Raw genomic sequence first — 57671 nt, forward strand, 5'->3', positions numbered from 1 at the left:
CGTCTGCGGGCCGGTAGCCCGGACAGATGCGCAGCATCGCCTCCGGGGAATTCAGCCACGCTGCGCACCGCTCCCGGGGGCGGCGCTTAACGCGCCTTGCCCGGGCTACAGGTTCACCGCCGTCTGCGGGCCGGTAGCCCGGATAAGGCGCAGCAGCGCCGCAATCCGGGACAGACAACAGCAATATTATTCGATACCTTTGCTGCGCAGATAATCTTCGTAGTTACCGGTGAAGTCCACAACGCGCTCCGGCGTAATTTCAATCACTCGGGTCGCCAGCGAGCTCACAAACTCACGGTCGTGGGAAACAAAGATCAGGGTGCCCTGATACATCTCCAGCGCCATGTTCAGCGATTCGATCGATTCCATATCCAGGTGGTTGGTTGGTTCATCCATCACCAGGATATTCGGTTTTTGCATCATCAGCTTACCGAAAAGCATGCGGCCTTTTTCGCCACCGGAGAGCACTTTCGCCGGCTTCTTGATATCGTCCTGACTGAACAGCAGACGACCCAGGATGCTGCGCACCGCCTGCTCATCATCGCTTTCCTGTTTCCACTGGCTCATCCACTCGAATACCGTCAGATCGTTTTCAAATTCATACTCATGATCCTGCGCGTAGTAGCCAATCTGCGCGTTCTCAGACCATTTAACGGTACCGTTATCGGGCGTCAGATCGCCGACCAGGGTTTTCAGCATCGTGGATTTACCCACGCCGTTGGCGCCCAGAATGGCAAGCTTCTCCCCCACTTCCAGCAGCAGATTGACGTTTTTAAACAGCGGGCCGTTATCAAAGCCTTTCGCCAGCGCTTCCACTTCCAGGGCGTTACGGAACAGCTTCTTATCCTGCTCAAAGCGAATGAACGGGTTCTGACGGCTGGACGCTTTCACTTCGTCCAGCTTAATTTTGTCAATCTGACGGGCGCGCGAGGTCGCCTGGCGAGATTTAGAGGCGTTGGCGCTAAAGCGGCTGACGAAAGATTGCAGGTCGGCAATCTGCGCTTTTTTCTTGGCGTTGTCCGCCAGCAGACGTTCGCGCGCCTGGGTCGCCGCGGTCATGTACTCATCGTAGTTGCCCGGGTAAACGCGCAGCTCGCCGTAATCCAGATCCGCCATGTGGGTACAGACCATATTCAGGAAGTGACGGTCGTGCGAAATGATGATCATGGTGCTGTCGCGATCGTTGAGGGTCTGCTCCAGCCAGCGGATGGTGTCGATGTCCAGGTTGTTCGTCGGTTCATCAAGCAGCAGAATGTCCGGGTTAGAGAACAGCGCCTGCGCCAGCAGCACGCGCAGCTTCCAGCCGGGAGCGACTTCGCTCATCGGGCCGTAATGCTGTTCAACCGGGATGCCGACGCCGAGCAGCAGTTCGCCGGCGCGCGCTTCAGCGGAGTAACCGTCCATCTCGCCGTACAGCACTTCCAGGTCAGCCACTTTGTAGCCATCTTCTTCGCTCATCTCCGCCAGGGAGTAGATGCGATCGCGCTCCTGCTTCACTTCCCACAGCTCGCCGTGGCCCATAATGACCGTATCCAGCACGCTGAACTCTTCAAACGCAAACTGATCCTGACGCAGCTTACCGATACGCTCGTTCGGATCGAGGGAGACGTTGCCCAGCGTCGGCTCAAGATCGCCGCCGAGGATCTTCATAAAGGTGGATTTGCCGCTACCGTTGGCGCCAATCAGGCCGTAACGGTTGCCGCCGCCAAATTTGACGGAAATATTTTCGAACAGCGGCTTACTGCCGAACTGCATGGTGACGTTGCTGGATACTAGCACGGGGTTATCCTGAAAATAGAGAATGAGAAGTGTGATGAACCAGACATTATGCCAGCAAATGCTTCACTTTTCACGGGGCGTTATAAAATCATCAATGACGCCTGTGTTAGGGTCATGTCATATTGCGCGGTTACACTGCTTAATGCGTAATTTTTTACCTTAATCTGGAAGGAACCTATGACCACACACTCCCGCCATCCGGCTTTCTTATCGCTGCAGGGCGGTATCAACTTTCGTGACCTGGGCGGCCAGCGTACCGCCGACGGCCGTCGCGTGCGTACCGGGAAGTTATTCCGCTCCGGCTCGCTGCATATGATGACGGCAGATGACCTCACCCATCTGGACGCGATCCCGCTTAGCCGGGTGATTGATTATCGCGACCCGGGCGAAGTGAATCGCAGCCCCGATAAGCTGAACGAAGCGGCTCACTACCTCAACGCCCCGGCGAATCCGCACGTTCGCGACGTCAACGCCAAAGTCACCGAGCTCAACGCCGCCACCCTGAACGCCCTTAACGGCGAGCAGTTTATGCTGGCGCTCTACCGCCAGCTGCCGTTCAATAACGCCGCTTATCGCCAGCTGGCCGGTTGGCTGATGGAGCCTTTCGACGGCGCGCTGCTGCAGCACTGCGCGGTGGGAAAAGACCGCACCGGCGTTGGCTGCGCGTTGACGCTGTTCGCCCTCGGCTGCGATCGTCATACGGTCATGGAGGAATATCTGCTCACCCAGGGCATGCTGACGCAGGTCGAAGATTTCATGCTCCAGTCCCTCGGCAATGCGCTGACCCCCCGCGGCCGGCAGAACCTGGCGGAAATGATGACGGTGCATGAGTCCTACCTTGCCGCCGCGCTTTCGCAAATCGACGAACGCTACGCCAGCGTCGATGCCTGGCTGGAGAAAGAGTATCAGCTCACGCCGCAGGCGCGAGAAGCGCTCCAGTCGCGGCTTCTGGAGGGGTAATCCCCTCCCGTTTTCAGGCTGCAGAGCCCGCGTTGACGGGCTACACTCAGGGTCACAGGAAAAAAATGTGATTTCGTACACATCTCATTTACCTGTTTGCCGGAAAGCACATATAATGCGCTCCCATCGACTTCCTGTTTAAACTGACAAAGGCCTGTGCGGCATTAACATCGCCCACGACATAAAGATTATGAAATTATCAACACTCTTCGCGGCAGCCTTCGCCATCGTGGGCTTTTGCAACACAGCTTCTGCTGTAACCTACCCTCTGCCCACCGACGGCAGCCGTCTGATTGGCCAGAACCAGGTGATCACCATTCCGGAAGGCAACAAGCAGCCGCTGGAATATTTCGCCGCTGAATACCAGATGGGTTTATCCAACATGCTGGAAGCCAACCCGGGCGTGGACACCTTCCTGCCGAAAGGCGGCACCGTGCTGAATATCCCGCAGCAGCTGATCCTGCCGGACACCGTGCATGAAGGTATCGTCATCAACAGCGCGGAAATGCGCCTCTACTACTATCCGAAAGGCACCAACACCGTCATCGTGCTGCCGATCGGTATCGGCCAGTTAGGCAAAGACACGCCGATCAACTGGGTGACGAAAGTTGAGCGTAAAAAAGCCGGTCCGACCTGGACGCCTACCGCCAAAATGCACGCTGAATATGCCGCAGCCGGTGAACCGCTGCCGGCCGTTGTTCCTGCCGGCCCTGATAACCCGATGGGCCTGTACGCGCTGTATATCGGCCGCCTGTACGCTATTCACGGTACCAACGCTAACTTCGGCATCGGCCTGCGCGTCAGCCACGGCTGCGTGCGTCTGCGTAACGACGATATCAAATTCCTGTTTGAAAACGTGCCGGTCGGCACCCGCGTTGAGTTTATCGATGAGCCGGTAAAAGCCACTACCGAACCTGACGGCAGCCGCTTCATTGAAGTTCACAACCCGCTGTCCACCACGGAAGAGCAGTTCCAGGGCGGCGAAATCGTGCCGATTAACCTGACCAAATCAGTACAGGCGATTACCAGCCAGGCTGACGTAGACCAGAGCGTGGTCGATCAGGCGATCCAGAACCGTTCCGGTATGCCGGTGCGTCTGAACTAAAACGCATCGCACAGAGTGGCGGGCCCGGTGCCCGCCATTTTTTTATCCGTTATTGACCAGAATAATTCCGCCGTGGTCGTAGCGATAGTGGCAATGGGCATACTCCAGCGGCGTACCGTCCTCCAGATAGATCACCTGCTCCACCTCCAGCACCGGGTCGCTCGCTTCGCAGTTGAGATGCTCCCTGTCCAGCGCCTGCGGTTTCATCGCCCGCACCACCCGATACGATCCCATCATCTTCAGCCCCAGCGCCTCCTGCACGTAGCGAAATACCGAGCTTTCGAGATGCGTTTTATTCAGGCCAGGCACCAGCGCAACGGGCATCACGGTGAGGTCCAGCGACACGGGTTCCTCGTTGAGCAGCCGCAGGCGGACGAAATCATAGACCGGGGCATCGGCGTCAATCAGCAACGAGCTTTGCTCTTTTTCCGACGGAAAACGCAGCTCGAAGCGAATCACCCGGCTGGTCACTTCCCCTACATGCTCCCAGGTTTTGGTGGCGCCAAAATAGTCGCTGCCGGGCAGCTCCCACTGCGAAAGCTGGAGGAAGTTTTTGCGCACGAAGGTTCCCTGCCCCTTACGGGTGTAGATAAGGCCTTCGACAATCAGCTGGCGCATCGCCTGCTGGATGGTCATCCTGCTGGTGCTGAACTCCGCCGCTAAGGCGAACTGGTCGGGTAACGGCGCGCTGGCGGGATACTGCCGGCTGATAATACGTTTTTTGATTTCCCGCGCGATACTCAGATATTTGGCCGTCATTCCCGGATCCTTTTACGTGTCTGATAGTGGCTGGCGGGCAGAATATACCATCTGCCCGCGCGAGGCGCCGCTACATCTCTTCGCCGTGGCTGCGGATGGCCCGCTTCAGCCAGGCATAGCTTTTCTTCGGGACGCGCTTAAGGTCCTTAAGGTCGTGGTTTTCACGGTTCACGTAGACAACCCCGTAGCGCTTGCGCATATCGCCCTGCGAACTGAGAATATCGATTAACCCCCAGCCCAGATAGCCAATCACCCGCGCGCCGTCCTCAAACATCGCCTCTTTCATGGCGTTGATATGGTCGCGATGATAGGCGATGCGGTAATCGTCAGCGACCGGATTTTCTCCGTCCCAGGACTCAATCACCCCGATGCCGTTTTCAATCGGGAATACCGGCAGACGCCAGTCGTTGTAGTAGCGGGTAATGATGGTGCGAAAGCCCAGCGGGTCAATCTGCCAGCCCCACTCGGTGGCCTGCAGAAAGTCATTCTTTTTATCGCCAAACTGCATGTAGTGGTTCACCGGCGTGCCCGGCGGGATCGGGTCGCTATCCAGCGCCTTGCTGGCGTAGTAGCTAAAGGCCAGATAGTCGATTTTAACCTGCGCCATCAGCGCCAGATCCTCTGCGCGGTAGATATCCGCAAAGCCTTCGCGGGCGACAACGTGCATGACCTCCGGGCTGTAGCCCTCTCCGGCGAAGGCGCGCAGCAGGTTCTGGTTTAAAAACTCATCGAGCTGCTGGGCGCAAAGGATATCGCGCGGTTTGCAGGTCGCCGGATAGACCAGCGCGTGGGCCAGCATGCCGCCCATCAGGCACTGCGGCTTCGCCTGGTGCAGATACTGCGTCAGGTGCACGTGGGCCATCATCACGTGGTGCTGGATCTGATACAGCTCGCGCAGGGTCTTCTCGCCGCGCATATAGCCTGAAATCAGAAACGCGTCCGGCATGTGGTAGAGATTCTGTTCATTAAAGGTCAGCCACCACTTCACCTTGTCACCAAAGCAGTCGATCATCTTCTGCCCGTAACGAATAAAGGCTTCCATCACCCGACGGTCGGTAAAACCGTTGTAGCGTTCAGCCAGCGACAGCGGCATATCGAAGTGATAGAGGCAGATCATCGGCTCAATGCCGCGGGCAAGCAGTTCATCGATAAACTGGTGATAAAAGGCGATACCTTCTTCATTGAACTCACCGTCGCCTTCCGGGCAAACGCGGCTCCAGGCAATCTGGAAGCGGTAGCAGTTCATGCCCAAATCCTGCATCAGGTCGAAGTCTTCCCGGTAGCGGTGGTACGAGTCGGTTGCCACCTTCCAGTCAGACGCAAATTCCGCCGGCTGGCGGATATCGTAAACCGACATCCCCTTCCCGCCCTCATTCCACGCCCCTTCGGTTTGCATACTGGAAACCGAGTTACCCCATAAAAAATCTGCCGGTAGTGTTCTGTTCATCGCTCGCACCTATGACTAGTCATATTAATTTCATGACTAGTCATATAAACGAAATTATCCCGTCAGGTAAAGTCCAGGATCGCGTTTTGTGAGCGCAACGGATAAAAAAACCGGATCGCGAAACAGACGATCCGGCGTGCAAGAGAGGAAGTTACTGCTGGGCGAGCTGGTCGCGGCGGTATTCGCCCTGGCGCTCCAGCATCCAGCCCGGATACTCTCGCGGCAGCGCGCTGACCGCGTCAAGCCGCGCCAGTTCATCATCATTCAGGGCAATGCTGGTCGCCGCGAGGTTATCGGCGAGCTGCTCAGCGCGCTTCGCGCCAATAATCACGCTGCTTACCGCCGGCTGATGCAGCAGCCAGGCCAGCGCGATTTGCGCCACCGAAACGCCCTTCGCATCGGCAATCTCGCGCATCACATCAATGCAGTCAAAAGCCCGCGCTTTATTCACCGGCGGGAAATCAAACTCCTGACGGCGGCCGCCGCTCGCCGAGTGCCCATCGCGATCGTACTTACCGCTAAGCAGCCCTCCCGCCAGCGGGCTCCAGACCATCAGGCCCAGGCCTTCGCTCTGCATCATCGGCACCAGCTCGCGCTCCAGATCCCGTCCGGCAAGGGTGTAGTAAGCCTGCAACGAGGCAAAACGCGCCAGCCCCAGACGTTCGGAAATGCCCAGCGCTTTGACTATCTGCCATGCCGCCCAGTTCGACACGCCGATATAGCGGACGTGCCCGTGCTGCACCAGGTTATCCAGCGCATACAGCGTCTCTTCGATCGGGGTTGCCGGATCGAAGCCATGGAGTTGATAGAGATCGATATGATCGAGCTGCAGGCGACGCAGGCTCTCCTTCACGCTGCCGATGATGTGATAGCGCGAACTGCCGCGCGAGTTCACGCCTGCGGTGCCGGTTTCGCCAAACACTTTGGTCGCCACGACGACGTTTTCACGCGGCACTTTCAGATTCTTCAGCGCCTGGCCGGTAATCTCTTCCGAGCGCCCTTCTGAATAGACGTCAGCGGTGTCGATGAAGTTGATGCCCGCATCCAGCGCGCTGCCCACCAGCTGCTCTGCCTCCGCCTGGCGCAGCTGCCCCACTTTCCCCCACAGGCCGCCTTCGCCGCCGAAGGTCATGGTGCCGAGGCACAGCTCAGAGACAAAAAGGCCGGTATGGCCCAGTTTTTGATAACGCATAGGACTCGACTCTCCTTCAATCAGGGTGATTCACCATCGTGAATAAAGTTATACCCCGGAAAAGGAGAGCGCGAATGTGGCGTTTCTGTCCGTTTCTTGCCCAATTCTCTGAAAATCAGAGCTGCAGCAATCCGTACCCTACCAGCGCGGCCCACAGCAGCATAGGCAGAGAGTAGATATGGAAACGCCACCAGATACGGCGATCGCCAGCCATGCGCAGCGCAATCAGGTTTGCCAGAGAGCCCGGCAGCAGGCCGAACCCGCCGACGTTTACCGCCCAGGCCAGCAGCACCGATGGTGGAACGTAATTGAGCAGCAAAATGGTCGCCGGGACGTTGCTGATAAACTGCGACAGGCCAATCGACGTCAGCCACAATCCGCCTGCCGAGAGCTGGCCGACGCCGTTAAGCGCATGCTGGAGAGCCGGTAGCTGGGTCAACAGGTGAACGTCAATAAACATCGCCATGAAGACCAGCAGCAGCGTCCAGTCGACGTGGATAATGACCGCCCGCGCCAGCAGCAAAAAACCCAGCGCGATCAGTGCCAGTCCCCACAGCTCCTGCTTCAGCTCTAAGGCGGCTAAAAAGACCCCATAAAACGCCAGGCAGCTCCAGACCAGCTTTGGCCGCCAGGAGGGCGCCCTGTCGCTACTCTGATAGTCGAGACGCTTCGCGGGGAAACAGAACCAGCACAGCGCCAGCAGGGTGAGCATCATCGCTGCCGCCAGCGGCAGCATCTGGCCGATAAAGGCCGGAAAGGAGAGGCCCGAGCGCCCCCAGAGAAGAATGTTTTGCGGGTTACCGATGGGCGTTAACAACGACCCGGCGTTCACCGCCAGCGCTTCAAAAATGATGAGACGGCTTGTCGGGATGGCGCACCATTTTTTTAGAGTCAGCGTGAGCGGCACGACGATGAACAGCGCCACGTCGTTGGTTAAGAAGGTGGATAGCAGCGCGGCCGCCAGCACCATAAAGATGGCCAGCTGGCGCTCGGTCACAAAGCGGCGCGCCATTTTGCGACCTATTACGTCAAAATAGCCGCTCAGTTCAATACCTTTGGTCAGTAGCATCAGCCCGCTAAGGGTGATAATCGTATGCCAGTCAATGGCGTGTAGCCAGCCTGCAGGGGCAACCGGAACAAAAAAGCTTAAAACAACGCCGACGATCAGCAGCAGATGCAAAAAACGGTCGCGGATTAGCGACTGAACAAAGACGAGGTTCATTCTCCCGGTGACCCCTGCTTGAGGGTAAACTGTTTAAACATCGCCAGCGTCTCTTCGCTGACGTGGTGCTCCATGCCTTCGGCGTCGCGACGCGCAATTTCCGGGCTAACGCCGATCACCAGTAAAAAGTTTTCGACGATCTGGTGGCGTTCGCGGCTTTCATGCGCCAGCTTCTCACCTTCCGGGGTTAAAAAGATCCCCCGCCATGGGATCTGTTCGATCAGCCCGACGCTGGCCAGTCGTTTTAACATTTTCGCAACCGTTGGCTGCGACACCCCAAGACGCGCGGCCATGTCCACCTGACGGGCTTCCCCCACCTCCATAATCAGATCGGAGATCAGCTCCACGTAGTCATCAATCAGCTCCCGACGATGCGCCTCGCGCACCTGACGAAACCCCTCAACGTGTTCTTCGACATTCACTAGCTGCGTCACTTTTTTTGTTATTGGCTTACCTGCGCGACGGTTCATTGTGCTTCCTCATTCCTGTGACGCATCAAGCATCATATAAAAGGATCCCTATTGTAATGGATCGCGCACAGAGAACAAAAAATTAACGTTTTAGCCATAGCTATAAAATATAGCCTGTGCTATATCTGTATGTAATACACACATCCTTCAAGGAGTGAAGGACGAAGTTACAGGAGGTCGAGATGAATGAATTCAAGAGGTGTTTAAACGTGTTTACCCATTCTCCTTTTAAAGTACGGTTAATGCTTGTCGGTATGCTGTGCGATCTGATCAACGGCAAGCCCCAGCAGGATAAACCCAACAACTAATGCGGCGTCGCGGTACGCCGCTTCATTTTTCTGTCATAATTTCCCGTCAAACTGGCTGATTACTCAGCGCTACGGCAACTTTTTTCAAGTTTTGTAAGCTTCCTCCCAAAACAATCCGTTATGGATGGTTGACCTTAACATTTGCAAGCCCTATCTTTTGTCAGCCCTGCCACTACTGCGGCTCGCAGAGACCCTCTTCACGCACTGTCCAGCAGGTTTTACCCCTTGATGCCAGGGGACGCACATGGCTCTTTTTGATTGTTTACTATGAATGTCACGCTGAAAGAAACGCTGGTCGCCCGCGGACTGGTACTGAACCCATGGACAGGATTCTACTTTTTACAATCGCTGTTTATTAACCTGGCGCTGGGCTACGACTTTAGCCTGCTCTATACCGTTGCTTTTACCTGCGTGCTGCATCTGCTGTGGCGCAGCTTTCCGCGCGCGCAAAAAGTGACGATCGGCGCCTATTCGCTGCTGGCGGCCATGTACTATCCTTTCGGCCAGGCCTACGGCGCGCCCAATTTCAACACGCTGCTGGCGCTGCATGCCACAAACATCGAAGAGTCCACCGAGATCCTGACCATTTTCCCGTGGTACAACTATCTGCTGGCCGTGTTTATCTTTGCGCTCGGCGTGATTGCCGTACGGCGCAAGCCGGATGCATCGGCGCGATGGGGGAAAATGGAGACGCTGGGGCTGCTGTTCTGCACCGCTATTTTCTTTCTCCAGCCGGTGCAAAACCTCGCCTGGGGCGGCGTCTTTAAGGTTATCGACACCGGCTACCCCGCCGTACGCTTCGTTAAAGACGTGGTGGTGAATAATAATGAAGTGCTGGATGAGCAGGCGCGAATGGCGCAGCTGGCGAATATGAAAGACAGCTGGCACGTGCTGGCGGTAAAGCCCAAATATCATCTGTATGTGGTGGTGATCGGCGAGAGCGCGCGTCGCGATGCGCTCGGCGCCTTTGGCGGCCACTGGGACAACACCCCGTTCGCCAGCTCGGTAAAAGGCTATCTGTTCAATGACTACGTTGCCGCCAGCGGTTCAACGCAGAAATCGCTCGGTTTAACCCTCAACCGGGTGGTCGATGATAAACCGCAGTTTCAGGATAACTTTGTCACCCTCGCCAACCGCGCCGGTTTTCAGACCTGGTGGTTCTCGAATCAGGGGCAAATTGGCGAATACGATACGGCAATTGCCAGCATCGCCAAACGCGCGGACGAAGTTCAGTTCCTCAAGAACGGCGATTTCGAGGCCAATAAAAACACTCAGGATGAGCAGCTATTAAAGCTGACCGCGCAGGTGCTTGCCACCCGCCGCACCCAGCCGCAGCTGATTGTCCTGCATTTGATGGGTTCGCATCCGCAGGCCTGCGACCGCACCAAAGGGAAATACGCGGTTTTTGTTCAGTCGAAAGAGACCTCCTGCTATCTCTACACCATGACGCAAACCGATACGCTGCTGAGCGATCTTTATACTCAGCTACAAAACTCGGGCGAAACCTTCTCGATGACCTATTTTTCCGATCACGGTCTGGCTTTTAAAGAGCGCGGGAAAGAGGTGCAGTATCTGGCGCACGACGATAAGTACCAGCAGAATTTCCAGGTCCCCTTTATGGTGATCTCCAGCGATGATAAAGCGCATAAGGTCATTAAAGCGCGGCGGTCCGCCAACGACTTCCTCAGCTTCTTTTCGCAGTGGACCGGCATCAGCGCTCAGGAGATTGCCCCGCGCTATCGTTTTATCTCGGAACAGAAGGCCGGCCCCATCTACATCACTAACTTCCAGCTGAAGAAAGTGGACTATACCCATCTGGGTACCGACGCGTTTACCGTCAATTAACACGGTTGCGTAAACCGCAGGCAAAAAAAATCCGCCCCTTGAGGCGGATTTTTTATATCACCGGAGTGATTAGAAGCGGTAACCTACGCCAGCAATCCAGGTGCCAACGTCAACGTTACGAATGCGAGACTGCTCGTAGGAGAAGTCCAGAGCAACGTTTTCGATCGGGTTGAACTGCAGACCAGCACCGTAAGAGAAACCGTAGTCGCTCATGTCAGATTTGTTCGGGTAGCTGTTGTCCTGGAATTTACCGTAACCAACACCCACTACGCCGTAGATGCTCGCCCAGTCATTCAGACGGTAAGCCGGACCTGCGGTGATGCCGTAGTACTGGCCTTTTTTGTAAACGCCAGACTCAGAACGATCTTTTTCGGTGTAGGTGAAAGAACCGATAACACCCAGCGGGTTGTTGTCTTGCTCGTAGCGGTACTTCAGGTTGAAACCGCCTGCTTTGTTCGCTTCACCCTGCATGTCGCTCTGCGCGTAGCCACCGGTAACGGTAGAAGTCGCGGCGAAAGCAGTGGTACCTACGGATGCAGCCAGAACAACGGCCAGTGCTGAAAAACGTGCAATTTTATTCATAACCACCTCAAATGTGTTTCTAATAAGTCCTAAGCCTTAAATATAACAAAAACTTTTGGGAAACTCTTTTCACTTTACATTGTCTAACGTACTTTTTCATGTAACTAAAGGTTTCTACGTTTCTATAACAAACTGGAAAACAAACCTTTTTTACAAATATACTCCTATTAAGGCTCATAAAGCGCCAGACGTGTATCCAGATTATTCCTAATCTTCTGGTGAAATTATCTTCAACCCCGCGCTATTGTACTGCTTTTACACCCCTTTTTTTCAACATTAGCTCAACCGGCGCGGGGTAATTCATTTACACTGGAACCTTTACCGCATTTGACAAAATTGACAGGAGAAAGGATGCCCGGCTCTTCCCGCAAAGTACCGGCATGGTTGCCGATACTGGTTATTTTAATTGCCATGATTTCGATCCAGAGTGGCGCCTCACTGGCCAAGTCACTCTTCCCGCTGGTGGGTGCGCCGGGCGTTACCGCCCTGCGCCTCGCGCTCGGCACCTTCATCCTGGTGGTTATCTTCAAACCCTGGCGCCTGCGCTTTGCCCCGGAGCAGCGCCTGCCGCTGCTCTTCTACGGCCTGTCGCTCGGTGCGATGAACTACCTGTTCTATTTATCGATTCAGCGCATTCCGCTAGGCGTCGCCGTCGCGCTGGAATTTACCGGCCCCCTGGCGGTGGCGCTCTTTGGCTCCCGTCGCCCCCTCGATTTCGTCTGGGTGGCGCTGGCGGTGCTCGGGCTCTGGTTTCTGCTGCCGCTGGGGCAAAGCGTGGCGCAGATCGATCCCATTGGCGCGCTGCTGGCCCTTGGCGCTGGCGCCTGCTGGGCGGTCTACATTCTGACCGGTCAGCGCGCCGGCGAAGAGCATGGCCCCGCAACGGTCGCTATGGGGTCGCTGATCGCTGCGGTGGTCTTCGTCCCGATGGGGATGATCCAGGCCAGCGATACGCTCTTTCAGTGGGGGCTGCTGCTGCCGGGACTGGGGATCGCCATTTTATCGACCGCGCTGCCCTACTCTCTGGAAATGGTTGCCTTGACCCGCATGCCCAGCAAGACCTTTGGCACCCTGATGAGCATGGAGCCGGCTCTCGCCGCGCTTTCCGGAATGGTGTTTCTTGGGGAAACGCTAACCGCGACCCAAACGCTGGCGCTGGGGGCGATTATTCTTGCCTCGATGGGCTCCACGCTGACAATGCGTCGGGAAACGAAGATACAGAAGGTCGACATCAGCTAGCGAAAAGGAGCTGATTGACGAGAAACTCAATCATCTCCTTAATTTATAAACTATTTTTCCTGACTAACAGCCCTGCGCTATCAGACCGATAGAGACTACCGCCGCTGCAAAGCTCAAATCCGTTGCTATACTTAATTCCGCAAGTTATTGGGATGAGACGCTCCGAATAATTCGAATTTGAAGTATGACGAGTACAAATATCAAGAGGATATGACACTATGAGTACCGCAAAACTGGTTAAAACTAAAGCAACGAATCTGCTCTATACCCGTAACGACGTCGCTGATAGCGCGAAGAAAGCGACCGTTGAGCTGCTGAATCGCCAGGTGATCCAGTTCATTGACCTGTCTTTGATTACCAAACAGGCTCACTGGAATATGCGCGGTGCAAACTTTATTGCCGTTCATGAGATGCTGGACGGCTTCCGCACTGCGCTCGTCGACCACCTTGATACGATGGCAGAACGTGCCGTACAGCTTGGTGGCGTAGCGCTGGGTACGACTCAGGTCATTAACAGCAAAAGCCCGCTGAAAAGCTACCCGCTGGATATCCATAGCGTCCAGGACCATCTGAAAGAGCTGGCCGACCGCTATGCGATCGTCGCCAACGATGTGCGTAAAGCCATCGATGAAGCCAAAGATGAAGATACCGCTGATATCTTCACCGCTGCTTCACGCGACCTGGATAAATTCCTGTGGTTCATCGAAGCCAATATCGAGTAAGGCCAACTGCCGTCAGCCACGCTGGCGGCTTTTTTTCTTTCCACTTCCCCGCCGCGCACCACTTCAGTGCATGAGAATGTACAAAATACGCGCAAAAGTAAATCAATTGTAATAATCACCTCACACAATCGTTACGCCGAGATTGTTTTAACATCAGGGTTTGCGTTAAAAATGCTCTTGTTATGCGATGCCTTTATGACGCACCAAAACGGCGCCCCATATCGGTGCATTTAACGTTATCCGTTATCAAAATTGTGCAACAGGCGCCTTCCTGCTTGTTATAAAACAACAGGTTGTAAAAGTGGCATGATTTTTTCATAAGGCAACTCGTTCTCGCAGGGGATCGTCCCGTGGATATAAAAGGAAATGCTATGAAGTCTGTATTTAAAGTTTCACTGGCTGCACTGACCCTGGCTTTTGCGGTTTCTTCTCACGCCGCTGATAAAACACTGGTTGTCGCGACCGACACGGCGTTTGTACCGTTCGAATTTAAACAGGGCGATAAGTATGTCGGTTTCGACGTTGACCTGTGGGCTGCCATTGCGAAAGAGCTGAAGCTTGACTACACCCTGAAGCCAATGGACTTCAGCGGTATCATTCCGGCACTGCAGACCAAAAACATCGATCTCGCGCTGGCGGGGATCACCATCACCGACGAACGTAAAAAAGCGATCGACTTCTCTGACGGCTACTACAAAAGCGGCCTGCTGGTCATGGTTAACGCGAATAATAACGATATTAAAGATGTCAAAGATCTGAACGGTAAAGTGGTTGCCGTGAAGGGCGGCACCGGCTCCGTTGATTACGCGAAAGCCAATATCAAAACCAAAGATCTGCGCCAGTTCCCGAACATCGATAACGCCTATATGGAACTGGGTACCGGTCGCGCTGATGCGGTTCTGCACGATACGCCAAACATCCTTTACTTCATCAAAACTGCGGGTAACGGCAAGTTCAAAGCGGTAGGCGACTCGCTGGAAGCGCAAAACTACGGTATCGCCTTCCCGAAAGGCAGCGACGAGCTGCGTGAAAAAGTGAACGGCGCGCTGAAAACGCTGCGTGAGAACGGCACTTACAACGAAATTTATAAAAAATGGTTCGGTACTGAACCCAAATAATAATTAGCGATACTCTCTTCCAGGCCTGCTGTGGTCTGGTAGACCTGGAGCTCTCCGGGCTACCCGTCAGCAGGCCTGAATAGTTTTCTCAGGGGGTTTTCCTCTGTTTTCGACACGGTAACAGGAACACATTATGCAGTTTGACTGGAGTGCCATCTGGCCCGCCATCCCAATTTTACTGGAAGGCGCCAAAATGACGCTGTGGATTTCGGTCCTCGGCCTGGTCGGCGGTCTGATAATCGGTCTGGTGGCCGGTTTCGCCCGCTGTTTCGGCGGCTGGATTGCCAACCACATTGCGCTGGTCTTTATCGAAATCATCCGCGGCACCCCGATTGTGGTGCAGGTCATGTTCATCTACTTCGCCCTGCCGATGGCGTTTAGCGATTTACGCATCGACCCGTTCTCGGCGGCGGTGGTAACCATTATGATCAACTCCGGCGCCTATATTGCGGAAATCACCCGCGGCGCGGTGCTGTCGATCCATAAAGGGTTCCGGGAAGCAGGCCTCGCGCTGGGCCTTTCTCGTCGGGAAACTATCCGCTACGTGATCCTGCCGCTGGCGCTGCGCCGTATGCTGCCGCCGCTGGGAAACCAGTGGATTATCAGCATCAAAGATACCTCGCTGTTTATCGTCATCGGCGTGGCCGAACTGACCCGTCAGGGCCAGGAAATTATTGCCGGTAACTTCCGCGCGCTGGAGATCTGGAGCGCCGTTGCGGTTATCTACCTGATCATCACCCTGGTGCTGAGCTTTGTTCTGCGTCGTCTTGAAAGAAGGATGAAAATCCTGTGATTGAATTTAAAAACGTTTCCAAGCATTTTGGCCCAACCAAGGTGCTGCATGATATCGATCTGAAGATCAACCAGGGCGAAGTCGTGGTGATTATCGGGCCGTCCGGTTCCGGTAAATCGACCCTGCTGCGCTGTATTAACAAACTTGAAGAGATTACCAGCGGCGATTTGATCGTCGACGGTCTGAAGGTCAACGACCCGAAGGTTGACGAGCGGCTGATTCGCCAGGAAGCCGGGATGGTATTCCAGCAGTTTTATCTGTTCCCGCACCTGACGGCGCTGGAAAACGTGATGTTCGGCCCGCTGCGCGTTCGCGGCGCCAATAAAGCGGCGGCGGAAAAACTGGCGAAAGACCTGCTGGAGAAAGTGGGCCTCGCGGAACGTGCGCACCACTACCCTTCTGAGCTTTCAGGCGGACAGCAGCAGCGCGTGGCCATTGCCCGGGCGCTGGCGGTTAAACCCAAAATGATGCTGTTTGATGAGCCGACTTCCGCGCTTGACCCTGAACTGCGTCATGAAGTGCTGAAAGTGATGCAGGATCTGGCCGAAGAAGGCATGACCATGGTTATCGTTACCCACGAAATCGGCTTCGCCGAAAAAGTGGCGTCGCGCCTGATCTTTATCGATAAAGGGCGCATTGCGGAAGATGGCGATCCGCAGATGCTGGTGAATAACCCGCCCAGCCCGCGCCTGCGCGAGTTTTTGCAGCACGTAGCCTGATCCCCCCCGGCTCTCCCTTCGCGGGAGAGCCGCTTTCCAGAATCATCCCAACCTCGCTCTGCGGATCTCATCTTCTATACTTATTGGTTTGAGATGCAATGGAGGTGCCTGTGCCGCGGATTTTGTTACTGCTTGCCCTACTCTTCACCGCTCCGCTATGGGCCGCGACGCTGCCCGGCGTTCCGGCAACCACAGCGGACCCGTCCAGCAGCAGTGAACCCGATGTGGCGCAGAAGAAAGCGGCCTACGGCGCGCTGGCCGACGTGCTTGAAAACGCCGACGCCCGTCAGGAGCTTATCGAGCAGCTGCGGAAAGCCGCCGCCACGCCGCCGCCGGACAGTACGCCGAAGCTGACGCCGCCGGAAATAAAAGACGAGACCACGGTGCTGGAGAACGTCACTCACATCAGCCGCGAATACGGAGAGCAGCTCTCTTCGCGCTTCTCCCAGCTGTGGCGCAACATCACCGGTTCTCCGCACAAAGCGTTTAATTCTCAGACTTTCACCAACGCCGCCTGGCATTTCCTGCTGCTGGCGGGCCTGGTCTTTGCGTTCTGGTGGCTGGTACGCCTGGCGGCCCTGCCGCTGTATCGCAAAATGGGCCACTGGGGACGGCATAAAAACCGCGACCGCAGCAACTGGCTTCAGCTACCTGCAACGATCGCCGGCGCGTTTATTTTTGACCTGCTTCTGCTGGCGCTCACGCTCTTCGTGGGCCAGCTTTTAAGCGACCGCCTGAACGGTAACAACCCCACCATCGCCTTTCAACAAAGCCTGTTTCTCAACGCCTTCGCGCTGATTGAATTTTTCAAGGCCATTCTGCGGCTTATTTTTTGCCCCCGCATCCCGGAGCTACGCCCGTTCAACCTCAGCGATGAAGCGGCGAAATACTGGAACCTGCGTCTCAGCGCGCTGAGCAGCCTGATTGGCTACGGGCTCATCGTCGCGGTGCCGATTATCTCCAACCAGGTCAACGTACAGTTCGGAGCGCTGGCCAACGTGGTGATTATGCTGTGCATTACGCTCTGGGCGCTGTACCTGATATTTCACAATAAGAAATTGATTACCCAAGGGCTTATCCATCTCGCCGACCGCTCGCTGGCCTTCTTTAGCCTGTTTATCCGCGCCTTTGCGCTGATCTGGCACTGGCTGGCCTGCGCCTATTTTATCGTGCTGTTTTTCTTCTCCCTGTTCGATCCCGGCAACAGCCTGAAATTTATGATGGGCGCGACGCTGCGCAGCCTGGCCATCATCGGCGCCGCCGCGCTAGTCTCCGGTATTCTGTCGCGCTGGATTGCGAAAACCATCACCCTGTCGCCGGAAACCCAGCGCAACTACCCCGAACTGCAAAAACGGCTGAACGGCTGGATCTCCGCGTCGCTGAAAGCCGCGCGTATCCTGACGGTCTGCGTGGCGATCATGCTGCTGCTCAGCGCGTGGGGGCTGTTCGATTTTTGGCAGTGGATGCATAACGGCAGCGGGCAAAAAGCGGTCGATGTGCTGATTCGTATCGCACTGATCCTCTTCTTCTCGGCAATTGGCTGGACGCTGCTCGCCAGCCTGATTGAGAACCGGCTGGCATCGGATATTCACGGCCGCCCGCTGCCCAGCGCCCGCGCCCGAACGCTGCTGACGCTGTTTCGCAACGCGCTGGCGGTGGTCATTAGCACCATTACTATCATGATCCTGCTTTCGGAAGTGGGCGTGAATATCGCCCCGCTGCTGGCCGGCGCCGGCGCGCTGGGCCTGGCGATTTCGTTCGGCGCGCAAACCCTGGTTAAAGATATTATTACCGGGATTTTCATCCAGTTTGAGAACGGCATGAATACCGGCGATCTGGTGACCATCGGGCCGTTAACCGGGACGGTAGAACGCATGTCGATTCGCTCCGTCGGCGTACGCCAGGATACCGGTGCTTATCACATTATTCCGTGGTCTTCGATAACCACCTTCGCCAACTTCGTGCGCGGGATCGGCTCGGTGGTGGCCAACTATGACGTTGATCGACAGGAGGATCTGGATAAGGCCAACCAGGCGCTGAAAGACGCGGTCGCGGAAGTGATGGCGCAGGAAGAGATTCGCGGGCTGATCATTGGCGAGCCCTCTTTCGCAGGATTGGTGGGCTTAAGCAATACCGCCTTCACCCTGCGCGTCACCTTTACTACCCTGCCGTTGAAGCAGTGGACGGTAAGGTTCGCCCTCGACACTCAGGTGAAAAGGCATTTTGACCTCGCGGGCGTGCGGGCGCCGGTACAAACTTACCAGGTTCTGCCGATGCCGGCACCGGCGGGACCGCCGGCACCCGCCGAGCCCACGTTATAAAGCGCGGCGACGTTTGGCTTCGTCCATAAAGGTCCAGGCGATAAAGCGGCTCTGCTTATTTCCCTGGGCCATCTCTTTTTTCACTACTTTCACCGCGCCGACGTCGGTCAGCGCACGGTAGAGCGGCGGCAAATTGTCGCCGCGAGAAACCAGGGAGGTAAACCACTTCACCTGACGGCCAAACTGCTGGCTCTCCGCAATCATCTGCGTAATAAACGCAACCTCGCCCCCTTCGCACCACAGCTCCTGCTGCTGGCCGCCAAAGTTCAGCACGCTCTCCTCGCCCAGTCCCAGGTTGCGACGTTTACGCTCACCGCCCGCCTGCGCGCTGGCGGCGGAATCATGGAACGGCGGGTTACACAGGGTCGCGTCGTAGGTCTCATTTTTATGAATAATGCCGGTCAGAATCGCTTTAGCGTCTTTTTGACGACGCAGGCGGATCTGGCGAGTCAGGCCGGGATTGCCGTTGACGATAGCCTGGGCGCTGGCGAACGCGTCGGCGTTCACTTCGCTGCCGGTAAAACGCCAGCCGTACTCGTGCACGCCAATGAGCGGATAGATGCAGTTTGCGCCAACGCCAATATCGAGAATGCTGGCGTTGGCCGGGATCGTCCCGCTATCCAGCGCCAGCAGATCGGCGAGATGATGGATGTAGTCAGCCCTGCCCGGCACCGGCGGGCAGAGAAAGCCGTCGGGAATATCCCAGTGGTTCACCGCGTAGAAGTGCGCCAGCAGCGCTTTATTCAGCGCCTTCACCGCCAGCGGATTGGCAAAGTCGATGGTCTGCTCACCCACCGGGTTAAGGGTGATAAAGCCCTGGAGCTCAGGGTGGGCCTGGCACAGCGCGGGCAGGTCGTAGCGTTGTTGGTGACGGTTACGCGGGTGTAACCCCGGTTTCTGGGCTTTCATGGCAATCTCCTTTGAACAGCCGCGTAAGATACCCGTTGACGGCGGCGCGGTAAATAAGTGAGTCTGGTTATCTCTTTTTTTGTCACGGGTGTCGTATGTATTTCTACCAACCTTCGCACGGACACGGGCTGCCGCACGACCCGCTTAACGCCATTATCGGGCCGCGCCCCATCGGCTGGATAGCCTCCCTTGATAACAGCGGCCAGCGTAACCTCGCGCCGTACAGTTTTTTCAACTGCTTTAACTATCGGCCGCCGATTATTGGTTTTGCCAGCAGCGGCTGGAAAGATAGCGTACAGAATATCGCCGAGACTAAAGAGTTCGTCTGGAATCTGGCCACCCGGCCTCTGGCGGTCGCGATGAACGAAACCTCCGCCACCCTTCCCCATAATGAAGATGAATTCATCCGCGCCGGGCTGACTGCCGCTCCCAGCCGCATCGTCAGCGCGCCGCGGGTCGCCGAAAGCCCGGTAAACTTCGAGTGTCGCCTTTCACAATGCATCCAGTTAACGACCGCAGAAGGGCGAGCGGTTGACACCTGGCTGGTGCTGGGCGAAGTGGTGGCGGTGCATATCGATGAATCGCTGCTGGAAGACGGAATTTACCAGACCGCCAGGGCCCAGCCGATTCTGCGCGCCGGAGGCCCCAGCGCCTATTATGGCATTGATGAAAGCCTGCGCTTTGACCTCGTTCGTCCGGACGCCCGCTAACCCTCCCACCCGGCCTGTACTAACGCCGTTTTCCAGGCCGGGTAGCTGAATGCCATTTCCCGCGACAACCTCGCCTGCCCGGCGCGCCTTTATGTAGAAAAAATGCAGCCAATGTAAATAAATGTATTTATTTTTTTATAAATGAGTGATAGAAATTCGCCTGTTGTTTGATAATGATTATCACAATCATTATCAAACTCATTGCTTTTGTAAAAAATCACCTGCAGTGGTCGGGGCGAAGCAACGCTTCGTCTGCGGTCGTTATGGCCTAATTAAAATTATAAGTCACTTATTGATATGGAAAAAAATAACAATTTGCCGTTCAGCAGTTTTCACTCGCTCACTCTCTTCACCGGCTTATGCCTGAGTCTTTCTCCGACCGGCCAGCTGCTTGCCGCGGATAGCACTGAAAAAAATAGCGGCGAAACGCTGGTGGTCGAAGCTCAGACGCCATCGCTGTACGCGCCGACCCGCTCCGCCGATCCTAAATTTTCACGCCCGATCGCCGACACGACGCGGACGGTTAGCGTGGTCTCTGAGCAGGTGATGAAGGACCAGGGCGTCACTAACCTCACCGACGCGCTGAAAAACGTTCCCGGCGTCGGCGCTTTCTTTGCCGGCGAAAACGGCAACTCGACGACCGGCGACGCGATTTACATGCGCGGGGCGGACACTTCCAACAGCATTTACGTCGACGGCATCCGCGATATCGGCAGCGTCAGCCGCGATACTTTTAATACCGAGCAGATCGAAGTCATCAAGGGACCTTCAGGCTCCGACTACGGACGCAGCGCGCCGACCGGCTCGATCAATATGATCAGCAAACAGCCGCGCCTCGATTCCGGCATCGACGCCTCCGCCAGCGCGGGCAGCGCCTGGTTCCGACGCGGCACCCTGGATATTAACGAGGCCATTGGCGAAACCAGCGCGGTGCGTCTGAATCTGATGGGCGAGAAAACCCATGATGCGGGCCGGGACAAGGTGAAAAACGAGCGTTACGGCGTCGCGCCATCGGCCGCATTTGGCCTCGGCACCGAAAACCGCCTGTATCTTAACTATCTGCACGTAACCCAGCACAACACGCCCGACGGCGGCATTCCCACCATCGGTCTGCCGGGCTATTCCGCTCCCAACGCCGGCACCTCGGCGCTGAATCACTCCGGCAAGGTCGCCACCAGCAACTTCTACGGCACCGACTCCGACTACGATGATTCCACAACCGATACCGTGACGATGCGCTTCGAGCACGACCTGAGCGACACGACGACGATTCGCAACACCACCCGCTGGTCTCGCGTGAAGCAGGATTACCTGATGACTGCGGTGATGGGCGGCGCGTCAAACATCACTCAGCCAAACCCCAACGATGTCGGCACCTGGACCTGGTCGCGCCTGGCGAACACCAAAGATACCAGCAACAAGATCCTGACCAACCAGACTAACCTGACGTCGACGTTCTATACCGGGGCCATCGGTCATGACGTCAGCACCGGTGTGGAATTTACCCGCGAAACCCAGACCAACTACGGGGTATATCCGCTCACGCCTCCGGCGGTGAATATTTATCATCCGAACAGCGATATCTCCATCGGCGGCCTGAACCGCAGCGGCGCCAACGCTAACGGACAGACGGATACCTTCGGCGTCTATGCTTTCGATACGCTGCAGATAACCCAGGACGTCGAACTTAACGGCGGGATCCGTCTGGATAACTACCAGACCAAATACGATAGCGCCAGCCTGTGCGGCGGTACCGGACGCGGCGCCATCGCCTGCCCGACCGGAGTCGCGAAAAATACCCCCGTCACCACCGTCGATACCTCAACCAGCGGTAACCTGGTTAACTGGAAGGCTGGCGCGCTGTACCACCTGACCGATAACGGCAACCTCTACGTCAACTACGCCGTCTCCCAGCAGCCGCCGGGAGGGAGCAACTTCACCCTCGCGCAAAGCGGCACCGGCAGCAGCGCCAACCGAACCGACTTTAAACCGCAGAAGGCCAAAACCAGCGAAGTCGGCACCAAGTGGGAGCTGATGGATAAGCGCCTGCTGCTGACCGCCGCCCTCTTCCGCACCGATATTGAAAACGAAGTCGAGCAGAACGACGACGGCAGCTATTCGCAGTACGGTAAGAAGCGCGTTGAAGGCTATGAGATCTCTCTGGCCGGTAATATCACGCCCGACTGGCAGGTGATTGGCGGCTATACCCAACAGCACGCCAGCGTTCGTGAAGGCGCGAATACCGCCCAGGATGGCACCAGCGCGCTGCCGTATACGCCAGAGCACGCGTTTACCCTCTGGAGCCAGTATCAGGCCACCGATGCGATCGCCGTCGGCGCCGGCGCGCGATACGTCGGCAGCATGCATCGCGGCAGCGACGGTGCGGTCGGCACGCCTTCCTATACCGAAGGCTACTGGGTGGCTGATGCCAAAGTCGGCTATCGCATTAACCGTAATCTCGACCTGCAGCTGAACGTCTACAACCTGTTTGATACCGACTATGTCGCCTCGATTAACAAGAGCGGCTACCGTTATCACCCGGGTGAACCGCGAACCTTCGTGCTCACCGCCAATATGCACTTCTGATCCACCCCGGGGCGGCTGCGCCCCGTTTTCTCCGGAGATAAAACGATGATGTATCATATTCCCGCCGTTCTCAGCTCTCAGGAAGTGGACGATTTTATCGCTCAGCTGCAGCAGGCGGAATGGGTCGACGGGCGCGTGACGACCGGCGATCTGGGCGCCCAGGTCAAAAATAACCAGCAGGTTGATACCCACAGCAATCGTTACGGCGAACTTCAGGGCAACGTACTGGCGGCGCTGAATCGCAGCTCGCTGTTTTTTGCCGCCGCGCTGCCGAAAGCGATTTCCAGCCCGCTGTTTAATCGTTATCAGCAGAGCGAAACTTATGGTTTCCACGTCGACGGCGCGGTGCGCAGCCAGGCGCAGGGAGGCTGGATGCGCACCGATCTTTCCGCCACGCTCTTTTTAAGCCCCCCGGAGAGCTACGAAGGCGGTGAGCTGGTCGTGAACGATACCTACGGACAGCATTCGGTTAAGCTCCCTGCCGGGGACCTGGTGCTCTATCCTTCAAGCAGCCTGCACTGCGTCACCCCGGTGACCTCAGGCGTTCGCGTCGCCTCGTTCTTGTGGGTTCAGTCAATGATCCGCGACGATAAACGCCGCAGTATGCTGTTTGAACTGGATGGCAATATTCAGAAATTAAAAAGCCGCCACGGCGAAAGTGACGAAGTCCTGTCTCTGCTTAATCTGTACCATAACCTGCTGCGCGAATGGTCAGAGATCTGAGCCTTGTCTGGTCATTTTTTATCCCCATATTCTCTATACTAAAGAGAGGCGAGATAGCGAGGTGAACTATGGCATCAGGCTGGGCGAATGATGACGCGGTGCAGGAACAGATCGACAGCACCATCAACGACGCGATAGCTCGGGCGCGAAACGAACTGTCATCGGGGGAAAGCAACAAATTTTGTGAAGAATGCGGAGAGCCGATTCCTGAGGCGCGTCGACGGGCGGTGGCGGGGGTGAAATACTGCGTAAAATGCCAACAGGAGAAAGATTTACATAACAATACATTTTCAGGATATAATCGCAGAGGCTCCAAGGATAGCCAGCTTAGCTGACCAATATTTACCGTTCATTACGCACATCGCGTTATCTTTTCGCGCACGTTTTTTGGCAAACGGCGTGGCAAAATGTGCCCTTCCAGCCCCCCGTTCGCCGCCCCGACCTGTTTCGCCGCCGCCGGCTAAAATAATTTATTAATATTCAATAAATTAATAGTCGTTCAAAAAATTAGATGAAGACTGTTAATTTCCTTCGATTTTATCTCCCGCTAAAAACCGTGATACTTATCACATCGACGGAACATCGTCCCCTATACAGAACAACCTGCGAGAGATTAACTATGAAAAACATCAAATATGCTGCCGCCGCTATCGCCCTTTCCGCTCTGTCTTTCGGCGCGTTCGCCGCTCAGCCGGTGACATCGGCTCAGGCAGAGAGCATGAACAAAATTGGTGTGGTTTCCGCTGAAGGCGCGACGACGCTGGATGGACTGGAAGCTAAACTGGCTGAAAAAGCTGAGGCCGCTGGCGCAACCGGCTATAGCATTACCTCCGCTAACAGCAACAACAAACTGAGCGGTACTGCGGTTATCTATAAATAATCGTCAGTTATCCCTGTAGCAACAGCAACACCCTGTAATGCCACTGTTTTAACCCTGTAAGATCCTTTAATACCCTTGCCTTGCCCGTCCATGCCACTGGACGGGCTTTTTTTTGCCTGAGATCCTGCGATAGAGTTACCAGCTCTCAGCCACCTTCGCCAGCCCCTGCTCCAGAGACAAGACCACGCCGGTGGCCAGAAGACAGCAGGCCAGCTGAATTTTCAACGATGACGGCAGCGGTTCGCTCCCGACCATACAGCGCTCGATCCAGCGCGCGGTCACTTCGGGATCTTTTGACTCCGGCAGAGCGACTGCCTGCGCAGCGGCGCCATCCTGACGCTCGTTAACCACCCGCGTACCGGTCTCATCAATCAGGCTAATCTGCGGGCAGCGCTGCGGGTTAGCGTAAACTTCGCCTTCAGTACCGTGCATCAGCAGCGCCCGGCCGCCGATCCCGGCAAAAAATTTCGCGACCCGACCGACGTACTCAGGGTGCGAAACGCTCGACAGGCGCAGCGCCGCATCTTCGGCAAACGGCGTCGCCAGCTTGGCCAGGGTGTGGGCGCTGTTACGCACGCCCATGCGCCAGCGCATCGCCAGCTGTTTTTCCAGCGGCGGACAAAATACGCCAACCGGAACGTAAACCGGCTGGTGACTGTCTAGCCGCGCCTGTGCCTGGCCCGCGTGAAGCGTCGCCGGGATCCCCATCAGGTCAAAAATGGTTTCCGTCAGCACGCGGGTGGGATCGTGGCTAACGCCGTGAACAATGACCGGGAAGCCGAGCTTATGCAGCAGGACGGCCAGCAGCGGCGTCAGGTTGGCCTGTTTACGCGCACCGTTATAGCTGGGGATCACAATCGGCATCGGTTTGCCGACCGGCGGCGTCAGCTTAATGGTGTGCTCCTGCATCGCTTCATAGAAGCCCTTCATCTCCGCTTCACCTTCGCCCTTGATGCGCAGGGCAATAAGAATGCCGCCGAGCTCAAGGTCAGGCACCTCGCCGTTAAGCATCCGCGAGTAGAGCGCGCGGGCCGTTTCCACGTCCAGGTCGCGAGCGTGGTTTTTTCCGCGCCCGACTTCTTTAATGATTTTGCTGTAGTCCATTGCAGGCTCCTCTGAGCTTCTCACCGCGTCGACATTGCACCGCTAACGCCGTTTGCGACGCGTCTGTTTTATTTTAGTTTTTACTATAACCTCAGGGACGGCTGGCTGCTCTATCGGAAATATGGGTAATGCATTCAATAAACGCTTACCGTAGTTTTTGGTCAACAGGCGTTTATCATAAATTACCACCTCTCCCCAGCAGCTATGGCTACGGATCAGGCGGCCAACCTGTTGAATCAGGTTGAATGACGCGCTGGGCAGGCTCTGAACTTCGAACGGATAGCGGTTGAGGCTTTTGAGCCATTCGCCTTCGGTGATCACCACCGGGCTGTCAATCGGCGGGAAAGCGATCTTGTGGATATGCACCTGGCTTAACAGTTCGCCTTTTAAATCCAGGCCTTCCGCGAAGGATTGCAGCCCAACCAGTACGCTGCGCTCGCCGCCTTCAACGCGTTTACGATGCAGCTCGACCAGCCGGTAGCGAGGCTTATCCCCCTGAACCAGCAGCAGCAGGCGCAGATCGGTAACGTGTTCGAGAAACCGCTGCATCGCTCTTCCGCTGGCGAAGAGTACCAGCATGCCGAGATGCTTTTTGCTCTCAACCTGTTCCCGGAAATAGGCGGCCATCTCGGCAATATGCTGCTCTTCGTTATCGATAAGCGGTTCGTAATGCATCTGCGGAATGACGATTTTACCCTGTTCGACATGATTAAAGGGCGAATCCAGCGCCACAAAGCGGTCTCCCGCTTTCTCTTTCAGCCCGCTCATCTCCTGCAGACGCGAAAAGCTATTGAGCGAGCGTAGCGTCGCAGAGGTAACGACGATATGCGGGACGCTGCGCCACAGCAGCCTCTCCAGCTGATCGCTGACGCGGATCCCCACGCAGTGGAACCAGATATGCATCTGGCCATCCCGCAGGTCGCGGGTGACCCATTTGGTCACTGGCGCGCCGGAGGACTGCGCCAGTGATGCCAGCCGCCACAGTTTACTTTGGCTTTCAAACATCCCCAGCGCGCGGTTCATCTGCAGCAGAACCCGGTGCAAACGCACCACGTCGTGACTGCCGGTTTTTTCGCCCAGATCGTTAAGGAACAGCTCCGCCAGACCGCGCAGCGTTTCGGTGAGCTTCGCCAGCCGCTGGCAAATCTCCATCACTTCCTGCGGCAGCTCCCCCATCGGGAAGCGGTGCTCCGCCTCCTGCCCGGCCGGCATGTACAGATTGAGGATATTATTCAGGGAGGAGATGAGCTCATAGAGCTCCTCGCAATGCCCATTCAGACGCTCGGGATTCGCCAGCGGCGGCGTGGTTTTAGGGCGAAACTGCTCCATGCAGGTCGCGACCAGTTTCGTAAAAAGATCCAGCTGCAGGCGGTACCAGGGGGCGGTGATTTCCGCGCTCATTTCCAGCGCATCGCGGGCCACCTCCGGAAGATGGTGGCCTTCATCCAGCACCAGCAGCAGATGCTTCGGTTCTGGCAGCACCGCTTCGCTTTCCATCGCCGCCATCACCAGCGCGTGGTTCGCCACCACCACTTCCGCTTCCTGGATTTCCCGGCGGGCGACAAAAAACGGACATTCGCGATAATAGTGGCAGTTGCGGTTCAGGCAGCTGGCTTTATCGGTGCTCAGGCGGCTCCATAATGAATCATCCACATTTTTATCGGTATGATCGCGCAGGCCGTCCCATTTGTAGCTATCAAGGTCCGCTTTCAGCGTCGCGCACAGCTTCTGTTCCGCCTGGTTGTTAGGCGTGAGTTCGTCATCAAGAAAGGCCAGTAAATCCTGCTGCGTTGGCTCGGTGCTGGCAAGCGCGGCCAGGTTACGCGGGCAGACGTAGCGCCCGCGGCCAAAGGCGGCGGTAAATCGCAGGTCGGGAATGATTTTGCGCAGCAGCGGCAGGTCTTTACTGTAGATTTGGTCCTGCAGAGCAACGTTGGCGGTACTGACCACCAGCGTTTTTTGTTCTTCACGGGCAATGGCGATGCCGGGAATCAGGTATGACAAGGTTTTGCCGACGCCGGTCGGGGCTTCTATCGCCAGATGTCGCCCCTCTTCCCCGGCGAGCGTCTTCGCCACATCGGCAATCATCTGCCGCTGCGGAGGACGGGGAATAAAGTCAGGGATTTGTTCCTGAAGCGCCTTATACCAGGCGGCGATTTGCGCTTTCAGCGCTGCGGTCAAAGCCATGAGAAAACCTGAATACTGTATAAACAGCCACTATTGTGCCATTTTTTAGCCGTCGGAAGGAACGTCTTTCTGAGCAAACTGGAATCACGCTCGAGGTTATGCTGAGCGAAGCGCGTCCGGGTAAGGAGTCTTACCCGGACAACCCATCAGTGGTTTAGCCGCGCGATCGCGACACTCGCCACAGGAGTGACGGGATAGCGTTACTCCGCCGCGGCGGGTTTGCGCGGGCGACGACGGCGAGGAGGCTTACCGTCCTGAGTTCGCGCTTTCGGCGCTTCGCCATCGGTACGACGCGGAGCGGACTGCTGACCGCGACCTTGCCCCTGGCCACCGCGACCCTGACCCTGGCCACCGCGACCGCCGCCGCGCTGCTGCTGACGACCGTTCTGAATCGGCTCGGCTTTAATCGATGGATCCGGCTCGTAGCCCGCCAGGGCAATACGCGGGATCTCTTTTTTCAGCAAGCGTTCGATATCATGCAGCAGTTTATGTTCATCAACGCAAACCAGCGACAGCGCTTCACCCGTTGCCGCGGCGCGCCCGGTACGACCGATACGGTGCACATAGTCTTCCGGTACGTTTGGCAGCTCGTAGTTCACCACGTGCGGCAGCTCTTCAATATCCAGACCGCGCGCGGCGATATCGGTGGCCACCAGTACGCGAATGCCGCCGGATTTAAAGTCAGCCAATGCGCGGGTACGCGCGCCCTGGCTCTTGTTGCCGTGAATAGCGGCGCTGCGGATGCCGTCTTTATTGAGCTGTTCCGCCAGATGGTTTGCGCCGTGCTTGGTGCGGGTAAAGACCAGCACCTGCTGCCAGTTACCTTCACCGATCATCTGCGACAGCAGCTCGCGTTTGCGCTTTTTATCGACAAAATGCACCAGTTGGCTCACCTGCTCAGAGGCGGTGTTGCGGCGGGCGACTTCGATCTCCAGCGGGTTATGCAGCAGCTTTTCCGCCAGCGATTTAATGTCATCGGAGAAGGTTGCGGAGAACAGCAGGTTCTGACGTCTGGCCGGCAGCTTCGCCAGCACCCGGCGAATATCGTGAATAAAGCCCATATCCAGCATACGATCGGCTTCGTCCAGCACCAGCACTTCGACTTTGTCGAGGCTCACGGCGTTCTGATGTTCAAGATCCAGCAGACGACCCGGCGTTGCCACCAGGATATCGACGCCGCTGCGCAGCTTCATCATCTGCGGATTAATGCTCACGCCGCCGAACACCACCAGCGAGCGAACGTTGAGGTATTTGCTGTAATCCCGGACGTTCTCGCCAATCTGCGCCGCCAGCTCGCGCGTTGGGGTCAGGATCAGCGCACGCACCGGGCGACGCCCTTTAGCATGCGGCTCCTGTTGGATCAGATGCTGAAGCAGCGGCAGCGTAAATCCCGCCGTTTTGCCGGTACCGGTCTGAGCGCTGGCCATCAGATCGCGCCCCTGTAATACTGCCGGGATAGCCTGCTGCTGAATTGGGGTTGGCTCAACGTAGCCCTGCTCAGCGACGGCGCGCAGGATTTCAGGATTCAGGCCAAGGGAATCAAAAGACATAACAACTCCGAACCGCCCCGGCCCGTCACAGGCGTAGTTTTCAGGGAGATTATTGCGAAAGAGATGGCAAAAACCACAATGCCATGAAGCTGCGCAGTCTAGCAGATTTTGTGACGAACCGCATAAAATCTGCCGAAAAGAATCCTCCGGCTAACAAACCACTGCTCCCCGTCCTGTCGATGAGAAGCGGCGATGGCGCTTCGCGCCAGGCGTCCCCGAAATAGCCCGTTTAATGCCTCGACGGGGAAACCGCGAACAAAAGCAGAGAAACGCCCCCCCACAACGCGGCGGCGAAAGCGATTAACGCAGGCGATACTTAATTTTTTCGACCATCTTCGCTGTGGAGATGCCGTAGCGGTCGTGCAGCGTAGGAAGCGCGCCGGCCAGCAGGAATTCGTCAGGCAAACCGACGGTATCCAACTCGCAGCGTACGCCTTTACGCATCAGCAGCGCGGCAACCGCCTCCCCCAGCCCGCCGACCGACGTGTGGTTTTCCGCGGTCACCACCAGACGGCCGGGCTTCGAAGCCTGCGCAACGATCGTTTTTTCATCAAGCGGTTTGATGGTGGGGACATGCAGCACCGCCGCGCTGATATTATCGGCCCGCAGTTTTTCAACCGCCTCGAGGGCGCGCATGGTCATCAGCCCGGAAGAGATAATCAGTACATCGTTACCGTCCTCCAGCAGCTTCGCCTTGCCCAGCTCAAACTGATAATCATATTTATCGAGCACCAGCGGCACCTTACCGCGCAATAGACGCATATAGACCGGACCGTCGTGGTCGGCAATCGCCGGTACCGCCTGCTCTATCTCCAGCGCATCGCAGGGATCGACGATGACCATGCCGGGAATGCCGCGCATAATCGCCAGATCTTCCGTTGCCTGATGGCTCGGCCCGTAGCCAGTGGTCAGGCCCGGCAGCGCCGCGCAGATCTTCACGTTCAGATGCTCTTCGGCAATCACCTGATGGATAAAATCATAGGCGCGACGGGTGGCAAAAGCGGCATAGGTGGTGGCGAAGGGAATAAATCCCTCCTTCGCCATTCCCCCGGCGGCCCCCATCAGCAGCTGCTCCGCCATTCCCATCTGGAAGAAGCGATCCGGAAAGGCCTGGGCGAAAATATGTAGATCGGTATACTTTGACAGGTCCGCGGTCATACCGACGATTTCCGGACGCTGGGCCGCCAGCTTCGAGAGCGCGACGCCAAACGGCGCGGAAACGGTCGCCTGCCCTTCATCAGCAATGGAGGCGATCATCGCCGACGTTTTTAAGCGTGGTTTACTCTGGCTCATTACAGCACTCCTTCCGGTTTGTTGGCGTCCAGCACCGCAATCGCTTTTTGCCATTCGTCGGCATCGACGCGGATAAAATGGTTCTTATCGCGGGTTTCAAGGAACGGCACCCCTTTGCCCATCAGCGTGTCGCATAAAATGACCCGCGGCTGGTTGCCCGCATGATTTTTCGCGTTATCAAAGGCGGCCACCACCGCCGCCAGATCGTTACCGTCCACGCGCTGCACGTACCAGCCGAAGGCGGCCCATTTTTCATGCAGCGGCTCAAAGCCGAGAATTTTGCGCGAATCGCCGTCCGCCTGCTGTTTGTTCACGTCAACGAGGTTAATCAGGTTAGTCAGGCCGTAGTGGGCGGCCGACATCGCCGCTTCCCAGGTTGAACCTTCGTCCAGCTCCCCATCCGACATAGAGTTAAAAACCCAGGATGCGCTGCCCTTCTTCTTCAGACCGAGCGCCATCCCGACGGCGATGGAGAGCCCCTGCCCCAGCGAGCCGCCGGACATCTCCATTCCAGGCGTATAGGTCGCCATGCCCGACATCGGCAGGCGGCTGTCGTCGGAACCGTAGGTCTCCAGCTCCTCTTCCGGGATAATTCCCGCTTCCAGCAGCGCCGCATAATAGGCGATGGCGTAATGACCGTGAGAGAGCAGAAAACGGTCACGCCCTTCCCACTGCGGATCTTCCGGACGGTAGCGCATCGCGTGGCTGAAGGCGGTGGCCAGCACATCCGCATAGCCTAATGCCTGGCCGATATAGCCCTGCCCCTGGACTTCGCCCATTTGCAGGGCATAGCGACGAATACGCCACGCCGCCGCGGCAACTTGTTGTGTTTCTGTCATCTTCATCTGCTTGCCTCGCTTAGTGGATTAACATGCCGCCGTTCACGTCCAGGGTGATACCGGTCGAGTAGGAAGAGAGATCGCTGCCGAGGAACAGGGCGGCGCGCGCGATATCCACCGCATCGCCCAGACGGTTCATCGGGATCCCGGCGAGGATATTGGCCGTCATGTCGTCGGTCAGCTTGCCGGCGGTAATATCGGTCTGAATCAGCCCGGGCGTGATGCAGTTTACGCGGACGTTATCCGGGCCAAGCTCGCGCGCCATCGCCCGCGCCAGGCCGAGCACACCGGCTTTTGCCGCGCTGTAGTGCGGGCCGCCGAAGATACCGCCGCCGCGCTGGGCGGAAACCGAAGAGATACAGACAATGCTGCCCGATTTTTGCGCCCGCATCGCCGGAATAACCGCCTGCGACATCAGCAGCGTGCCGCGCAGGCTGACGTCCAGCACAGCGTCATAGTTGGCGCGCTTAATTTCCATCAGCTTCAGCGGCTGGGTAATGCCGGCGTTATTCACCAGCACATCGACCCGGCCATATTTCGCCAGAATCTGTTCGATTGCGGCCTGCACCTGAACTTCATCGGCGACGTTCGCTGCCAGACCAAGATGGCCTTCGCCCAGGGCCGCCGCTGCGGCTTTGCTGGCTTCGCCATTGAGGTCGATAATGACCACGCTGGCGCCGTTCTCGGCAAATAATTTGGCGGTGGCAAAACCCAAACCGCGTGCGGAGGCCGCGCCAGTAATAATGGCGACTTTATCTTTTAATAACATATTTTCACTCCATGACATGACGTCATATTAATTAACAGAAATATTGCCGTTATTGTGGCTCATCGAGGAAAAGAATCACCACCAGACCTATTGCGGCGCAGATACCAAAATAGGTGAATACAGAATTAAAGCTGCCGGTCTGATCAAGTAAAAAACCGGCGGCCATCGGGGCGACAAAGCCGCCAAGGTTGCCGCCGCTATTAATAATAGAAGAGGCAATCGGATAGGTTTTACTGTCCGAAACGGCCATTCCGTAGGCGGTAAAAGCCGGCCAGCCAATATTCAAACAAAAACCGACAAAGAATAATCCAATACATACCGCCAAGGTGCTTGCTGGAATGTTCAGCATAATGAGCATCATGACCACGGTTGAAATCGCGGTGAACATCATGGTGGGTTTACGCCGGCGGCCTAACACTTTATCCGAGATCCAGCCTCCACCAATCGCGCCAATAAAGCCGCCGATGCACGGCATACTCGCCACGAAGCCCATACTCATCACGTCAAAACCGCGCTCTTTCACTAAATACAGCGGGATCCACGTTAATAACCCGTACAACACGCTGACCATCATAAAATAGGCCAGACAGTCGCCAAGAATATTTTTCGAGGTAAATAATCCTTTCGCCGTATCGATAGGCGCCATCTTTTTCACCCGAATAATTTTATCCAGCCAGGTGAAGCGGTCGGCAATTAATATATTTTCGCGGACGGCGTTTTTATCGGTTTCACGCCCGGCATTAATCTCTTCCAGTTCGCGTTGCGAAACAAATCCGCTTTCCGCGGGCGTTGACTTAACCAACAGGTACCACGCGACCGCCGCCACAATCCCCGGTATCGCAAAGGAGAAAAAGACCCACCGCCAGCCCCAGGTAACCGCGATCCACACCGCCAACGGCGGTACGATTATCGGCGCAAACATGGTGGCGGCGATGTAGACGCCCGTTGCCGTGGCTTTCTCTTTCGGCGGGAACCAGTTATTAATGGTTGAAGCCAGCCCCACCGGGCACGGCCCTTCGCTAAGCCCCAGCCCCAGTCGCACCATCTTCAGGCCAAACACCGAGCTCACGGTGCCCATCAGCCAGGTAAAAGCGGAAAAGCCGAAAATAGACAGCGAGACCAGTCCCCGGGTGCCGCGTCTGGCAATAAAAAAACCGGCCGGGATCTGGCTTACCGCATAGCCGAGGAAAAACATGCTGGCGATGGCCCCGGCCTCAAAGTTGTTGATATGAAACTCGTCAATAATGAACGGCAGTACCGCACCGATATTCGTTCTGTCGGCGTAATTTATGGCATACACCAGGAAAATCATCGTCAAAACCACGAAACGATATTTTGTTTTTCTGGCGTCAGTACAGACAACAGTATCTATACGTGACATAGGGTATCCTCTTTATTTTTTTATGTTTTTTGTCGCGACCCTTACCGCATCGCGCCCTGTTATCAGGCCTGTAGTTGCAATATAACAATCCCAAAAAGAAAGGGTATTCAAAAAAGCTCAATTGCGCGTGAGAAAAATTTGCTTCGTGACTGCACTCAAATTCCTGTCAATTATTTTTTTCGAGAGTTGTGCATTTAAAAACTGTTAACTTCATCACGGATTGCGCCATCACTTATTTTCCGGCTGTGCTATGCTGACCATCATTTTCTGGGATAACGGCTGGACGTCCTTCTTTCTGAGTAAAAAAACCGCCTTGCGTTATTCCCCCCGCCGGAGGAAATCATGAACCAGCCGCTGCAGAATAAAAGCTTGCCGATGCCATCCTTACGTAATATTCAGGCCTTTATTGAAGTGGCTGATACCGGCAGCCTGAACCTGGCGGCAGAGAATCTTAATATTACGGCCTCCGCGGTAAGTCATCAGATAGCCAGCCTGGAACAGTATCTGGGGAAAAAGATATTTTCCCGTAGCAGTAAAGGGATGGTATTAACCACAATTGGCGAAAAATACCTTAAAGAGGTTTCCGGGGCGTTAAATATTATTGGTCAGGCCACTAACCAGGTGATTAATGATATCCACCAGGATTATTTACGGATTCATTCCGCACCGAGCTTTGGATTATTGTGGCTGATGCCCCGTCTGAATAAATTTCGCCAGGCCTGGCCGGAGCTTAAAATTAGCCTGACCTGCTCTTATGAAAGCATCCAGTTCTCCCGCGATAATATTGATATCGATATTCGCCACGGGCTCTCACAGTGGCCAACCCTGGTGGTCAAGACCATAAAAAATGAACGCGTGCTCCCCTTTAGCTCATCGACTTATTTAGCCGGCCGCGACGTTCAGTCCATTGAAGACCTGCTGGCCTGCGACCTTATTCATTCCGATAGCACGCTGATAGGCTGGAGCAACTGGCTGTCGTGGCATAAGGTTCGCGGCTGGAATAAAAACTTTATTTTTAATTTTGACCGCTCCTATATGAGTATTGAGGCTGCCCGGATGGGAATGGGGATTATTCTTGAGAGTAATTTGCTGGCCGGGCAGAGCGTGAGCCAACGCCACCTGGAACCCGTCTTTACCCGCGACGTCAGCATGCCGGTTAACGCGCATCACTTCGTTTTACCGCACCCGAATGAACAAAAAGAGAAAGTGAAGATCTTCTTTGCCTGGGTTGCCGAAGAGCTGAGTCGCGAAGGATTTCATATCTAGCAGCAAACGGTGGACAAACCGCCAACCTGCGCCTAGAGTTAATCAATCGATTGATTAACTTTTCTCGCGCGATGACAACCACTCCCACGACCAGTAAGGGCGAGCAGGCGAAAAGCCTGCTTATCGCCGCCGCAATCGCCCAGTTTGGCGAATACGGCCTGCACGCCACAACCCGCGATATTGCCGCCCAGGCCGGGCAGAATATCGCCGCCATTACCTACTATTTTGGTTCCAAGGACGATCTCTATCTCGCCTGCGCCCAGTGGATTGCCGATTTTATCGAGCACAATTTCCGCCCCCACGCGCAGGCGGCGGAAGCGCTGTGCGCTGAGCCTGTTCCGGATAAAGCCGCCATGCGCACCCTGATACTGGGCGCCTGCCAGAATATGATTTTGCTGCTGACCCAGGACGACACCGTCAATTTGAGCAAATTTATCTCCCGCGAGCAGCTGTCGCCAACGCCGGCCTACCGGCTCATCCACGATCAGGTGATTGCTCCGCTACACTGCTACCTGACCCGCTTAATCGCCGCCTATACCGGCCTTAACGCTGACAGCACGGAAATGGTCCTCCACACCCACGCGCTGCTGGGCGAAGTTCTCGCTTTTCGCCTTGGTCGGGAAACGGTGCTGCGCCGCGCGGGCTGGGCTGAATTCGATCGGGACAAAACCGCGCAAATTATTGAGGTTATCACCTGCCATATTGATTTCGTTCTGGAAGGATTATCGCAAAGGAGTCTGGAGTCATGAAAAAACCGCTCATCGTCGTTGTGCTGCTTCTCCTGCTGGCCGCTGTCATTGGCGGAGGCTGGTGGTGGTACCAGAGCAGCCAGCAGAAAGCGCTCACGCTGTATGGCAACGTGGATATTCGTACCGTCAACCTCAGCTTCCGCGTGGGCGGGCGGCTGGCGTCGCTCAGCGTCGACGAGGGCGATGCGATTAAAGCCGGGCAGACCCTGGGCGAGCTGGACCGAGCGCCCTACGAGAATGCCCTGCAGCAGGCTCAGGCCAACGTTTCCACCGCCCAGGCGCAGTACGACCTGATGATGGCGGGGTATCGCTCGGAAGAGATCGCTCAGGCCGCCGCCGCGGTCAACCAGGCGCAGGCCGCTTACGACTATGCGCAGAATTTTTACCAGCGCCAGCTGGGGCTGCGCAAAAGCAGCGCCATCTCCGCTAACGACCTGGAAAACGCCCGCTCATCGCGCGATCAGGCCCAGGCGACGCTGAAGTCCGCGCAGGATAAGCTGCGCCAGTACCGCGCCGGTAATCGTCCGCAGGAAATCGCCCAGGCCAAAGCCAGCCTTGAACAGGCGCAGGCCGCGCTGGCGCAGGCGAAGCTGGATCTGCACGATACCACGCTGACCTCGCCGTCCGACGGGACGCTGATGACCCGCGCCGTCGAGCCGGGCAGCATGCTCAGCGCTGGCGGCACGGTGATGACGTTATCGTTAACCCATCCGGTGTGGGTACGCGCCTATATCGATGAAAAAAACCTCGGTCAGGCCCAGCCGGGTCGCGAAGTGCTGCTTTACACCGATAGTCGCCCGGATAAACCCTACCGCGGCAAAATTGGCTTCGTCTCCCCTACCGCTGAATTCACGCCGAAAACCGTGGAAACGCCGGACCTGCGCACCGATCTGGTTTATCGCCTGCGTATTGTGGTCACTGATGCCGACGACGCGCTGCGCCAGGGGATGCCGGTCACCGTCACCTTCAGTCACGGAAACGGCCAATGAGCGAGGACGTGATTACGCTGAGCGGCCTGACCCGGCGCTTTGCCGGCATGGATCGCCCGGCCGTCGCGCCGCTGGACTGCACCATTCACTCCGGCTATGTGACCGGTCTGGTGGGCCCGGATGGCGCCGGAAAAACCACCCTGATGCGCATGCTCGCCGGGCTGCTGAAGCCCGACGCAGGCAGCGCAAAAGTGATCGGCTTCGACCCGATTGCCGACGATAGCGCCCTGCATGCGGTGCTCGGCTATATGCCGCAGAAATTCGGCCTGTATGAAGATCTGACGGTGATGGAAAACCTGACGCTCTACGCCGATCTGCGCAGCGTGACCGGCGAGGCGCGGGAAAAAACCTTCGCCAGGCTGCTGGAGTTTACCTCCCTCGGCCCCTTTACCGGCCGGCTGGCGGGCAAGCTTTCCGGCGGCATGAAGCAGAAACTTGGCCTGGCCTGCACCCTCGTCGGCGAACCGAAAGTCCTGCTGCTGGATGAACCCGGCGTCGGCGTCGACCCCATCTCCCGCCGCGAACTGTGGCAGATGGTGCACGAACTGGCGGGCGACGGAATGCTGATCCTCTGGAGCACCTCTTATCTTGATGAGGCCGAGCAGTGCCGGGACGTTCTGTTGATGAACGAGGGCCAGCTGCTCTACCAGGGGGCGCCAAAAGAGCTGACGCAGACCATGGCCGGACGCAGCTTTTTGGTTTCCAGCGCCCGGGAGAATAACCGCCGCCTCCTCCAGCGTACGCTGAAGCTGCCGCAGGTCAGCGATGGCGTGATTCAGGGTAAATCGGTACGCCTGATCCTTAAAAAAGAGGCCAGCATCAGCGATGTACAGAAGGCTGGCGATATGCCGCCGCTGGAGGTCGCCGAAACCGCGCCGCGCTTCGAGGATGCCTTTATCGACCTGCTGGGCGGCGCCGGTACTGCCGAATCGCCGCTGGGCAACATTATCCACACCGTGGAAGGCTCCCATGAGGACACGGTGATTGAAGCGCAGACCCTGACCAAGAAATTCGGCGATTTTGCCGCCACCGACCACGTTGATTTTCAGGTCAAACGCGGGGAGATTTTCGGCCTCCTCGGGCCTAACGGCGCGGGAAAGTCCACGACGTTTAAGATGATGTGCGGCCTGCTGGTCCCCACCTCCGGGAAAGCGCTGGTGCTGGGCATGGACCTGAAAGTCAGCTCCGGCAAGGCGCGTCAGCATCTGGGCTATATGGCGCAGAAGTTCTCGCTCTACGGCAACCTTTCCGTTGAGCAGAACCTGCGCTTCTTCTCCGGCGTCTACGGCCTGCGCGGACGGGCGCAGAACGACAAAATCGCCAGCATGAGCGAGGCGTTTGGCCTGAAAAGCATCGCCCGGCAGGCCGCCGACGATCTGCCGCTCGGCTATAAACAGCGCCTGGCGCTGGCCTGCTCGCTGATGCACGAACCGGATATCCTGTTTCTTGATGAACCCACTTCCGGGGTCGATCCCCTCACCCGCCGCGAATTCTGGCTGCATATCAACAGTATGGTGGATAAAGGCGTGACGGTGATGGTCACCACCCACTTTATGGATGAAGCGGAGTATTGCGATCGTATCGGCCTGGTCTATCGCGGCAAACTGATCGCCAGCGGCACGCCGGACGATCTGAAGGCGCTGGCGGCGGATGATGAACAGCCTGACCCGACGATGGAGCAGGCGTTTATCACCCTCATTCACGACTGGGATAAGGAGAACGCCGGTGAGCGGTAAACTGCTATCGTGGCGGCGCGTACGCGCCCTGTGCGTGAAAGAGACGCGGCAGATTGTCCGCGACCCCAGCAGCTGGCTGATTGCGGTGGTCATCCCCCTGCTGCTGCTGTTTATCTTTGGCTACGGGATTAACCTCGACTCCAGCAAGCTGCGGGTGGGCGTGCTGCTGGAGCAGCAGAGCGAAGAGGCGCTAGATTTTGTCCATACCATGACCGGCTCCCCTTATATCGACGCCACCATCAGCGATAACCGCCAGGAACTGGTGCAGATGATGCAGGCGGGACGCATTCGCGCCCTGGTAACCCTGCCGGTGGACTTCGACCAGAAGATGGCCCGCCCCGGCGACGATGCGCCGATCCAGCTCATCACCGACGGCAGCGAACCGAATACCGCTAACTTCGCTCAGGGCTACGTCGAAGGCATCTGGCAAATCTGGCAGCAGCAGCGGGCGGAAGATCGCGGCGAAACCTTCGAGCCGCTAATCGACGTGCAGACGCGCTACTGGTTTAACCCGGCCGCGATCAGCCAGCATTTTATTATCCCCGGCGCGATTACCATCATTATGACGGTAGTCGGCGCGATCCTGACCTCGCTGGTGGTGGCCCGCGAGTGGGAGCGCGGCACCATGGAGGCGCTGCTGTCGACCGAGATTACCCGCGCCGAGCTGCTGCTGTGCAAGCTGATCCCCTACTATTTCCTCGGCATGCTGGCGATGCTGCTGTGTATGCTGGTGGCGGTGTTTATTCTCGGCGTGCCCTTTCGCGGTTCGCTGGTGATTCTGTTTTTTATCACCAGCCTGTTTTTGCTGAGCACCTTGGGAATGGGGCTGCTGATTTCCACCATTACCCGCAACCAGTTTAACGCCGCGCAGGTGGCGCTGAATGCCGCATTCCTGCCTTCAATTATGCTGTCCGGGTTTATTTTTCAGATAGACAGCATGCCGGCGATAATCCGCGCGGTGACCTACGTGATCCCGGCGCGCTATTTTGTCAGCACCCTGCAAAGCCTGTTTCTGGCGGGCAACATCCCGGTGGTGCTGCTGGTGAACGTGATGTTTTTAATCGCCTCGGCGGTGATGTTTATCGGCCTGACGTGGCTGAAAACCAAACGGCGTCTGGATTAATTTGCCTGCGTGCCCCCGGGTTGCGGCTAACGTCTTACCCGGGCTACCGTTTCTGCCAGATTGGGTAGCCAGGATAAGCGCAGTCCGGGAATACAAAGCAGTATAAAGAGAGAATATAAGATGTTTCATCGCTTATGGACGTTAATCCGCAAAGAGCTACAGTCGCTGTTGCGTGAACCGCAGACGCGGGCGATTTTGATTATGCCGGTGCTCATTCAGGTGCTGCTGTTCCCCTTTGCCGCCACGCTGGAGGTAACGAACGCCACCATCGCCATCTATAACGAAGACAACGGCAAGCACGCCGTGGAGCTGACCCAGCGCTTTGCCCGCGCCAAAGCCTTCACCCACGTGCTGTTACTGAAAAGCCCTCAGGAAATAAGACCGACCATCGATGAACAAAAAGCGCTATTGGTCGTGCGTTTCCCGGCGGATTTTTCGCGCAACCTCGACACCAACCAGACCGCCCCGCTCCAGCTGCTGCTGGACGGGCGCAACTCCAACAGCGCGCAAATTGCCGCCAACTACCTCCAGCAGATCGTCAAAAGCTATCAGCAGGACCTGCTGGAAGGCAAAGCCAAACCGAACAATAGCGAGCTGGTGGTACGCAACTGGTATAACCCGAATCTCGATTACAAATGGTTCGTGGTGCCGTCGCTGATCGCCATGATCACCACCATCGGCGTAATGATCGTCACCTCGCTCTCCGTTGCCCGCGAGCGCGAACAGGGGACGCTCGACCAGCTGCTGGTCTCGCCGCTGGCAACCTGGCAGATCTTTATCGGTAAAGCGGTCCCGGCGCTGATTGTCGCCACCCTGCAGGCGACCATCGTGCTGGGGATCGGTATCTGGGCCTATCAGATTCCCTTCGCTGGCTCACTGCTGCTGTTTTACTTCACGATGATCGTTTACGGTCTGTCGCTGGTAGGATTCGGACTGCTGATTTCGTCGCTGTGCTCCACGCAGCAGCAGGCGTTTATCGGCGTATTCGTCTTTATGATGCCGGCGATTTTACTCTCCGGCTACGTTTCGCCGGTGGAAAATATGCCGGTATGGCTACAAAACCTGACGTGGGTGAATCCGATTCGTCATTTCACCGATATCACCAAGCAGATCTATTTGAAGGATGCGAGTCTGGAAATCGTGTGGGGAAGTTTGTGGCCGCTACTGGTCATAGCGGCCACCACCGGCTCGGCGGCGTATGCGATGTTCCGAAGAAAGATCGCGTAATACTCGTCATCGTTCAAGCCACAACTGTAGCTGGCTCGCCTTGCTCCCCCCAGTCACATAGTTATCTATGCTTCTGGGGATTCGCTGCGTTGCCGCCTTGTTGTAGCCCGAACGATTTAGCGTATCTGTTTTTATCTTTTGCCAGCAGTGAAACCACCGCCGGACCGGCCAGTATTGCCAGCCCGGCGAGGGCCAGCAGCAGGTTATTGTGCAGCACGCGCGACAGCAGCCACAGCACGATCACCGCGGTACCGAAGTACCAGGTGGTGGTGAGTTCCTCAAGGAAATCACCGACGTCGCGCCAGCGCTCATCGTGATGGCGCTGCAAAAACAGCATCGACACTAACGTGACGCCGTACAGCACGCACAAACCTAATCCGACGCGCACCAGCGCGCCGCTCATCCAACCCATCACCAGTACTGCCACGACCAGTAGATGCAACATAATCTGCCAGCAACTAAGACCCGTTGCGACGCGTACACGTTGTTGCCACTTCATGGCTTCTCTCCTGAAGGATTTTTCTCTGCTACTCAGAGTACCGCACTTTACGGAAAATTCCGTATCACCGCATCTTTTTGTGACCTCTACTACACTATTTCCTACAGGAAAGTGACATTGCCCAGAGAAATAAGGACAAACAAATGCCGCGATTTTCGTTAAACGTGCTGACAATTAACACTCATAAAGGGTTTACTGCGTTCAATCGCCGCTTTATTTTGCCCGAATTACGCGAAGCGGTGCGCAGCGTCAGCGCCGACATTGTTTGCCTGCAGGAGGTGATGGGGGCGCACGAAATTCATCCGCTGCATATCGAAAACTGGCCGGATACCACCCACTATGAGTTTCTGGCCGATACCATGTGGAGCGATTATGCCTACGGTCGTAACGCCGTTTACCCGGAAGGGCATCACGGCAACGCGGTCCTCTCCCGCTTCCCCATCGAACATTATCAAAATCTCGATGTTTCGGTCGGCAACAGCGAAAAGCGCGGCCTGCTCTACTGCCGCATCGTCCCGCCGGAAAGCGGCATCGCTATCCATTTATTCTGCGTGCACCTGGGACTGCGCGCTCATCAACGCCAGGCCCAGTTGACGATGCTGGCGGACTGGGTGAACGGTTTACCCGCGGGCGAACCGGTGGTGGTAGCCGGTGATTTTAACGACTGGCGGCAGCAGGCGAACCGCCAGCTTAAAGCCCAGGCCGGGCTGGAGGAGATTTTTACCCGCGCCAGAGGGCGCCCGGCGCGCACTTTCCCGGTCAGCTTTCCGCTGCTGCGACTTGACCGCATCTACGTAAAAAACGCCCACGCCAGCCAGCCCAGAGCGCTGGCGTTAAAACAGTGGCGTCATCTGTCCGATCATGCACCGCTTAGCGTGGAGATACATCTGTGAAATGCAGCTGGCAGGAAGGAAACCGCATTCGGCTATTAGAAAATGGCGATAACTATTATCCGGCCCTGTTTGCCGCCATCGGCCGCGCGCAGCAGCGGGTGATCCTTGAGTCTTTTATCTGGTTTGAAGATGACGTCGGCAAACAGCTCCATGCCGTTCTGTTAAAAGCGGCCCAGCGCGGCGTGCGCGTCGAGGTCTTATTGGACGGCTACGGCTCGCCGGATTTAAGCGAAAGCTTTGTGGGCGAGCTGACGTCGGCTGGCGTGATTTTTCGCTATTACGATCCGCGCCCGCGCCTGCTCGGCATGCGCACCAATTTATTTCGCCGTATGCATCGCAAAATCGTGGTGATTGACGACGTTACCGCCTTTGTCGGCGGCATTAACTACTCCGCCGAGCACATGACCGATTACGGCCCGGAGGCCAAACAGGATTACGCCGTACAGGTCGAAGGGCCGGTAGTGCTCGATATTCTGCAATTTGAACTCGAAAACCTCCCCACCAGCGAAGCGACACGACGCTGGTGGCAGCGGCGTCGGCATAAGCCTGAAATCAACCGCAACCCCGGCGAAGCGCAGGCGCTGTTTATCTGGCGGGATAATCAGGATCATCGCGATGATATTGAGCGTCACTATCTGAAGATGCTGACCAGCGCCCGCCGGGAAGTTATTATCGCTAACGCCTACTTTTTCCCCGGCTATCGGCTGCTGCACGCTATGCGCAACGCTGCCCGCCGCGGCGTGCGCGTTAAGCTCATCGTTCAGGGTGAGCCGGATATTCCGATTGTCAAATTCGGCGCGCGCCTGCTCTACCACTATCTGGTAAAAGGCGGCGTGCAGATTTTCGAATATCGCCGCCGTCCGCTGCACGGCAAAGTGGCGCTGGCGGACGATCACTGGGCCACTGTGGGCTCCAGCAACCTCGACCCCCTGAGCCTGTCGCTGAATCTGGAAGCCAACCTGGTGATTCACGACCGCGAGTTTAACCAGACGCTGCGCGATAATCTCAATGGCTTAATCCTTAACGACTGCCGCGAGGTCGATAAGCGCATTTTGTCGAAACGAACCTGGTGGCGGCTCGGCATTAGCGTGCTGGCGTTCCACTTCCTGCGCCACTTCCCTGCCTGGGTCGGATGGCTACCGGCCCATACGCCGCTGCTGTCGCGGGTTCAGCCCCCGGTACAGCCAGAAATAGAAACCCAGGACCGCGTGGACCCGGAAAACCAGGAGGTGAAATCCTGATGGCGAAATCTCACCCTCGCTGGCGGATGGCGAAAAAAATCCTGACGGTGCTCTTTTTTATCGCCGTCGTCGTTCTGCTGGTGGTCTATGCGCAAAAAATCGACTGGCAGGACGTGTGGAAGGTCATTCGCGATTACAACCGTACGGCGCTGCTCAGCGCCATCGGGTTGGTTATCGCCAGCTACCTGATCTATGGCTGCTACGACCTGCTGGGGCGCGCTTACTGCGGCCACAAGCTGGCTAAACGCCAGGTGATGCTGGTGTCGTTTATCTGCTACGCCTTTAACCTGACGCTCAGCACTTGGGTGGGTGGGATTGGTATGCGCTATCGGCTCTACTCGCGCCTCGGCCTGAGCGGCGCAACCATTACCCGTATCTTCTCTCTGAGCATTACCACCAACTGGCTGGGCTATATTCTGCTCGGCGGTATTATTTTTAGCTCCGGCATGGTGAAGGTGCCCGAGCGCTGGTATATCAGCCAGTCGTCGCTGCAAATTCTGGGCGTCGTTTTACTGCTGATTTCCGCGTTTTACCTGTGGGCCTGCGCCTTTGCTAAAAAGCGCCATCTGACGATAAAAGGCCAGCGGCTGGTGCTGCCGTCCTGGCGCTTCTCGATATTGCAGATGGCGGTTTCCAGCCTGAACTGGATGGCGATGGGGGCGATTATCTGGCTGCTGCTGGGCCCGCAGGTGGACTATTTTCTCGTGCTCGGCGTGCTGCTGGTCAGCAGCATTGCGGGGGTTATCGTGCATATTCCGGCAGGCATTGGCGTGCTTGAGGCGGTATTTATCGCCATGCTTTCCGGGGAAGAGATTTCGCGCGGCGCGATTATTGCCGCCCTGCTTGCCTATCGCGCCCTGTACTACTTCCTGCCGCTGCTGCTGGCGACCATCGGCTACCTGATTCTGGAGAGCCGGGCGAAGCATCTGCGGGAGAAAAACCAGCGCAAGCTGGCGGGCGAGTAGTCAAAAAAGCCCCGGTCGCGGATGCTGACCGGGGCTACAGGTTCATCGTTTTCTGCGGTCTGGTAGCCCGGATAAGGCGCATCGCGCCGCCATCCGGGAACGAGTTAACGACGGTTGCCGAAAATGCGCAGCAGCATCAGGAACAGGTTGATAAAGTCCAGATACAGCGTCAGCGCCCCAAGAATCGAGTATTTGCGCAGCGTTGACGCATCGCGAACGTCAATCTGCTCGCCGATGTTTTTCAGCTTCTGGGTGTCATAGGCGGTCAGGCCGACGAAGACGATCACCCCGATGTAGGTCACCGCCCACATCAGCGCTTCGCTCTTCAGCCAGAAGTTAACCAGCGACGCCAGCAGGATACCGATAAGCGCCATAAACAGCATATTGCCGAAGCCGCTCAGGTCGCGTTTAGTGGTATAGCCGTAAAGGCTCATCACGCCAAACATCCCGCCTGCCACCACGAAGGTACTGGCGATCGATGAGTAGGTATAGACGAGGAATATACTGGATAAGGTGAGCCCGGTTAGCGCCGAATAGAGCATAAACAGGGTGGTCGCCATTCCCGCGCTCAGCCGCTGCACCATGCCGGAGAGCACAAATACCAGCCCCAGCTGGGCGATGATCAGGCCGAAAAAGGTTATTTTGCTGGAAAAGACAAACATCATCACCGCAGGGGTGTTGGCCGCAAACCACGCGATAAACGCCGTGAGCAGCAGCCCGACCGTCATCCAGCCGTACACCTGCGCCATATAAGTTTGAAGTCCGCTGCGACCCTGTACGATCGACCCGGAACGAGGATATCTATCCATGACTGTCTCCTGATTAACGAAATTTATCTTCTAAGCGTACCACACTACCAGCGTTCTGCCGCTTCACGGTCGCTATCTCGCGCATCGACCCAGCGCTCGCCTTCCGGCGTCGCCTCCCGCTTCCAGAACGGCGCGCGGGTCTTCAGGTAATCCATAATAAACTCCCCCGCCGCAAACGCGCTACCGCGGTGGGCGCTGGTGACGCCGACAAAGACAATCTCCTCCCCGGGCCACATCTCGCCGATACGGTGAATCACCGTCACCCGGCCCAGCGGCCAGCGCTCGCGCGCCTGTTCCACAATCTCCGCCAGCGACTTTTCCGTCATCCCCGGATAGTGTTCGAGGGTCAGCGCTTTGACGCTGTCGCCAAGGTTGTGGTTGCGGACCTTGCCGGTAAACGTCACTACCGCGCCGTCTTCATCGCGCTCGGCCAGCCAGGGGTATTCGTCGCCGACCTTAAAGCGGTCATGGCTGACGATAATACGCGTCTGCGTCATGTTATCCCCCGGTAACCGGCGGGAAAAACGCCACTTCATCACCGGCCGCCAGCGGGTGATCAAACGTCGTCAGCGTCTGGTTTACCGCCGCCAGCAGCTTGCCCTCCTCCAGCGCCAGCGCCCAGCGGTCGCCGCGGGCGATCAGCTGCTGGCGAACGGCTTCAACCGTGGTCAGGCCTTGCGGATCGAGCGTCAGGGAGTCGGTGCCGAGCAGTTCGCGCACCTGGGCAAAAAAAAGAACCTTAATCATGGCTATCTTCCACTCTGAAATCGCCGGACTTGCCGCCGCTTTTCGCCAGCAGGCGCACCGGACCTATCACCATATCTTTCTGCACCGCTTTGCACATATCGTAAATCGTCAGCGCGGCGACGGAAGCGGCGGTCAGGGCTTCCATCTCAACGCCGGTTTTCCCGGTCAGACGGCACAGGGATTCGATACGCACCCGGTTATGCTCGGGCTGCGCCTGCAGATTGACTTCGACTTTGCTCAGCATCAGCGGATGGCAAAGCGGAATCAGCTCCCAGGTGCGTTTTGCCGCCTGGATCCCGGCAATGCGCGCGGTGGCAAAGACATCACCTTTGTGATGGCTACCGTCGATAATCATCGCCAGCGTCGTGGCCTGCATTTCAACATAGGCCTCGGCGCGCGCTTCGCGAACCGTCTCCGCTTTCCCTGAGACATCGACCATGTGCGCTTCGCCGGCGGCGTTAATATGGGTCAGCTGCGTCATAAATTACTTCTTAAGATGAGAGATAAAGTTGCACGGGCGCGTGCGCGCATCGAGCTGCGGCGCAATAATATTGTCCCATGCGGTACGACAGGCTTTGGTTGAGCCGGGCATCGCAAAAATCAGCGTGCGGTTCGCCACCCCGGCAACGGCGCGGGACTGCAGGGTCGAGGTACCGATCTCTTCGAAGGAGAGCATGCGGAACACCTCGCCGAAACCTTCCACTTCGCGGTCAAACAGCGGCAGCAGCGCTTCCGGCGCCTGGTCGCCGTCGGTAAAACCGGTGCCGCCGGTAATCAGCACCACCTGCACCTCATCGCCGGCAATCCACGCCGACACCTGAGCGCGAATGGCGTAGCGGTTCTCTTTCACAATCGCCTTATCGACGATGACATGCCCCGCCTCCTCAGCCGCGTCGCGCAGCCAGTGTCCGGAGGTGTCGTCCTCTTCGCCACGTCGGCTGGAGACGGTGAGAATAGCAATACGGGTCGGGATAAACTCAGCGCTGGCCTGGCTCATCTGATCGCTCCTTAAAATGAATTATCCGCCAATATAGGACAGGTTCTGGGTAATACCGGTGTTGCCCTGATGCAGGAAGTGGGTCTGTTTTTTGTGCGTTAACGCCTCGGATATGCGCGCCTCCAGCGCCGGCTGCTGCTGCTCATCGGCGAGCAGATCGCGCAGATCGACGCCGCCTTCGCCGAACAGGCACAGGTGCAATTTACCCACGGAAGAGACGCGCAGACGGTTACAGGTGGCGCAGAAGTCTTTTTCATAAGGCATAATCAGACCGATTTCCCCGGCATAATCCGGATGGCAAAACACCTGCGCCGGGCCGTCGCTACGCTGGCGGATCTGATGGATCCAGCCGCGACGCAGCAGCTCATCGCGCAGCACCATGCCCGAGATATGATGGCGGCGGAACAGATCGCTGCCTTCGCCGGTTTCCATCAATTCAATAAAACGTAGCTGAATGCGGCGCGGCTGGATCCACGCCAGAAAAGTGTCGAGCTGGTGATGGTTAACGTCGCGCATCAGCACGGTATTGACCTTCACTTTTTCGAAGCCAGCGGCAAATGCGGCATCGATGCCGGCCATCACCTGATGAAACTTGTCCTGGCCGGTGATGGCGTGAAACTGACGCGCATCGAGGCTATCCACGCTGACGTTAATCGCCGTCAGCCCGGAATCGCGCCAGCTTTCAACGTCGCGCGCCAGCCGGTAGCCGTTGGTGGTGACCGCAATCTGGCGAATAGAAGGGTTTTCCCGCACCGCGGCGATGATGTCGGTAAAATCGCGACGCAGCGAGGGTTCGCCGCCGGTCAGGCGCACCTTTTCCGTCCCCAGGGCGGAGAACGCGCGCGTCACGCGGCGAACTTCATCAACGCTGAGAAAGCCTTTATTGGTGACGGCGCCGGGCTTATAGCCATCGGGGAGACAGTAGGTGCAACGAAAGTTGCATACGTCGGTAATTGATAAACGCAGATAGTAAAACTTCCGCGCAAATGCATCGGTAAGCTGTGAAGCCATAGACACCTTTCCAAATACGGGAGACGCGGTCATTTCTTTTCGCGCCCTGGTGGCAACCGAGGTTGTCACGGCCAAAGCACCATATCTTTCGACACAGGCACAGAGGCTAGAGTGTTAGTGGGTTACGCCGAATAGTAGCGCGGAAACCAGGGTTATGCCATACCCACATTTCGTTATGTAAAGGCATATATAACGGATTTATCTCGTTTTTTTCACCTAAGCACGTGAGAAAAAAGCGTAATCCTTCCTGCAAATCACCGCCCAGCATCGGATATAAAAACACCCAGTATTATTTCGCGCTCACCGGGTCATCCATTTCGACACCCAACAAAAGATGATATTCTCACCCCAGAACAAGGAAGAGACTTATTTAATGAAAAGAATAAGTTAACTGTTAACAATCGGTCTACAAAGGATGGTATTTTGCGATGACCCGCTCTATCCAGGTGATTCTGGCAATGTTCGCGCTTTGCAGCGGTTCCGTTTTAGCCGCCGAGCCCTGTTTTCACTATGCCCAGGAGATAAAACTCAGTGGGTACCTTGAGGTCAGAGCCTTTTATGGTCCCCCCGGCTACGGCGAAAACCCCAAAACGGATAGCCGCCTGAGACAGGATATTCTCTTCCTGGACGAACCCATCTGTACAAAAGCTAACCGGGATGAGATAGGGGAGAAAACTCAAATAGAAGTCACGCTACGAACGGAAAGTCCATCCAGTGAGTTAACCGGGCTCGCGGGTAAATATATCACGGTAACCGGCCGGCTTGAGCACGCCGAGACCGGGCATGATAATACCAACCTTATTTTATCCTCGGTAAAGCTGGTGGGAAGTAAGGGGAACATGGAAAGGAAGGCAATTCTGGATACCATTCGCCCACAGGCGGCAAACCAGGCCGGACAGGCCGTGCGTATTAAAGTCGATCGCCTGAACACTAGTGGTGAATGGGCCATTCTGGTCGGGAAAGTCGTCGCACCTGAAGGGCAAAAGCTAGACTGGTCGCAGGCAAAAGAGTGCGATGCCGACCTTGATAAAATGCTGTGGGCCGTGTTGACTAAAACCGCCGGACAGTGGCAGGTGAAGGAGATCGATATTTGCGCTTCCGAGCCGCCCTGGTGGTATCTGACGGATGCCGATCTCAAGCTGCCCTGCGACGTTTATTCCGGCCTGGAGTCCGTGGAGGAAAACCGACGCTTTGACGATCTGGCAACGCGCTGTAGAGCACTTAAAAACCAACCCTCTGTTGAGATAAAAACGACAAAACAAGCTGAACTCAACGCCCAGAAAAAACGCGAGATTATTAAGCTACTTCAATAATTCCAGCAGGCTTTGAAAACTAAAAATGGGGCGGCTGTGAAGTCCTTTATCGCGTTTCCCCTTCCCTGGATAATGCCTGCATTCTGGCCAGAACAGGATGATAATCCTCCCGAGGTCATCACTGAGGCGATGTTTGATAAATATTCAGAGGACATTTTGCAAGAGATGGGAGAACTGAGTGCGATCCCATCAGATGTTCAAATGCTGACCATAACGAAATTTAGGGATAATGCATTATCGACAAATGAACAAAGCCGCAAATATTACCCAGCCGGCGTCAGCGATGAAAATCGCTATTATTACGAGGAAAATGGGCAGAGACATTTTACTGACGGTGTCTGCGATGCGGTGGCCAGCGCTGAGTTTACTGATGATGGACTGCTTGCTAGTTTTGGTAGCGGAACAAACGAACAACTGCCCGGCCTGTCGGAGTCTTGCGAACATTCAACAAATTTCGAATTTATACTGATGAATAACCGGCTTCGACTGAAAAGCGTCAGCTATGTGGGCTAGCACCAAGGATTCACAGCGATACCTTTCAGACCTTGTTAAACAGGATCAATATACAGCCCATCTATTTTCAACGCCGCAACTCCGTATTTGAAGCCATGCTAAAGACCCACCTATAAGATAACCTGACATCGTCTTTTAGAGGGAGATCGGTTACTGTGTTCGCGATTATTTGAGATAAGGATTTTTATGCGCAATCGCACTTTCGCCGATCTGGATCGCGTGGTGGCACTCGGCGGCGGGCACGGGCTGGGCCGGGTAATGTCATCCCTCTCTTCGCTCGGTTCACGCCTCACCGGCATCGTCACCACGACCGATAACGGCGGCTCTACGGGGCGCATTCGTCGCGCGGAAGGCGGCATCGCCTGGGGCGATATGCGCAACTGTATTAATCAGCTCATCGCCGAACCCAGCGTGGCCTCAGCGATGTTTGAGTACCGTTTTAGCGGCAACGGTGAGCTTTCCGGGCATAACCTCGGCAATTTGATGCTTAAGGCGCTGGATCACCTGAGCGTGCGCCCGCTTGAAGCGATCAATTTGATAAGGAATCTTCTTAAGGTCGACGCGTTTCTGATCCCGATGTCGGAACAACCGGTCGATCTTATGGCCATCGACCATGAAGGGCACGAAGTTTACGGTGAAGTGAATATCGATCAGCTTGCCAGCGTGCCGCGCGAGCTTATGCTCTCCCCGCCGGTGCCCACCACCCGTGAAGCGATAGAAGCCATCGCCGAAGCCGATTTAATCCTGATTGGCCCCGGCAGCTTCTATACCAGCCTGATGCCGATTCTGCTGCTTGATGAGATGGCGAAGGCGCTGCGCCGCACGCCCGCGCCAATGGTCTTTATCGATAACCTCGGCAAAGAGCATAGCCCGGCAGCCAGCCTGACGCTGGCGGACAGGGTCGCCATTATGGAGCAGCAAATTGGTAAACGGGTGATTGACGCGCTGGTTGTCGGCCCGAAAGCCGATATCGCAGGGATTAAGGATCGGGTCGTCATTCAGACGCCGCTGGACGCCAGCGATGTGCCCTATCGTCACGATCGCCAGCTGTTGCGCCGCGCGCTGGATAAAGCGATTCAGGCCTTAGGCTAATCCTCAACGCGGCCTTATTCTTGCGACAAAAACAGGCAGGCTTAAAATCTTAAGGTTGTCTTAAAAAAAAACGGGCAGCATAGCGAACATCTCTTTATGTGGACTTCGCTATGTCGTTATTTTCTTTACGTCGGCCAATGCTTAACCGTACGGTCTATTTGATTCTGTTCGCCTGCTATATTGGCCTGGCGCTGAACATCGCTTTCTATCGCCAGGCGTTTACCCTGCTGCCGGTCAACGGCCTGCATAACTGGCTGGTGTTCCTCAGTATGCCGATAGTGGCTATCAGCGTGATGAATATCATCACCACGCTAGCGTCATTTCTTAAGCTTGACCGCCTCGTTATCAGCCTGTTTATTCTGCTTAGCGCCTCGGCCCAGTATTTTATCTGGACCTTTGGCGTGGTTATCGATCGGGCGATGATCACCAATATTCTCGATACCACTCCCGCCGAAAGCTTTGCGCTACTCTCCGGAAAAATGGTCCTGATCCTGGGACTCTCCGGCATTCTGGCGGTGGTCGTGGCCTGGTGGGTTAAAATCCGCAAACCGGCAACCCTGTGGCGCAGCGTGGCGGTAAGGCTGTTGAGCATCGTGGTTTCAGCGCTGCTGATTATTCTGGTCGCGGCATTTTTCTATAAAGATTACGCCTCGCTGTTTCGCAATAACAAAGAGCTGGTTAAGTCCCTGAGCCCGTCAAACAGCATTGTGGCCGTGAACTCCTGGTATGCGCATAACAGGATGGATAATCTTCCGCTGGTCAAAATTGGCGAAGACGCGGTTCAGAAGCCGGAGATGCGCAGCGGACCGCGGAAAAATCTGACTATCGTGGTGTTAGGCGAAACCTCAAGGGCGGCAAACTTTTCCCTGAACGGCTACGCCCGCGAGACCAACCCGCGCCTGAAACAGGATAATGTTATCTATTTCCCCGACACCACGTCCTGCGGCACCGCGACCGCGGTTTCTGTACCGTGCATGTTCTCTAATATGCCGCGCGCCCACTATGATGAAGAGCTGGCGCACCATCAGGAAGGCGTGCTGGATATCCTGCAGCGCGCGGGAATTCAGGTTCAGTGGAATGATAACGACGGCGGCTGTAAAGGAGCCTGCGACCGGGTACCGCACCAGAACGTCACCGATCTGAAGCTTAGCGGCCAGTGCATCGACGGCGAGTGCTACGATGAGGTGCTGTTCCATAACCTGGAGAACTATATCGATAATCTGCAGCAGGACGGGATTATCGTACTGCACACTATCGGCAGCCACGGCCCAACCTACTACAATCGTTATCCGGCGCAGTTTAAACAGTTTACGCCCACCTGCGACACCAACGAGATTCAGAGCTGTACCCAGCAGCAGCTCACCAATACCTACGATAATACGATTTTGTATGTCGATTATGTGGTCGACAAAGCGATAAAATTACTGCAGTCAAAGCAGGATAAATTTACCACCAGCCTGGTGTATCTCTCGGATCACGGCGAGTCGCTTGGCGAGGATGGGGTGTATTTACACGGGCTACCGTGGTCCATCGCCCCGGAGACGCAAAAACACGTCCCGATGCTGCTGTGGCTGTCAGCGGATTATCAACAGCGCTATGGCGTGTCCAGCCAGTGTTTGCAGCAAAAAGCGAAAACGCAAGCGTATTCGCAGGATAATCTTTTCTCCACCCTGCTCGGTCTGCTCGGGGTCAGCACCCGCGAGTACCAGGCAACAGACGATATTTTAACGCCATGTAGAGAGGCAGGCCGATGAAAATTTTAGTCATTGAAGACGATGCGCTCCTGTTACAAGGGTTAATTCTGGCGATGCAAAGCGAGGGCTACGTTTGCGACGGCGTATCAACCGCCCACGAAGCCGCCCTCTCTCTGGCCAGCAACCACTACAGCCTGGTGGTTCTCGACCTCGGCCTGCCGGATGAAGACGGTCTGCACTTCCTGGCGCGCATGCGACGGGAGAAGTTCAGCCAGCCGGTGCTGATCCTCACCGCCCGCGATACCGTGGATGACCGCATCAGCGGCCTGGATACCGGCGCGGATGACTACCTGGTTAAGCCGTTTGCGCTGGAAGAGCTGAACGCGCGCATTCGCGCCCTGCTGCGTCGTCACAATAATCAGGGCGATAACGAACTGTCCGTCGGCAATCTGCGCCTGAACGTCACCCGGCGGCTGGTCTGGCTCGGCGAGCAGTCCCTGGATTTAACGCCCAAAGAGTACGCTCTGCTTTCACGCCTGATGATGAAAGCGGGCAGCCCGGTGCATCGCGAAATTCTCTACAACGACATTTACAGCTGGGACAACGAACCGGCCACCAATACGCTGGAGGTGCATATCCATAATCTGCGCGATAAAGTCGGCAAATCACGCATCCGCACCGTCCGTGGCTTTGGCTATATGCTGGTTGATAACGCGGAGACCGAATAACGCTATGGCTTTTTTTGTCAGTGAAAACTGGACTATGCGTCATCGGCTGCTGCTGACAATTGGCGCTATTCTGGCCGTTTGTCAGCTCATCAGCGTGTTCTGGCTGTGGCATGAAAGTCAGGAGCAGATTCAGCTGCTGGTCGCCAGCGCCATTGAAGGGCATAACAATCAGAAGCATATTGAGCATGAGGTTCGCGAAGCGGTAGCCAGCCTGCTGATCCCAAGCCTGCTGATTATCGGCCTGGCGCTGTATATCTCCCTGCTGGCGGTGAAAAAAATCACAAAGCCGCTTTCCAGACTGCAGCTCGAGCTGGAAAGCCGCACCCCGGACAACCTGCAGCCTATCACGCTGAAGGAATCGGTTCCTGAAGTCACCGCGGTGACCACCGCGATTAATCAGCTGGTGTCCCGCCTGAATTTAACCCTCGATCGCGAGCGTCTGTTTACCGCCGACGTCGCCCATGAGCTGCGCACGCCGCTGGCCGGGCTGCGTCTGCACCTGGAGCTTCTGGCGAAAGTGCATGGCGTTAGCGTGGACCCGCTAATTCAGCGTCTCGATCAAATGACCAATAGCATTACCCAGCTGCTTCAGCTGGCGCGCGTTGGCCAGTCATTCTCCGCCGGAAGCTATCAGCAGGTTGCGCTGAAAGAGGATGTGATTGAACCGCTGCAGAGCGAGCTTGAGACAATGCTGCAGCAGCGCCAGCAGACGCTGGCGATCAACGTTAAGGATGGAGAGGCAATCGTGTCGGGCGACGCCACGCTGGTGCAGGTTATTTTACGTAACCTGGTCGAAAACGCGCATCGTTATAGCCCGACGGGGTCGACGATTAAAGTGTCGATAGCGCCTGGCCCAACGCCCATTCTGGCCGTTGAGGATGAAGGACCGGGAATTGATGAGGCTAAAAGCGGTGAGCTAAGCAAAGCGTTCGTCCGCATGGACAGCCGCTATGGCGGTATTGGTCTCGGGTTAAGCATCGTCACCCGCATCGCCCAGCTGCACGACGCGCAGTTCTTTTTACATAACCGACAGCCCGGGCCCGGCGTTCGCGCCTGGGTACTCTTCCCTAAAGCTTCGCGTCAGAACGTCAGCACCCACTGATGGAAAAAGGCAACGACGATAACAAACGCGCAGGTGACTGCCAGGTATTCGCGGAAGGTTAATTTTTGCATGGCGCTATCCTCAGTAAAGTGAGGATAGTTTCGCCAAACAAGATTAAGCCAACATTAAGCATCACGGAAAATCGCGACAGAGGGGCAACAAATAACCAAAGCGTTTCGGCTCATGTGCCCGCTTTTCTGTCGGGTGGCGGGTGGCGGCTGGCGCCTTACCCGCCCCACGAAAAACACATTCCGTCCATCGCCCCGAAGACCCGGTAAGGCCCGGGCGATATTTATCTGGCAACGCCGCTACGAAGCGGCGATAAACAGCTCGCGCAGCTGGTGAAGCTGGTCGCGAATTTGCGCCGCCTCTTCGAACTCCAGGTTCTGCGCGTGCTGCATCATCTGCCCTTCCAGTTCGTGAATCTTCTGCTGGAGCGCCTTCGGCGTTAGCGCGACGACATCCGCCTCAACCGGTGAGCGAGACTTGCCGCGCCCCTTGGTTTTGGTTTTCGCGATATTCTGACCGAGGGCCAGAATATCGACCACTTTCTTATTCAGACCCTGCGGAACGATACCGTGCTCTTCGTTGTACGCCTGCTGCTTCTCGCGGCGGCGCTCGGTTTCCCCGATCGCTTTCGCCATCGACGGAGTGATTTTATCGCCGTAGAGAATCGCTTTGCCGTTGATATTTCGCGCCGCGCGGCCAATGGTCTGAATCAGCGAGCGTTCAGAGCGCAGGAAGCCTTCTTTATCGGCATCCAGGATCGCCACCAGCGAAACTTCAGGCATATCCAAACCTTCACGCAGCAGGTTGATCCCCACCAGCACGTCAAACTCGCCGAGGCGCAGGTCGCGGATAATCTCCATGCGCTCCACGGTGTCGATGTCCGAGTGCAGGTAGCGCACCCGCTCGCCGTGCTCTTCCAGATATTCGGTTAAATCTTCCGCCATGCGTTTGGTCAGCGTCGTGACCAGCACGCGCTCGTTGATCGCGGTGCGGATGCGAATTTCCGAGAGCAGATCGTCGACCTGGGTGCCTACCGGACGCACTTCGATGACCGGATCCAGCAGCCCTGTAGGACGGACGACCTGGTCCACCACCTCGTCGCCGGATTTATCCAGCTCATAGGCTCCCGGCGTCGCCGAAACATAGATGGTTTGCGGCGCCAGGGCCTCAAACTCTTCAAACTTGAGCGGACGGTTATCGAGCGCCGACGGCAGGCGGAAACCGTACTCCACCAGCGTCTCTTTGCGCGCCCGGTCCCCGCGGTACATACCGCCGATCTGCGGGATCGTGACGTGGGACTCATCGATGACCAGCAGACCATCGGCCGGCAGGTAGTCAAACAGCGTCGGCGGCGGTTCGCCCGGCCCGCGGCCCGACAGATAGCGCGAGTAGTTTTCAATCCCCGAGCAGTAGCCCAGCTCGTTCATCATTTCGAGGTCGAACTGCGTACGCTGGCTCAGACGCTGCTCTTCCAGCAGCTTGTTGTTCTCCAGCAGTCCCTTACGCCGCTCCGACAGTTCAACTTTAATCTCTTCCATCGCCTGGACGATGCGCTCGCGCGGGGTGACGTAGTGGGTTTTGGGATAAACGGTGAAGCGCGGGATCGTCGACTCAATATGACCGGTCAGCGGATCGAACAGCGACAGGCGCTCAACTTCCTCATCGAACAGCTCAACGCGCAGCGCGATATCGTCAGACTCCGCCGGGAAGATATCAATCACCTCGCCGCGCACGCGGAAGGTACCGCGCTGGAAGGCCTGATCGTTGCGGGTATACTGCAGCTCGGCCAGGCGGCGCAAAATAGCGCGCTGGTCGATAATCATGCCGACCGTCAGATGCAGCATCATTTTCAGATACAGATCCGGATCGCCCAGACCGTAGATAGCGGAGACCGAGGCCACCACCACCACGTCGCGACGCTCCAGCAGCGCTTTGGTCGCCGACAGACGCATCTGTTCAATATGTTCGTTCACCGACGCATCTTTCTCGATGAAGGTGTCCGAGCTTGGCACGTAGGCTTCCGGCTGGTAGTAGTCGTAGTACGAGACGAAATACTCCACCGCGTTCTCCGGGAAGAACTCTTTCATTTCGCCGTATAGCTGCGCCGCCAGGGTTTTGTTTGGCGCCAGCACCATCGTCGGGCGCTGCAGGTCAGCAATGACGTTGGCGATGGTAAACGTTTTACCTGAGCCGGTGACCCCGAGCAGGGTTTGATGCGCCAGGCCATCTTCCAGCCCCTCTTCCAGGCGACGAATGGCTTCCGGCTGATCGCCGGAGGGACGGAAAGCAGAATGCAGCTTGAACGGTTTACTCATCAATCAGAACCTGAAGAAGGGTTGAACGGCAGGTGTTTAATTCTACTCGCCGGCTCAGCTTTTGCCAATAAAAAATACTGGATATAAAAACAGTGCCGTATTATCGTAGTCGGACTAATTAGCGCTTTTTACCGCCAACATGGACGAATAAAAACCGCTTTACGGGATAATCGACCACGCCTCAGGGTTATCCCCAAAAAGTATGACCATTTAACATTTGTCAAGCGAGGGGATGAATGTTTTATGGCAGTCGGTGACACTTTTCTTACAGGCATTGATTTTATTTAAATAATTGATATTTAATAGAATTTAATAAAAGACGGGTTTCGCGCCAATTCGGCCGCAGGCCGCGTACTCTCTAGCTTACCGCAAGTTTTCTAACTCTAATACACAAGGTTATCCACAGGAATAGTGGATAACTGTCTGCAGCCCATGACCCGAGCCACCCGAACAAAACCCGTCGCCCCGGCCAAACCCGCCGCGAAAAAAATTAATTGAATTTTTTTTGCTGTTTATTGGCGAAGAGTGGCTAGATTTTTTGTTATTTTTTGCACCACATTTCAGCGCGCGGGCACCGGGAAAGTGCAAGGTCGGTCCGCTTGTGCCCGGTCGCACCTGTATTGACCAGCAAATACCGAGAGTTCTTTTTCCTGGCAAGAGATTTGCAGAATCTTCTCGTCGCCTGCTATCCCAGGAAAGGAGAAAACGTCTATGTTGAGTCTACGCGCCGTGAACCACTATTACGGAAGCCAGCACACGCTGTGGAATGTTGACCTTGAGCTCAAACCCGGTAAATGCACTTGCGTCATGGGGCGCCAGGGAATGGGGAAAACCACGCTCGTCAACTGTATTACCGGTCATCTGCCGGTGGCCAGCGGCACTATCACCTGGCAGGACGGAGGATCGGCGCCCTATGACCTGATGCCGCTCTCCGCGCAGTCGCGCAGCGCCATCGGCATTGGCTATGTACCGCAGGATAAACGGATTTTTTCGCAGCTGAGCGTGGAGGAAAATTTGCACATTGCCCTTGCGGCGGGCGGCGAACCGGCGTCAGCGGTCGCCGGAGAGATTTACGATCTGTTCCCCGAGCTGTACGCTCTGCGCCAAAGTAAAGGGATTACCCTGAGCGCCGACGATCAGT

54 protein-coding genes and 1 riboswitch (1 of these 55 running past the window's edge) are annotated in these 57671 nt (G+C 56.4%); of the genes, 31 read left to right on the plus strand and 23 right to left on the minus strand.

The features are described from left to right. Window positions 1–186 precede the first annotated feature (186 nt). The gene (locus ABLU67_RS01530) at window positions 187–1779 is read right to left on the minus strand and encodes an ABC-F family ATPase (protein WP_004849135.1); all 1593 of its coding nucleotides are present in this window, start codon (window positions 1777–1779) and stop codon (window positions 187–189) included. Between the two features lie 177 nt (window positions 1780–1956). Here ABLU67_RS01530 and ABLU67_RS01535 point away from each other — a divergent pair, with 177 nt between their 5' ends. Further along, window positions 1957–2739 carry a tyrosine-protein phosphatase gene (locus tag ABLU67_RS01535; protein ID WP_014228522.1) on the plus strand — a complete coding sequence of 261 codons (783 nt, stop codon included), beginning with the start codon at window positions 1957–1959 and terminating at the stop codon, window positions 2737–2739. Between the two features lie 190 nt (window positions 2740–2929). Then, complete coding sequence (gene ldtB, locus ABLU67_RS01540) at window positions 2930–3844, plus strand: L,D-transpeptidase (protein ID WP_049069220.1); 915 nt, start codon at window positions 2930–2932, stop codon at window positions 3842–3844. A 42-nt stretch (window positions 3845–3886) separates the two neighbouring features. Here the strand turns inward: ldtB and ABLU67_RS01545 are convergent, their stop codons facing one another. The 5 genes from ABLU67_RS01545 to mntR form a co-directional block, all read right to left on the minus strand. Continuing rightward, on the minus strand, window positions 3887–4603 hold the full coding sequence (locus tag ABLU67_RS01545; RefSeq protein WP_109241053.1) for a GntR family transcriptional regulator: 717 nt from the start codon (window positions 4601–4603) through the stop codon (window positions 3887–3889). Window positions 4604–4673: 70 nt separating this feature from the next. Continuing rightward, window positions 4674–6050: a glycoside hydrolase family 1 protein gene (locus ABLU67_RS01550; protein ID WP_025108091.1), complete on the minus strand. Its 1377-nt coding sequence runs from the start codon at window positions 6048–6050 to the stop codon at window positions 4674–4676. Window positions 6051–6201: 151 nt separating this feature from the next. Further along, complete coding sequence (locus ABLU67_RS01555) at window positions 6202–7242, minus strand: aldo/keto reductase (protein ID WP_025108092.1); 1041 nt, start codon at window positions 7240–7242, stop codon at window positions 6202–6204. 115 nt (window positions 7243–7357) lie between these two features. Next, a complete protein-coding gene (locus ABLU67_RS01560; RefSeq protein WP_348852125.1) occupies window positions 7358–8464 on the minus strand; it encodes an anion transporter in 1107 nt (368 codons plus the stop codon). Beyond that, window positions 8461–8934 (minus strand): manganese-binding transcriptional regulator MntR, encoded by a 474-nt coding sequence (gene mntR / locus ABLU67_RS01565; protein ID WP_014228517.1) that lies wholly within the window; start codon window positions 8932–8934, stop codon window positions 8461–8463. Before mntR ends, ABLU67_RS01560 begins: the two co-directional genes overlap by 4 nt. Before the next feature lie 182 nt (window positions 8935–9116). On the opposite strand from mntR, the gene mntS reads away from it, so the two are divergent. Both mntS and ABLU67_RS01575 read left to right on the plus strand, forming a co-directional pair. Next, on the plus strand, window positions 9117–9242 hold the full coding sequence (gene mntS, locus ABLU67_RS01570; RefSeq protein ID WP_004100500.1) for a manganase accumulation protein MntS: 126 nt from the start codon (window positions 9117–9119) through the stop codon (window positions 9240–9242). Window positions 9243–9509: 267 nt separating this feature from the next. Next, window positions 9510–11087 carry a phosphoethanolamine transferase gene (locus ABLU67_RS01575; protein ID WP_032694517.1) on the plus strand — a complete coding sequence of 526 codons (1578 nt, stop codon included), beginning with the start codon at window positions 9510–9512 and terminating at the stop codon, window positions 11085–11087. Between the two features lie 69 nt (window positions 11088–11156). Here ABLU67_RS01575 and ompX read toward each other — a convergent pair whose 3' ends face one another. Then, the gene (gene ompX / locus ABLU67_RS01580; RefSeq protein ID WP_004130755.1) at window positions 11157–11669 is read right to left on the minus strand and encodes an outer membrane protein OmpX; all 513 of its coding nucleotides are present in this window, start codon (window positions 11667–11669) and stop codon (window positions 11157–11159) included. Window positions 11670–12020: 351 nt separating this feature from the next. Between ompX and rhtA the strand changes: the two genes are divergently transcribed. The 6 genes from rhtA (at window position 12021) to ybiO (ending at window position 18581) form a co-directional block, all read left to right on the plus strand. Next, window positions 12021–12908, plus strand: a complete 888-nt coding sequence (gene rhtA / locus ABLU67_RS01585) for a threonine/homoserine exporter RhtA (protein ID WP_004100495.1) — start codon at window positions 12021–12023, stop codon at window positions 12906–12908. A 218-nt stretch (window positions 12909–13126) separates the two neighbouring features. Further along, window positions 13127–13630 carry a DNA starvation/stationary phase protection protein Dps gene (gene dps / locus ABLU67_RS01590; RefSeq protein WP_004130751.1) on the plus strand — a complete coding sequence of 168 codons (504 nt, stop codon included), beginning with the start codon at window positions 13127–13129 and terminating at the stop codon, window positions 13628–13630. Between the two features lie 371 nt (window positions 13631–14001). Further along, entirely contained in the window at window positions 14002–14748 is a 747-nt protein-coding gene (gene glnH / locus ABLU67_RS01595; RefSeq protein ID WP_004849110.1) for a glutamine ABC transporter substrate-binding protein GlnH, read from the plus strand. 133 nt (window positions 14749–14881) lie between these two features. Then, window positions 14882–15541, plus strand: a complete 660-nt coding sequence (glnP, locus tag ABLU67_RS01600) for a glutamine ABC transporter permease GlnP (RefSeq protein ID WP_004100490.1) — start codon at window positions 14882–14884, stop codon at window positions 15539–15541. Beyond that, complete coding sequence (gene glnQ / locus ABLU67_RS01605) at window positions 15538–16260, plus strand: glutamine ABC transporter ATP-binding protein GlnQ (protein ID WP_004849106.1); 723 nt, start codon at window positions 15538–15540, stop codon at window positions 16258–16260. Before glnP ends, glnQ begins: the two co-directional genes overlap by 4 nt. 110 nt (window positions 16261–16370) lie before the next feature. Next, window positions 16371–18581 carry a mechanosensitive channel protein gene (ybiO, locus tag ABLU67_RS01610; RefSeq protein ID WP_032694518.1) on the plus strand — a complete coding sequence of 737 codons (2211 nt, stop codon included), beginning with the start codon at window positions 16371–16373 and terminating at the stop codon, window positions 18579–18581. On the opposite strand, the gene rlmF is transcribed toward ybiO, so the two are convergent. Continuing rightward, entirely contained in the window at window positions 18576–19490 is a 915-nt protein-coding gene (rlmF, locus tag ABLU67_RS01615) for a 23S rRNA (adenine(1618)-N(6))-methyltransferase RlmF (protein WP_025108096.1), read from the minus strand. The two genes, ybiO and rlmF, sit on opposite strands and share 6 nt — an antisense overlap. 95 nt (window positions 19491–19585) lie before the next feature. On the opposite strand from rlmF, the gene ABLU67_RS01620 reads away from it, so the two are divergent. From ABLU67_RS01620 to ybiJ, 5 genes are all read left to right on the plus strand, one after another. Beyond that, window positions 19586–20200: a flavin reductase family protein gene (locus ABLU67_RS01620; protein WP_025108097.1), complete on the plus strand. Its 615-nt coding sequence runs from the start codon at window positions 19586–19588 to the stop codon at window positions 20198–20200. 297 nt (window positions 20201–20497) lie between these two features. Further along, window positions 20498–22786, plus strand: a complete 2289-nt coding sequence (locus ABLU67_RS01625) for a catecholate siderophore receptor Fiu (protein ID WP_048261135.1) — start codon at window positions 20498–20500, stop codon at window positions 22784–22786. 45 nt (window positions 22787–22831) lie between these two features. Beyond that, the gene (gene ybiX / locus ABLU67_RS01630) at window positions 22832–23509 is read left to right on the plus strand and encodes a PKHD-type hydroxylase YbiX (protein ID WP_025108099.1); all 678 of its coding nucleotides are present in this window, start codon (window positions 22832–22834) and stop codon (window positions 23507–23509) included. 68 nt (window positions 23510–23577) lie between these two features. After that, the gene (locus ABLU67_RS01635; RefSeq protein ID WP_348852126.1) at window positions 23578–23844 is read left to right on the plus strand and encodes a DksA/TraR family C4-type zinc finger protein; all 267 of its coding nucleotides are present in this window, start codon (window positions 23578–23580) and stop codon (window positions 23842–23844) included. Window positions 23845–24128: 284 nt separating this feature from the next. Then, window positions 24129–24389, plus strand: a complete 261-nt coding sequence (ybiJ, locus tag ABLU67_RS01640; protein WP_004130722.1) for a DUF1471 family protein YbiJ — start codon at window positions 24129–24131, stop codon at window positions 24387–24389. 135 nt (window positions 24390–24524) lie between these two features. Here ybiJ and ybiB read toward each other — a convergent pair whose 3' ends face one another. From ybiB to ABLU67_RS01675, 7 genes are all read right to left on the minus strand, one after another. Continuing rightward, entirely contained in the window at window positions 24525–25493 is a 969-nt protein-coding gene (gene ybiB / locus ABLU67_RS01645; RefSeq protein WP_025108100.1) for a DNA-binding protein YbiB, read from the minus strand. Window positions 25494–25535: 42 nt separating this feature from the next. Beyond that, the gene (gene dinG / locus ABLU67_RS01650) at window positions 25536–27680 is read right to left on the minus strand and encodes an ATP-dependent DNA helicase DinG (RefSeq protein ID WP_032748835.1); all 2145 of its coding nucleotides are present in this window, start codon (window positions 27678–27680) and stop codon (window positions 25536–25538) included. Window positions 27681–27880: 200 nt separating this feature from the next. After that, on the minus strand, window positions 27881–29230 hold the full coding sequence (gene rhlE / locus ABLU67_RS01655; RefSeq protein ID WP_025108102.1) for an ATP-dependent RNA helicase RhlE: 1350 nt from the start codon (window positions 29228–29230) through the stop codon (window positions 27881–27883). Window positions 29231–29530: 300 nt separating this feature from the next. Next, window positions 29531–30523, minus strand: a complete 993-nt coding sequence (locus ABLU67_RS01660) for a transketolase family protein (RefSeq protein WP_014837873.1) — start codon at window positions 30521–30523, stop codon at window positions 29531–29533. Then, window positions 30523–31368 carry a transketolase gene (locus tag ABLU67_RS01665; RefSeq protein ID WP_014228507.1) on the minus strand — a complete coding sequence of 282 codons (846 nt, stop codon included), beginning with the start codon at window positions 31366–31368 and terminating at the stop codon, window positions 30523–30525. Before ABLU67_RS01665 ends, ABLU67_RS01660 begins: the two co-directional genes overlap by 1 nt. Window positions 31369–31381: 13 nt before the next feature. Next, window positions 31382–32131, minus strand: a complete 750-nt coding sequence (locus ABLU67_RS01670; RefSeq protein ID WP_014228506.1) for a glucose 1-dehydrogenase — start codon at window positions 32129–32131, stop codon at window positions 31382–31384. Window positions 32132–32180: 49 nt separating this feature from the next. Then, complete coding sequence (locus tag ABLU67_RS01675; protein ID WP_032748828.1) at window positions 32181–33512, minus strand: MFS transporter; 1332 nt, start codon at window positions 33510–33512, stop codon at window positions 32181–32183. A 342-nt stretch (window positions 33513–33854) separates the two neighbouring features. Here ABLU67_RS01675 and ABLU67_RS01680 point away from each other — a divergent pair, with 342 nt between their 5' ends. From ABLU67_RS01680 to ABLU67_RS01705, 6 genes are all read left to right on the plus strand, one after another. Then, complete coding sequence (locus ABLU67_RS01680; RefSeq protein ID WP_014837871.1) at window positions 33855–34778, plus strand: LysR substrate-binding domain-containing protein; 924 nt, start codon at window positions 33855–33857, stop codon at window positions 34776–34778. Window positions 34779–34849: 71 nt separating this feature from the next. Beyond that, window positions 34850–35527 carry a transcriptional regulator CecR gene (gene cecR, locus ABLU67_RS01685; protein WP_038424240.1) on the plus strand — a complete coding sequence of 226 codons (678 nt, stop codon included), beginning with the start codon at window positions 34850–34852 and terminating at the stop codon, window positions 35525–35527. Next, the gene (gene hlyD, locus ABLU67_RS01690) at window positions 35524–36516 is read left to right on the plus strand and encodes a secretion protein HlyD (RefSeq protein WP_025108107.1); all 993 of its coding nucleotides are present in this window, start codon (window positions 35524–35526) and stop codon (window positions 36514–36516) included. The genes cecR and hlyD overlap by 4 nt, the downstream gene beginning before the upstream one ends. Continuing rightward, window positions 36513–38252 (plus strand): ATP-binding cassette domain-containing protein, encoded by a 1740-nt coding sequence (locus ABLU67_RS01695; protein WP_025108108.1) that lies wholly within the window; start codon window positions 36513–36515, stop codon window positions 38250–38252. Before hlyD ends, ABLU67_RS01695 begins: the two co-directional genes overlap by 4 nt. After that, window positions 38242–39375 (plus strand): ABC transporter permease, encoded by a 1134-nt coding sequence (locus ABLU67_RS01700; RefSeq protein WP_014228500.1) that lies wholly within the window; start codon window positions 38242–38244, stop codon window positions 39373–39375. Before ABLU67_RS01695 ends, ABLU67_RS01700 begins: the two co-directional genes overlap by 11 nt. Before the next feature lie 120 nt (window positions 39376–39495). Further along, a complete protein-coding gene (locus tag ABLU67_RS01705; protein WP_004849064.1) occupies window positions 39496–40602 on the plus strand; it encodes an ABC transporter permease in 1107 nt (368 codons plus the stop codon). A 61-nt stretch (window positions 40603–40663) separates the two neighbouring features. Here ABLU67_RS01705 and ABLU67_RS01710 read toward each other — a convergent pair whose 3' ends face one another. After that, window positions 40664–41101, minus strand: a complete 438-nt coding sequence (locus tag ABLU67_RS01710; RefSeq protein ID WP_004130686.1) for a YbhQ family protein — start codon at window positions 41099–41101, stop codon at window positions 40664–40666. Between the two features lie 143 nt (window positions 41102–41244). Between ABLU67_RS01710 and ABLU67_RS01715 the strand changes: the two genes are divergently transcribed. Genes ABLU67_RS01715 through ABLU67_RS01725 form a run of 3 tightly spaced genes read left to right on the plus strand, consistent with a single transcriptional unit; the run spans window position 41245 to window position 44200 of the window. Then, window positions 41245–41994 (plus strand): endonuclease/exonuclease/phosphatase family protein, encoded by a 750-nt coding sequence (locus tag ABLU67_RS01715; RefSeq protein WP_014228498.1) that lies wholly within the window; start codon window positions 41245–41247, stop codon window positions 41992–41994. Continuing rightward, a complete protein-coding gene (gene clsB, locus ABLU67_RS01720; protein WP_014837867.1) occupies window positions 41991–43235 on the plus strand; it encodes a cardiolipin synthase ClsB in 1245 nt (414 codons plus the stop codon). Before ABLU67_RS01715 ends, clsB begins: the two co-directional genes overlap by 4 nt. Further along, window positions 43235–44200: a lysylphosphatidylglycerol synthase domain-containing protein gene (locus ABLU67_RS01725; RefSeq protein WP_254539596.1), complete on the plus strand. Its 966-nt coding sequence runs from the start codon at window positions 43235–43237 to the stop codon at window positions 44198–44200. The genes clsB and ABLU67_RS01725 overlap by 1 nt, the downstream gene beginning before the upstream one ends. Before the next feature lie 104 nt (window positions 44201–44304). Here the strand turns inward: ABLU67_RS01725 and ABLU67_RS01730 are convergent, their stop codons facing one another. From ABLU67_RS01730 to moaA, 6 genes are all read right to left on the minus strand, one after another. Continuing rightward, a complete protein-coding gene (locus ABLU67_RS01730) occupies window positions 44305–45009 on the minus strand; it encodes a Bax inhibitor-1/YccA family protein (protein ID WP_025108111.1) in 705 nt (234 codons plus the stop codon). 44 nt (window positions 45010–45053) lie between these two features. After that, window positions 45054–45506 (minus strand): molybdopterin synthase catalytic subunit MoaE, encoded by a 453-nt coding sequence (gene moaE / locus ABLU67_RS01735; RefSeq protein ID WP_004849058.1) that lies wholly within the window; start codon window positions 45504–45506, stop codon window positions 45054–45056. A gap of 1 nt (window position 45507) precedes the next feature. Further along, window positions 45508–45756: a molybdopterin synthase sulfur carrier subunit gene (moaD, locus tag ABLU67_RS01740; RefSeq protein WP_004849056.1), complete on the minus strand. Its 249-nt coding sequence runs from the start codon at window positions 45754–45756 to the stop codon at window positions 45508–45510. After that, window positions 45749–46237, minus strand: a complete 489-nt coding sequence (moaC, locus tag ABLU67_RS01745; RefSeq protein ID WP_014228494.1) for a cyclic pyranopterin monophosphate synthase MoaC — start codon at window positions 46235–46237, stop codon at window positions 45749–45751. The genes moaD and moaC overlap by 8 nt, the downstream gene beginning before the upstream one ends. Before the next feature lie 3 nt (window positions 46238–46240). Then, window positions 46241–46753 carry a molybdenum cofactor biosynthesis protein B gene (gene moaB / locus ABLU67_RS01750; RefSeq protein ID WP_009653795.1) on the minus strand — a complete coding sequence of 171 codons (513 nt, stop codon included), beginning with the start codon at window positions 46751–46753 and terminating at the stop codon, window positions 46241–46243. 21 nt (window positions 46754–46774) lie between these two features. Beyond that, window positions 46775–47764: a GTP 3',8-cyclase MoaA gene (gene moaA, locus ABLU67_RS01755; protein ID WP_148850096.1), complete on the minus strand. Its 990-nt coding sequence runs from the start codon at window positions 47762–47764 to the stop codon at window positions 46775–46777. Beyond that, window positions 47752–47890: riboswitch (molybdenum cofactor riboswitch) on the minus strand. It overlaps the preceding gene by 13 nt. Window positions 47891–48192: 302 nt before the next feature. On the opposite strand from moaA, the gene ABLU67_RS01760 reads away from it, so the two are divergent. From ABLU67_RS01760 to pmrB, 6 genes are all read left to right on the plus strand, one after another. Further along, window positions 48193–49077, plus strand: a complete 885-nt coding sequence (locus tag ABLU67_RS01760) for a DUF4431 domain-containing protein (RefSeq protein ID WP_348852127.1) — start codon at window positions 48193–48195, stop codon at window positions 49075–49077. Between the two features lie 36 nt (window positions 49078–49113). Further along, window positions 49114–49590, plus strand: a complete 477-nt coding sequence (locus ABLU67_RS01765; RefSeq protein WP_143439964.1) for a hypothetical protein — start codon at window positions 49114–49116, stop codon at window positions 49588–49590. Window positions 49591–49776: 186 nt separating this feature from the next. Continuing rightward, window positions 49777–50682 carry a uridine diphosphate-N-acetylglucosamine-binding protein YvcK gene (gene yvcK, locus ABLU67_RS01770; protein WP_004849048.1) on the plus strand — a complete coding sequence of 302 codons (906 nt, stop codon included), beginning with the start codon at window positions 49777–49779 and terminating at the stop codon, window positions 50680–50682. A gap of 110 nt (window positions 50683–50792) precedes the next feature. Next, on the plus strand, window positions 50793–52436 hold the full coding sequence (gene eptA / locus ABLU67_RS01775) for a phosphoethanolamine transferase EptA (protein WP_025108112.1): 1644 nt from the start codon (window positions 50793–50795) through the stop codon (window positions 52434–52436). After that, window positions 52433–53104: a two-component system response regulator PmrA gene (gene pmrA / locus ABLU67_RS01780; protein ID WP_004849045.1), complete on the plus strand. Its 672-nt coding sequence runs from the start codon at window positions 52433–52435 to the stop codon at window positions 53102–53104. Before eptA ends, pmrA begins: the two co-directional genes overlap by 4 nt. A gap of 4 nt (window positions 53105–53108) precedes the next feature. Next, entirely contained in the window at window positions 53109–54206 is a 1098-nt protein-coding gene (gene pmrB / locus ABLU67_RS01785; RefSeq protein WP_014228490.1) for a two-component system sensor histidine kinase PmrB, read from the plus strand. 308 nt (window positions 54207–54514) lie between these two features. Here pmrB and uvrB read toward each other — a convergent pair whose 3' ends face one another. Further along, the gene (gene uvrB, locus ABLU67_RS01790; protein WP_004849041.1) at window positions 54515–56530 is read right to left on the minus strand and encodes an excinuclease ABC subunit UvrB; all 2016 of its coding nucleotides are present in this window, start codon (window positions 56528–56530) and stop codon (window positions 54515–54517) included. 711 nt (window positions 56531–57241) lie between these two features. Here uvrB and ABLU67_RS01795 point away from each other — a divergent pair. Beyond that, on the plus strand, window positions 57242–57671 hold the 5' portion of the coding sequence (locus ABLU67_RS01795) for an ATP-binding cassette domain-containing protein (RefSeq protein ID WP_014228488.1). 293 nt of this gene lie beyond the right edge of the window; only the first 430 of its 723 coding nucleotides appear in the window; the start codon lies at window positions 57242–57244; the stop codon falls past the right edge of the window.

The sequence above is a fragment of the Klebsiella sp. GN_Kp190 genome (assembly GCF_040061795.1).
Taxonomy (GTDB): Bacteria; Pseudomonadota; Gammaproteobacteria; order Enterobacterales; family Enterobacteriaceae; genus Klebsiella; species Klebsiella michiganensis.

Bases quoted from the DNA above. Each gene is read 5' to 3' on its own strand.
- moaD (WP_004849056.1), bottom strand. From the start codon at position 45,756: ATGATTAAGGTTCTTTTTTTTGCCCAGGTGCGCGAACTGCTCGGCACC.
- ABLU67_RS01760 (WP_348852127.1), top strand. From the start codon at position 48,193: ATGACCCGCTCTATCCAGGTGATTCTGGCAATGTTCGCGCTTTGCAGC.
- mntR (WP_014228517.1), bottom strand. From the start codon at position 8,934: ATGAACCGTCGCGCAGGTAAGCCAATAACAAAAAAAGTGACGCAGCTA.
- moaE (WP_004849058.1), bottom strand. From the start codon at position 45,506: ATGACGCAGACGCGTATTATCGTCAGCCATGACCGCTTTAAGGTCGGC.
- dps (WP_004130751.1), top strand. From the start codon at position 13,127: ATGAGTACCGCAAAACTGGTTAAAACTAAAGCAACGAATCTGCTCTAT.
- ABLU67_RS01715 (WP_014228498.1), top strand. From the start codon at position 41,245: ATGCCGCGATTTTCGTTAAACGTGCTGACAATTAACACTCATAAAGGG.
- rlmF (WP_025108096.1), bottom strand. From the start codon at position 19,490: ATGAAAGCCCAGAAACCGGGGTTACACCCGCGTAACCGTCACCAACAA.
- ABLU67_RS01575 (WP_032694517.1), top strand. From the start codon at position 9,510: ATGAATGTCACGCTGAAAGAAACGCTGGTCGCCCGCGGACTGGTACTG.
- ABLU67_RS01555 (WP_025108092.1), bottom strand. From the start codon at position 7,242: ATGCGTTATCAAAAACTGGGCCATACCGGCCTTTTTGTCTCTGAGCTG.
- ybiB (WP_025108100.1), bottom strand. From the start codon at position 25,493: ATGGACTACAGCAAAATCATTAAAGAAGTCGGGCGCGGAAAAAACCAC.
- moaB (WP_009653795.1), bottom strand. From the start codon at position 46,753: ATGAGCCAGGCCAGCGCTGAGTTTATCCCGACCCGTATTGCTATTCTC.
- ABLU67_RS01695 (WP_025108108.1), top strand. From the start codon at position 36,513: ATGAGCGAGGACGTGATTACGCTGAGCGGCCTGACCCGGCGCTTTGCC.
- rhlE (WP_025108102.1), bottom strand. From the start codon at position 29,230: ATGTCTTTTGATTCCCTTGGCCTGAATCCTGAAATCCTGCGCGCCGTC.
- dinG (WP_032748835.1), bottom strand. From the start codon at position 27,680: ATGGCTTTGACCGCAGCGCTGAAAGCGCAAATCGCCGCCTGGTATAAG.
- ybiJ (WP_004130722.1), top strand. From the start codon at position 24,129: ATGAAAAACATCAAATATGCTGCCGCCGCTATCGCCCTTTCCGCTCTG.
- ABLU67_RS01660 (WP_014837873.1), bottom strand. From the start codon at position 30,523: ATGAGCCAGAGTAAACCACGCTTAAAAACGTCGGCGATGATCGCCTCC.
- ABLU67_RS01670 (WP_014228506.1), bottom strand. From the start codon at position 32,131: ATGTTATTAAAAGATAAAGTCGCCATTATTACTGGCGCGGCCTCCGCA.
- ABLU67_RS01550 (WP_025108091.1), bottom strand. From the start codon at position 6,050: ATGAACAGAACACTACCGGCAGATTTTTTATGGGGTAACTCGGTTTCC.
- ABLU67_RS01725 (WP_254539596.1), top strand. From the start codon at position 43,235: ATGGCGAAATCTCACCCTCGCTGGCGGATGGCGAAAAAAATCCTGACG.
- uvrB (WP_004849041.1), bottom strand. From the start codon at position 56,530: ATGAGTAAACCGTTCAAGCTGCATTCTGCTTTCCGTCCCTCCGGCGAT.
- ABLU67_RS01635 (WP_348852126.1), top strand. From the start codon at position 23,578: ATGGCATCAGGCTGGGCGAATGATGACGCGGTGCAGGAACAGATCGAC.
- ybiX (WP_025108099.1), top strand. From the start codon at position 22,832: ATGATGTATCATATTCCCGCCGTTCTCAGCTCTCAGGAAGTGGACGAT.
- ABLU67_RS01680 (WP_014837871.1), top strand. From the start codon at position 33,855: ATGAACCAGCCGCTGCAGAATAAAAGCTTGCCGATGCCATCCTTACGT.
- eptA (WP_025108112.1), top strand. From the start codon at position 50,793: ATGTCGTTATTTTCTTTACGTCGGCCAATGCTTAACCGTACGGTCTAT.
- moaC (WP_014228494.1), bottom strand. From the start codon at position 46,237: ATGACGCAGCTGACCCATATTAACGCCGCCGGCGAAGCGCACATGGTC.
- pmrB (WP_014228490.1), top strand. From the start codon at position 53,109: ATGGCTTTTTTTGTCAGTGAAAACTGGACTATGCGTCATCGGCTGCTG.
- cecR (WP_038424240.1), top strand. From the start codon at position 34,850: ATGACAACCACTCCCACGACCAGTAAGGGCGAGCAGGCGAAAAGCCTG.
- ompX (WP_004130755.1), bottom strand. From the start codon at position 11,669: ATGAATAAAATTGCACGTTTTTCAGCACTGGCCGTTGTTCTGGCTGCA.
- ABLU67_RS01545 (WP_109241053.1), bottom strand. From the start codon at position 4,603: ATGACGGCCAAATATCTGAGTATCGCGCGGGAAATCAAAAAACGTATT.
- ABLU67_RS01535 (WP_014228522.1), top strand. From the start codon at position 1,957: ATGACCACACACTCCCGCCATCCGGCTTTCTTATCGCTGCAGGGCGGT.
- ABLU67_RS01620 (WP_025108097.1), top strand. From the start codon at position 19,586: ATGTATTTCTACCAACCTTCGCACGGACACGGGCTGCCGCACGACCCG.
- ABLU67_RS01560 (WP_348852125.1), bottom strand. From the start codon at position 8,464: ATGAACCTCGTCTTTGTTCAGTCGCTAATCCGCGACCGTTTTTTGCAT.
- moaA (WP_148850096.1), bottom strand. From the start codon at position 47,764: ATGGCTTCACAGCTTACCGATGCATTTGCGCGGAAGTTTTACTATCTG.
- ABLU67_RS01730 (WP_025108111.1), bottom strand. From the start codon at position 45,009: ATGGATAGATATCCTCGTTCCGGGTCGATCGTACAGGGTCGCAGCGGA.
- yvcK (WP_004849048.1), top strand. From the start codon at position 49,777: ATGCGCAATCGCACTTTCGCCGATCTGGATCGCGTGGTGGCACTCGGC.
- pmrA (WP_004849045.1), top strand. From the start codon at position 52,433: ATGAAAATTTTAGTCATTGAAGACGATGCGCTCCTGTTACAAGGGTTA.
- ABLU67_RS01675 (WP_032748828.1), bottom strand. From the start codon at position 33,512: ATGTCACGTATAGATACTGTTGTCTGTACTGACGCCAGAAAAACAAAA.
- ABLU67_RS01665 (WP_014228507.1), bottom strand. From the start codon at position 31,368: ATGAAGATGACAGAAACACAACAAGTTGCCGCGGCGGCGTGGCGTATT.
- rhtA (WP_004100495.1), top strand. From the start codon at position 12,021: ATGCCCGGCTCTTCCCGCAAAGTACCGGCATGGTTGCCGATACTGGTT.
- glnP (WP_004100490.1), top strand. From the start codon at position 14,882: ATGCAGTTTGACTGGAGTGCCATCTGGCCCGCCATCCCAATTTTACTG.
- glnH (WP_004849110.1), top strand. From the start codon at position 14,002: ATGAAGTCTGTATTTAAAGTTTCACTGGCTGCACTGACCCTGGCTTTT.
- ABLU67_RS01705 (WP_004849064.1), top strand. From the start codon at position 39,496: ATGTTTCATCGCTTATGGACGTTAATCCGCAAAGAGCTACAGTCGCTG.
- mntS (WP_004100500.1), top strand. From the start codon at position 9,117: ATGAATGAATTCAAGAGGTGTTTAAACGTGTTTACCCATTCTCCTTTT.
- hlyD (WP_025108107.1), top strand. From the start codon at position 35,524: ATGAAAAAACCGCTCATCGTCGTTGTGCTGCTTCTCCTGCTGGCCGCT.
- ABLU67_RS01625 (WP_048261135.1), top strand. From the start codon at position 20,498: ATGGAAAAAAATAACAATTTGCCGTTCAGCAGTTTTCACTCGCTCACT.
- ldtB (WP_049069220.1), top strand. From the start codon at position 2,930: ATGAAATTATCAACACTCTTCGCGGCAGCCTTCGCCATCGTGGGCTTT.
- ABLU67_RS01710 (WP_004130686.1), bottom strand. From the start codon at position 41,101: ATGAAGTGGCAACAACGTGTACGCGTCGCAACGGGTCTTAGTTGCTGG.